Here is a 56,568-nt window from a genome sequence, read left to right as displayed (position 1 = left end):
GCCGTCTCGGTGTTCGACACGGCGACCAACGCGGTGACCGCGACCGTCCCCGTCGGCAGCAGCCCGCTCACGGTGGCACTGACCCCGTCCGGGGCCTTCGCGTACGTCACGAACAACGGTGCCGACACGGTCTCGGTCATCGACACCGCGACCAACACGGTCACCGCCACCGTCACGGTCGGGAGCGGCCCCAACGGGGTGGCGGTGAACCCGTCGGGCACCACCGCGTACGTCACGAACAACTACACGAACACGGTCTCGGCCATCGACACCGCGACCAACACGGTCACCGCGACCGTTCCGGTCAGCAGCAACCCCTCGGGCGTGGCCGTCAGCCCCACGGGGGCCTTCGCGTACGTCACGAACAACGGCACGAACACGGTCTCGGTCATCGACACCGCGACGGCGACGGTCACCGCCACCGTCACGGTCGGGACCGCGCCCAACGGCGTGTCGTTCAACGCGGCCGGCACCCGGGCCTACGTCGCCGACAACGGCAGCGCCACCGTCTCCGTGGTCGACACCGCGACCGGCACCGTCACCGCGACCGTCCCGGTCGGCAACCACCCGGCGCAGGCCAGGATCAACCCGTCCGGCACGGCCGTCTACGTCACCAACCAGTCGGACGACACGGTCTCGGTGATCGACACCGCCACCAACACGGTCACCGCGACGATCACCGGGTTCACCGGCCCCTACGGCACGGCCTTCACGCCCGCGCCGCAGACGTCGGACGTCGCCGTCACCCTCACCGCCCAGCCGCGCCTGGGCCTCCTGGTGCCCTACCTCGGCTACACCCTCACCGCCCGCAACACCGGCCCCGGCACCCTCACCTCGGCCACCCTCACCGCCACCCTCCCGACGGGCGCCTCCGCCACCAGCCTGACCACCGGATGCACCTCCGCGGCCGGCACGGTGACCTGCGCCTACGGCCCGATCGCCGCCGGCACGAGCGTGAGCAAGACCTTCCGCGTCCCGCTGAGCCTGCTGACGCTCGGCCCGGTCACCGTCACCGGCACGCGGACCGCCTCCGCGCCCCTCGACCCCAACCCGGCCAACGACACCGCGGCCGTCACCTGCACCGCCCTCTCCGTCGTCCTCGTCACCTGCCCCTGACGCCCCGCACCGGGTCGAGCAGGCCCTCCGGCCGACGCTCCCGTGCCTACTGGTGAAGTCGTTCTCGGGCCCGCCGGCCCCCTCGTCCAGGTACGACGGCCCGGGCCCGGCCGGCCCGACCCAGCCCGCGTCCGCCTGCGGCGGGACGACGTACCCCAGGTACTGGAGGCTGTACAGCACGTTCATCGCGCAGTGCTTGGCGCCGTCCTCGTTCCCGGTGACCAGACAGCCGCCGACCCGGCCGTAGTAGGCGTACCGGCCGTGCTCGTCGAGGACGGACGAGCAGGAGCACAGCCGCTCGATCACCCGCTTCATCACGGAGGAGTTGTCACCGAGCCAGACCGGCGGAACACCCTGGCACCGCAGCTGACCTGCGGCGAAGACAGCCGGACCTTCATGGCTCTTCAGGAGCGCGCGCGTTCCCGGAAGCTCCTGCGCACAACAGCCGCGCCCGGGGGCGCGCGAGTGCGGCAGTGCGCCGCTCGGGCGCGTACGCGCCACCTCAGCAGCCACGGTGGGCACCACGATGCACACCCGTCCCGGCCCCCTTGGACGCGCGGCCGGGACGCGCACACGATGGAAAGCCTTCCAGGGCCCGGCTCGTGCGGCCCTGTTGTCGGAGCCCCGGGCGCCCGCTGTTCCAGCCGTCCAACCCGCCGCTCCCCCCGGACGGCCCCTCGGCCGCTCCCCCTCCCGTAGCTCGGCCGCCGCGCCCCCGCGGCGCGGCCGATCGGAGAACCCTCATGCTCCGTCAACCTCTCCGCGCCCCGCTCGCCCGTCCCGCCGCCCTGCTGCTCGCCGCCGTCCTGGCCGTCTTCGGCCTCGCCGCCCCCGCTCCGGCCGCCACCCCGGCGACCAGTGGCGACACCTTCCCCAACGGCACGATCTCGGCGGCGTACTCCGACACCGACCTCCCGGCCGGCGACGCGTTCACCGTCGCCGTCACCTTCACCAACACCAGCGCCACGACGCAGGGCTTCGCGTACAGCTTCTCGGCCAGGGACGGCAACGACACCGGCCTCTTCGTCCTCGACTCCTGCGACCCGGCGTCGGCGTGCGACACCCCCACCAGCAGCGCCGTCCGCGTCCGGCCCGGCGACCTCGCGGCCGGCACCAGCGCGACCGTGACCGTCAGCGCGCACGTGAACCCGGCCGCGGCGGCCGGCACCTACGACGTCTTCCAGTCCGGGACGGTCGGCACCTCCTCCCGCAAGGACTTCTCCCCCGACCTCGCCTTCACCGTCCGGCCCCCGGTCGCCGCCGACCTGTCCGTGGCCCTGGCCGCGACGGCCGGACCGCTGCTCTCCTCGCAGATCACCTACACCGCGACCGTCACCAACAACGGCCCCGGCACGGCCACCGCCTCCACCACCACCGTCGCCCTGCCCACCCAGACCACCTCGGTCACCGGCCTCCCCGCCACCTGCACCTACAACGCCACCACCCGCACCGCCACCTGCACCACCGGAGCCCTCGCCAACGGCGCCTCCACCACCGCCTCCTTCACCGCCAACCTCGGCCTCCTCTCCCTCGGCACGCTCACCGCGACCGCGACCCGCGCCACCTCCACCCCCGCCGACCCCAACCCCGTCAACGACACCGCCACCCGCTCCTGCACCGTCCTCACCGGCCTGATCATCACCTGCCCGTGAGAGCACCGCCCGGCGCCCTGCCCGCGCCAGGGCGCCGGGCGCCCGCGGAACCCGTGCCCACCCTCCGCGCCCCGCCACCCCGTCCCCCTCCCGAGGAGAGCCCCACGATGCGCATCCGCACCCTCGCGGCCGCCGCGAGCGCCCTGACGCTGCTCGCCACCGCCCTCGCCACCGCCGCACCCGCCCAGGCCGCCAACGACCTCCTGCTGTGCACGGGGTCGGTCACCGTCCACTACGACCCGCCCCTGGGCGCCCTCCCCCGGCAGACCTCCCAGAGCGTCACCGAGAACCTCGGCACCTCCGGCGGCGGCAGCTGCACCGGGCCCTTCACCTCCGGCACCGCCCACACCGTCTTCGACCAGCAGGTCAGCTGCCTGCTCCAGGGGCTCGGCGACACCCTGGTGCAGAACGTGGTGACCTACCACTGGCAGAACGGGCAGAGCAGCACCATCACCTACCCCGTCACCGTCGTCGAGCACGCCGCCGGCCAGGAGATCGTCACCTCCGTCGGCACCGTCACCGCCGGCTACGGCCTGGGCTCCGCCTCCACCCGCGTCGCCGTCTACCCCAGCCTCGACCTCCTGAGCTGCCTCGGCTCCACCATCACCCAGCAGTCGGGCCTGCTGACCCTCACCCTCACCTGACGCACCCGCGCAGGGCCTCACCGGCACCCGCCCGGCAGACGGGGCGGCCGGCCCCGGGCGCTCGGCCACAAAGGGTCTGTCAAGGAGTCGTAAGAGTCGTATAAAGTCACTCGCGGTGTGCCGGGAAGCCTGGTCGGCGAGCAAGGGGACAGCCCTCTTGTTCCCCAGCCGATCCGGGGGTTCCCTCCGTGGTGCTCGTCGCCGTTTTCGGGGCCGCGCTGCTCGTCGCGGTCCTGCTGTCGGGCCTGGCCGCCCGCACCGTGCTGTCCACCTCGCTGCTGTTCCTCGCCGCCGGCGCTCTGGTCGGCGACGGCCTCCTCGGGCTGATCCACGTCACCCCGAACAGCCCGGTCGTCGCGGCGACGGCGGACCTGGCGCTGTTCGCGGTGCTGTTCACCGACGGCATGCACGTCGCCCTCCCCGCGCTGCGCGCCGCCTGGCGCAACCCCGCCCGCGCGCTGGGGCTGGGGATGCCGCTGGCGTTCGCCGGCATGGCGCTGGTCGCACATCTGCTGGTCGGACTGGACTGGACGACCTCGTTCCTGGTGGGCGCGGTCCTCGCCCCGACCGACCCGGTGTTCGCCTCGGCGATCGTCGGGCGCAGGGAAGTCCCGGCGCGGTTGCGGCAGTTGCTGAACGTCGAGTCCGGGCTGCACGACGGACTGGCGCTGCCGGTGGTGCTGGTGCTGATCGCCGCGGCCGGCCCCGCCTCGTCCCGTTTCGAGGCGTCACTGCCGACCATCGGCCTGGAACTCGTCGGCGGCCTGTCCTGGGGCGGGTACGCGGCCGTGGCACTGGCGATCGTGCTGATCCGTCCCGCCTCGCTGCTGCTCTCCCTGATCCGCTCCCGCATCGACCGGCGCGAGCAACTGGTGGCGGCCTGGTTCGGCCCGAAGGGCTTCGCCTCCGTCGTCTACGGGCTGCTCGTGCTGCTCGTGCTGCAGGCCGGAATCCCGCAGGGCGAGCGGGCCCACACCCTGATCGCGGTGTGCATCGCCGCCTCGATCGTCGTGCACTCCAGCACCGACGTTCCCGTCGCCCGACTCTTCCACGTCGACCGACCCGAGCCCGGAGCCGTCCCGCTCCCGGCACGACCCCGCACCCGCACCCTCACCCCGGAGGCGCCCGATGCGCGCGCGTGACCTCGCCGAACCGTTCCCCACCGTCGGCCTCGACGACCAGGCCCTGGACGCCGCCCGGCTGCTGGCCGAGCACCGCCTCCCCGGTGTGCTGCTCGGCGTCATCACCGCCTCGAACCTGCTGAACCGACTCCTGGGGGACGCGTGAACGACTGGCACGCCTGGGCGGCCCTGGCGGTCTTCGCCGCCGCCTACGTCCTGATCATCACCGAGTGGGTCCACCGCGTCGCCGCCGCGCTCGGCGGCGCCGCCGCGATGCTCGCCCTCGGCGCCACCGACGACGAGGCCGCGTTCTTCTCCACCGACTCCGGCATCGACTGGAACGTCATCTTCCTGCTCGCCGGCATGATGATGATCGTCGGCGTCCTCAAGCGCACCGGCCTGTTCGAGTACCTGGCCATCTGGTCCGTCAAACGCGCCCGCGCCCAACCCTTCCGCGTGATGGCCATGCTGGTGGTCATCACCGCCGCCGCCTCCGCGCTGCTCGACAACGTCACCACCGTGCTCCTGGTCGCCCCGGTCACCCTCCTGGTGTGCGAGCGCCTGGGATTGAGGGCCGCGCCGTTCCTGATCGCCGAGGTCTTCGCCTCCAACATCGGCGGCACCGCCACCCTGGTCGGCGACCCGCCCAACATCATCATCGCCAGCCGCGGCGGCCTGACCTTCAACGACTTCCTCGTCCACCTCACCCCGCTCGCGATCGTCCTGACCGCCGTCCTGCTGGCGATGTGCCGCTTCCTCTTCCGCGAGCACTTCACCTACGACGGAGAGCGCGCCGCCGAGGTCATGGCCCTCAACGAGCGCGAGGCGATCCACGACCGCCGCCTGCTCGCCCAGGGTCTCGCCGTCCTGGTCCTGGTCATCGCCGGATTCGTGCTGCACCCCGTCGTCCACTACGCCCCGTCCGTGGTCGCCCTGCTCGGCGCCGGGATCCTCGTCGCCGTCTCCGAGTCCGAGGTCAAGGACGTCCTCGCCGAGGTCGAGTGGCCCACCCTCGCCTTCTTCGCCGGCCTGTTCGTCATGGTCGGCGCCCTCATCGAGACCGGCGTCATCGAAACCGTCTCCGAGGCCCTGGCCGACGCCACCGGCGGCAGCCCGCTCGGCGCCGTCATGCTCCTGCTCGTCGCCTCCGCCGTCCTGTCCGGCGTCGTCGACAACATCCCCTACGTGGCCACCATGGCCCCCATCACCGCCGACCTCGCCCACACCGTCGGCCAGCCCTACGGCGCCGTCCTGTGGTGGGCCCTCGCCCTGGGTGCCGACCTCGGCGGCAACGCCACCGCCATCGGCGCCTCCGCCAACGTCGTCGTCCTCGGCATCGCCGAACGCAACCGGCAGCCCATCAGCTTCTGGACCTTCACCCGCTACGGCGTCCCCGTCACCGCCGCCACCATCGCCGTCTCCGCCCTCTACCTCTGGCTGCGCCACTTCGCCCTCGCCTGACCACCCGCCGGGCGGCCGGGCGCGAGGTGCCGGGGCCCGCTCACCAGCCGAGCGGTTCGGGCTGCCGGTGGGGGGCCGCGGGTTCGGCTCCGGCCTCGGCGAAGGCGCGCAGGGCCTGGACGAGTCCGGTGCGCTGGCGGGCGGGCATGGCCTGGACGATGCGGCGGATCTCCTCGCGGCGGCGTTCGGTGGCTCCCGCGACGGTGCGGGCGCCCTGTTCGGTGAGGGCGGCGCGGACCTCGCGCCGGTCCTCGGGGCGGGTGTCGCGCACGACCATGCCGGCGGCGGCGAGGCGCTCCAGCATGCGCATCGCGGTGGACGGGTTGACGGCGAGGTGCTCGGCCAGGCGCGAGAGGCTCATCGCGCCCCTGGAGTGGAGCAGGACGAGCATGCGGAACTGGGGGAGCGTCAGCGACTCGGCCACCTCGCCGAGCGAGCGCGCGGAGATGGCGACCAGGACCCGGGAGGCGGTCAGGACCGCGGTGACCAGGTCCTCTTCGAGGCCCCCCTGGTTCGGGACGTCGGGTGTTGATGGCGAGTGATCGTCCGGCATGGGTCCTTTCTACATCCTGCGCCCCGGCGCGCGGGGCCCGGAGTGCGCCCTGGCGCCCTGGCGCCCTGCGACGATCCGGCTCTCTGGGTGCCGGGTCCGGCGCACCCGGCATTTTCTTTGCATAATGCAACGGTCTTCCTGGCGTCGGCCGTCCACCCGCACGGGTGCTCCACCGGTCGCGCTCTCGGGGACCGGGCGTCCCCCTGGAGCGACATCCCCGCCGCTCACCGCCGGGGGGCCACCCACGCGGCGGGCGTGCCCGCGGGGAGGTCGCAGCCCCCGCCGGGCCCGTCCGCCGCAGACGTCCCGGACTCCCCTCACTGCTGGAGCGGTGCGACGCGGCCGGGGTCGCGGTGCTGATCGCCACCCGCCGCCACCTCGCCTCCCGGGGCGGCGAACTGCGCCTGGTCCTGCCCGCACCGGGCACCGCGGTGCGCTCGGCGCTGTCCGCCTTCGGCGCGCACCAGGTGTTCGACGTCCACCCGACCGCGGAAGCCGCCGCCTCGGACGCCCGACCGGCCACTCCCGTCCAGCGCCGCGCCGCGCGCGAGCACCGCGCCCGGGCCTCCGCGCCGGGCGCCGTACCCCGCCAGCGCGGCTGAACGGCCGCGCCCTCAGGCCGGCTCGTCAGGCCGGCTCGTCCGGTCGGCGGCGCAGCAGCATCATCGCGGCGTCGTCCTTGAGCGGCCCCGCCGCGTAGGCGGCGACGTCGCGGCGCAGCGCTTCCAGCGCGCCGTCCGGGTCGTCGACCGCCAGCAGGCCGGCCCGTTCCAGCAGCGGGTAGAACTCGCCGGCGCGGTCGCGGGTCTCGGTGACGCCGTCGGTGTAGAGCAGCAGTTGGTCGCCGGATCCGAGGTGCAGCCCGTGGGCCTCGGGGCCGGCGGGGCCGAGGGCGGCGAGACCGAGCGGCGGGGCGCACTGCCCGGGTTCGGCCCACTGCGCCCGGCCGTCGGCGCGCACGACCAGCGGTGGCGGGTGGCCGTGGTTGAGGAGGGTGACGGTGCCGTCGGCGGTGATCTCGGCGAGGATCGCGCTGACGAACTCCTCGCCTTCCAGGCGCCGGTCGAGGGCGCGTTCGATCCGGGCGCCGACGGCTTCCAGGGTCGGTTCCTCCGGTGCGGCCTCGCGGAAGGCGCCGAGCACGACGGCAGCGGTCTCCACCGCTTCGAGTCCCTTGCCCTGCACGTCGCCGACCACGACCCGGGTGGTGCCCACCGCGGTCGGCACCACCTCGTACAGGTCGCCGCCGATGCGGGCCTCGGCGGCGGCGCTGGTGTAGGAGACGGCCAGCGTCCACGGTCCGGCCGTCAAGGTGGGTACGGGGCGCAGCAGGACCCGCTGGGCGGCCTCGGCGACCGAGCGGACGTCGGCGAGTTCGCGCTCGGCCCGGCGGCGCAGCGCGGCGGCGAGGGACGCGGCCGCGGTGGCGCCGGCGACCGAGGCGAGGGCGACGGTGGCCCGCCTGCCGCCGAACATGCCGTCGTAGCAGGCGGCGGCCGTGCACAGCGCGAAGGCCAGCGCGCCGACCAGCAGGGCGCGCCGGACGGTACCGCTGACGCAGGCGAAGGCCGGGCCGATGGAGAACAGGGCGAGGTAGCCGACCTCCGGGCCCGCGGAGACCTCGACCGCGGCGACGGCGGCCATCGCGGCGAACGGCAGTACGGGCAGCAGCAGGTCCACTCCGGTTCCGCGGGGCTGCATGGTCCCCCTTTCCGGCGGCAGGGTTCGCCGCCACCGCTACTTTTGCACTATGCAAAGTGACTGCACAAGGCCCGTCTCCGGTTCCCGTGCGCCAGTGACGACCGGGCCGAAGGACTCGGCGGCGAAGTCGCGCAGGACCAGCCCCATCGCGAAGAACACCCCCGCCGGGCGGGGCGTTGAACGTCGTGGCGACGCCGCCCGCCCCGCCGGGCGAGCGGATCGCCCTGCGCCACCCGCGCACCGCCCGCCGCCCGATGCGCGTGTGCGGCCTGGAGCCCGCGTCACCGGAGGCAGCTCGCAGACGGGCCTCCGGTGGCACCCCCGGCCGAGTCGGAGCACCTCCCGACCGGGCACCTGACGGGTCGGTGGATCGACGCGCGGTCAGTTCAGGGTGGCGGCCAGGGCCGCGCCGGCTTCGGCGGTGGCGGCGGGGACTTCGGTCCGCCAGGCGGGGTCGCGGACGACGGCCTGCCAGGCGGCCGTGGTGAGCGGAGGGGCGGGGCGGTCGGCCAGGCCGGACGGGTGCTCCGGCGACGGGGCCGGACCGTTGCCCACGACGAGGTCGACGGACGTCCCGTCGGCCCGCTCCAGGCGAACCTTCCTGAAGTAGTAGCCCCCCTCGGGGCCTACACCGGTGACGGCGCTGAACACGGTCCCCGAGGCATCGGTGGTGCTGGTGCAGCCGGTCGGTTCGGCTCCCCCGGGGCGGGTGCCGTGGTCGGTCAGGTCCACCTGGTCGCAGTTCCACGACATGCCCTTCGGATCGGGAGGGCTCATCACGACGTAGATGTGCGCGGCGCCCCGGCCGTCGTCGTACTCCACCGTGAAGTCGGTCGCGGCTGCCCGGGTCCACTCGAACGGGCCCGGCCGGAACTTGCTGAGCTTCCCACCGGGGGGCAGCAGGTCGGCCAGGATCTTGAGCATCGCCTCGGCGGTGACCGGCACTGTCACCGGCGCCGTCACCGGACTGGGCGCCACGACGGTCGTGGTGGCGGTGGTGGCGGCGGTGGACGGCGTGCCGGCCGTGGTGGCGGCGGGCGGCGTGCCGATGACCGTCGGGCCGGCGACCGGACGGGGCATCACCACCGCGCCCGCGGTGGCCAGGGCGACCACCACCGCGGTGGCACCGGCGATCCGCAGACGCCGACGGCGGCGGCGGATCCGGTGCCCCTGTGCTTCCGCCTCGGCGACGATGGCGCCGACCGGCGAGGCGAGGCCGTCGACGCTCTCGCCGAGCAGGCGGCTCAGATCGTGCTCAAGGTCCATGGCCTGGTTCCTCGTTGTCGGCTCGGGGGGGGATGGTCGGTCGGTCAGCGGTGGAAGAGGGACTCGCGGTCCTCGCCCAGGATCTCCCGCAGCTTGGCCAGCGAACGGAAGTTGAGGCTCTTCACGGCACCGGGGGAGATGCCGAGCATGTCGGCCACGGCCTCGATGCTGTGGTCCTCCAGGTAGCGCAGCACCACCACCGCCCGGCTGCGGGGCGGAAGTTGCTTCAGGGCGGCGACCATGACCAGTCGCAGCTCGCCGCCGTCGTTCGGCGTGGACGCCTGCTCCGGCAGGTCGGTGGTGACGATCTCGGACGACTTCCGCAGCCGCTTCTGCGAGAGGTAGTTGCGCAGCAGCACCTTCCGGGCGTAGGCGTCGATCGTGGGCCCGTCGTCACCGCCGCCACGCCGCAGTCGGCTCCAGACCGAGAACATCTTCGCCAGCGTGGTCTGCACCAGGTCCTGGGCCTGGTGCCAGTCCCCGCACATCAGGTAGGCGACTTGGAAGAGCCGGTGGGCACGGCTGCTCGCGAACTGCTCGAACTCGAGCCCCTGCTCCATGCCGTCGCCCCCCGTGCCCCGTGCCGTACCGATGTCGCCAGTACCACGCGTCGGCGGCCCGCCGGGTTACGCGCGCGAAGCAACTTTTTGATCACAGCGCACCGGCGCCCGCGGGCACGGCCACGCCGGCCGCCACCGGCGCTCTCGTGGTTCCCTCGGGGCCCATGGCTCTCAGCTGCCGGTCCTATCCGGATTCCGCCCCCGGGGCCGGGTCCGGATCCCGCGGAAGCCGGGGCGCGGTGCGTCGTGGTCCGGCGGCCAGCGAACGGTCGATCTCGTTGATGGTCCTGGCCTCTTCGGCCAGGCGGGCCTTGGCGGCGGCGACCTCCGCGAGCAGGCGGGCGGCCACCCGGTCGGCGTCCTCGCCTCCGTCGGGTGCCCCGGGGTCCGTGGGAGTGCGCTCCACGCCACCGCTCCTCGCAGTTTCGACTTCACCGGGCGGCTCCCCGCCCGCGGGGAGCGCGGAGCTGGATCTTCGGCTTCCGGGGTGGTCGGGCACGGCCCTGGGGAGGCGCGCCCGACCACCCGCGACGCATTTTATTGCACAGTGCAAATATTGGACAAGTCCGACCCGCCCGGACGCGGCACCCCGAACGCACCGGCCCTCACCTGACGGGATGGATCCGCACCCTGAGCGCGAAACGGCGCGTCCCCGGCGGTCAGTGGGCCGGGCGGACGACGTAGCCGTTCTTGAGCTCCGCCCAGCGCCGCGCCTGCACGGTGGTGAGCGTTCCGCGGAGTTCGGCGAGTTTGAGGAGCTGGGCCTCGGCCTCCTGGCCGAGCGCCTGCGCTTCGGCGCGGTAGTGGTCGGTGACCAGGGCCTGGAGTTCGGCGTCGTCCGTGACGGGGGCGATGCGCTGGGCGATCCGGTTCATGTCGCGGTAGGAGCCCTGGAGGCGGAAGGGGGGTTCGGTGCGGCCCCGGTCGCTCTGGGCGGCGGAGTCGATGTAGGCGCGGTTCACGGCGAGGACGGTCTCGCGGACGGTCAGCAGCCGGGACAGGACGGCGGTGATCCGCTCGGTCTCCTCGGGCGGCCGGTGCGCGGCCGGGGCCTGGACGCCGGGTCCTGCGGCGGCCAGGCGTAGCAGGAGGTCCAGTTCGGCGCGTTCGGCGGTGGCCAGGGGGGCGAGGTGGGGATTGGCGGTGAGGGCGTTCTCGATGAAGCTGAGGGCGAAGAGGTCGTGGCGTCCGGTGACGGCGTCGCCGAGGTTCCACACGTCGGCGCGGTTGGCGAGCATGTCGGGGACGCGGAAGCTGCGGCCGGACTCGGTGGAGGGGTTGGCGGCCATGACGACGGCGAAGCGCTTGCCGCGCAGGTCCCACTCGCGCGGCCGGCCGTCCCAGACGCCCTCGATGCGGCGCCGGGCGTCGCACAGCGGGATGAAGCGTTGGAGGAAGTCGGGTGAGGTGTGCTGGATGTCGTCGACGTACAGCAGGGTGTTGCTGCCCGCGTGCAGGGCGAAGTTGAGCTTCTCGATCTCGCGCCGGGAGGTCGCGTCGGGGGCCTGGGCGGGGTCGAGGGAGGTCGTCCGGTGGCCCAGGGCGGGGCCGCTGACGGTGACGAGGAGCATGCCGAGCCGTTCGGCCAGGTACTCGATCAGGGTGGTCTTGCCGTAGCCGGGCGGGGAGAGGAGCAGCAGCAGGCCGCTGCGGTCGGTGCGGGCGGTGCCGTCGGCGGTGCCGAGCTGGCGGGCGAGGTTGTCGCCGATCAGGGGCAGGTGGACCTCGTCGATGAGGCGGTTGCGCACGAAGCCGTTGAGGGGTGCGGGGCGGTGTTCCTCCAGGCGCAGCCGGGCGTGTTCGCGTGCCAGGAGTTCGCCGCGCAGCTTCTGGTAGGCGCGGAAGGAGGGGACCTGGGTGGCGTGGAAGTCGGCGGCGCGGGTGAGGAGTTCGTCGAGGCGGACGGTGAGGCGGCCGGAGTGCAGGCGGGGGTGGTCGCCGAGCAGTCCCTCGACGGTGGTCTCGGTGTCGGTGGGCAGGGTGCGGCGGGGCAGGTCGGGGGCGAGCAGGGTGGCGGTGGCCTCGGCGAGGCCGTCGGGGGTGGCGGGGTGGCCGGTGGCGGTGGTGAAGGCCCGCAGCCAGGCGTGGGCGAGTTGGTGGCGGGCGGGTAGCAGGGCGGGGTCGGCGGGCAGGGCGGCGAGGGCGTCGGCGAGGCCGTGGGCGTCGGGGTGGGTGTGGAACTTCTCCAGCAGGGCGGCGGTGGCGGGCCGGGCGGCGAAGCCGGGGGCGGGGCGGGTGAGTTCCTCGACCAGGTAGCGGCCGGCCCGGTCGGCCGGGCTCCCGCCCGCGCTGCCTCGCGTCAGCGGTGCTCGGGGTTCTCGAAGTCGAAGCGGCAGCCGGCGTCCCACTCGGAGCGCTGGTTGCCGTGCGCCGGGATGCCGCCCGCGTCCTTCAGCAGCCGCGCCAGGTGCAGCTGGTTCCAGGTCATGAAGGTGACGTTGCGGTTGGTGAAGTCGTTCTCCGGCCCACCCGAGCCCTCGTCCAGGTACGACGGCCCGGGCCCGGCCGGCCCGACCCAGCCCGCGTCCGCCTGCGGCGGGACGACGTACCCCAGGTGCTGGAGGCTGTACAGCACGTTCATCGCGCAGTGCTTGGCGCCGTCCTCGTTCCCGGTGACCAGACAGCCGCCGACCCGGCCGTAGTAGGCGTACTGGCCGTGCTCGTTGAGGACGGAGGAGCAGGAGTACAGCCGCTCGATCACCCGCTTCATCACGGAGGAGTTGTCACCGAGCCAGACCGGTCCGGCCAGGGTGAGGATGTCGGCGCTCATGATCTGCGAGTAGATGACGGGCCACTCGTCGGTGTCCCAGCCGTGTTCGGTCATGTCGGGCCAGACGCCGGTGGCGATGTCGAGGTCGACGGCGCGCAGCACCTCGACCGTCACGCCCTGGCGTTCCATGATCCCGGTGCTGAGGTCGATCAGCCCCTGGGTGTGGCTGCGCTCGGGGGAGCGCTTGAGCGTGCAGTTGATCACCAGGGCGCGGAGGTCGCGGTAGGAGGTGCCGGTGTCGGTCATCGTGGCGTTCCCTTGCGGCGGAGCGGACGGGGGCGGTCGGGCGGCGGAACGCGCCCGGCTCCCGACTATCCCGCCCCGGCGGGCGGAACGGCCGGACGCCGCACCAGCGGCGGCCGACTCGGCCGCCGCTCACCCGCCCGGCCCCGCCACCGTCCCGCCCGGCCCCGCCACCGTCCGTCCCGCCCGGCCCCGCCACCGTCCGGCCCGGTCCGGCCGTCGCCGTCCGGGTTTCCCCGCGTTCCGCTGCGGATCACCCGGGCTCCTGCCATGATGCGCAATGGCTGACAACGGACCGGGAAGTAGGGCGAGTTGACCGATATTCAGATACGGCTGTCCGGTGCCGACCCGATCGGCGAGACGGCCGCCCTGTGGGAGTGGCTGCGCGGCGAGCCACAGCTCCGGGGGCTGGTCAGGGCGGTCCCGGCGCCGCCCGCGGAGGGCGAACTCGGCGGCGCCGTCGACCTCCTGCAGGTGGCCGCCGGAGCGTCCGGCGTGGCGGGGGTGCTGGCCCGGTCGCTGACGGTGTGGCTGCGGACCCGCCGCTCGCACCTGCGGGTCACCGTGACGCGCGCGGACGGGGGCGGGACGACCACGGTGGAGGTGAGCAACCTCGACCCCGGACAGGTGGAGGGGGTCCTGCGCCGAACGCTGGACGGGAGCGGGGACGGGAGCGGGGACGAGAACAAGGACGGGGACGAGCACAGGGCCGGGGGCGGGGGCGGGGGCGGGGAGCGTGCCTAGCCCGGCCGGTCTGCCCGCCGGCCTGACCTCGCGGGCGATCCTGATCGGGACGACCTCCTACCGGGACCCCGCGTTCTCCCCGCTGCCCGCAGTGGCCAACAGCCTCGACCGGATGCGGGAGATCCTGCTCGACCCGGAGCTCTGCGGCTGGTCCGAGGACGAGGTGACGGTCTTCCAGGACCCGGAGAACATCAGCGCGCTGGCCCCGGAGCTGCGCCGGCTGATCGAGACCACCGACGGGGTGCTGCTGCTGTACTACGCGGGGCACGGCCTGCTCCAGCCGAACGCGCAGCTGTGCCTGACCTTCACCGACACCAACCCGACGGACCCCGACGTCAGCAGCCTGACGTACGAGAAGGTCCGGGACAACCTGCTCGGCTGCCCCGCCCGGGTCCGGATCGTCATCCTCGACTGCTGCCACGCCGGCCGCGCCACCAGGACGCTGGCCGGTCCGGGCGGCGGGGCGCTGAGCGAGGCCCACCTCGACATCGAGGGCACGTACATCCTGGCGGCGGCCGAGGGCCCGGCGGACGTCGTGCCGCTGGCCGAGCAGGGCACCACCCCGACCTCCTTCACCCGGCACCTGACCGAACTGGTCGAGGAGGGCGTCCTCGGCGGCCCCGAACTGCTCAGCCTCGGCGCCCTGCTGCCGCACCTGAAGATCAGGCTCGCCGGACGCAAGCTGCCCATGCCGACCCAGTCGAACACCAACTCCTCGGCCCACCTCCCGTTCACCAGGAACGCCGCCTGGGCGGAAGCCACCCGGGCCCTCGGCGAGTACCGCTCGACCATGGCGGACCTGCTCGCCCGCGGCGAGCGCCACGGCCTCGGCCCCGACCGGCTGGCCGACGCCCTCGCGCTCTCCCCCGACTCGGCCCGGGCCTACCTCGGCGGCCGCTGGATCGTCCCCGAGGACGTGCTGCGGGACTACTTCGCCGTCCTGGACGCCCACGGCTGCGGTCCGTACGCCTACACCAGGCACCGGCTGCCCGAACTCCGCGCGATCGCCGAGGCCGCCGCCGCGAACGACCCGGACGAGGTCCCCGCGCTGCTGGAGCGCAACCGGGCCCAGGCCCGCGAGATCAGGGAACTGCGCGGTGCGCTGTCCCGCGAGCGCGCCGACTCCGCCGGGGCCGAGGCCGCCCGGGCGGCGGCGGACCTCGTCCGGACGGCGACCGCGGACGCGGCGGCCCGGGAGCAGCAGCGGGCCGACGAGGAGCTGAACCGGCTGCGGGAGCAGGTCGACCGCCAGCGCCGGCAGCTCGACCACGCCTCCCGGTACACCCGGGCGCTGGAGTCGGAACTGACCGGCGTCCGGCTGGAGGCGGACCAGATCGCCCGCGAACTGCGGGTGCTGCGTCGGCAGTTGCACGCGATGACGGAGGGGCCGGACGCACCGCCGCCCGCCGAGCCCGCCGGACCGGCCGGGCCCGCACCGGACGCGGACCCGGCCCGAACTCCGGCTTCGGCTCCGGCCTCGACCCCGGTGCAGGTGCCGGTGCCGGTCGGCGCCGCTGCGACCGGGCCGGCCGAGGCCGCCGCGCCGACCGCCCCGCCGCGCCCGGCCCGGCAGACCTCCGCGCAGGCGTCCCCGCCGGTTCCCCCGCCGACCGCCCCGCGGGCGTCCCGGCCCGCCCGGACCGTTCCGCGCTGGCTGCGGCGCCCCTGGCCCCGGCGCCGCCGCAGCGCCTGGCCCTCCTCCTACGGGAGGCGGTCGGGCTGGAGCGGGCCGACCCGGGTGGTGATCGTCCTCTGCGGCCTGGCGGTCGTGCTGACCGGAGCCGTCTGGGCCCTCGGCCTGCGGGGCGACGCGATCGGCGACCTGTCCGCCGCGCCGTGCGCCGCCTCGGCCCCGGCCGAGGCGGTCCGGACGGCCGACTGCATCGCGACGGAGACCGGCCGGGTCGTGGACAAGGATTACAGCCCCGCCGCCTCCGACGACGACAGCGACTCCTGGGAGGTGACGGTCTCCCGGGGGACGGCCCGGAACAGCTACCAGGTCGACGGCGGGTTCTACGACGCGGTCCGGATCGGTGACACCGTGGACGTCAAGACCTGGAAGGGCGAGGTGGTCCGGCTCGAACACGCCAGCCGCTCGTACCGGGTCAGGTCGCCCTTCACCCTGGACCGCGCCCTGGCCCTGCTGCTGGTCACCTCGGGGATCGTGCTCACGCTGGCGGTGCTGAAGCGGTCCGGGGCGTGGGAGACGCTGTTCGTCCTGGTCTGGTTCTCGTTCTGGACGGGCACCCCGCTCCTGCTCCTGCTCGGCAGCACCTCGCCGTGGGCCCTGCTCTACCTGCTGTGGGCCGCCTCCGGCCTCTTCGGCCTGTTCTTCCTCTAGCGGCCGGTCGCCCCCCGGCCGGGGGGCGACCGGCCGGGAGGCTCCGCCGGGGCGGGGCGGCGGGGTAGGTTCGGGGGTGTTGGCATGTCGTCTCGAAGAAGGCAGGTTCAGGTCATGGCGGATGCGCTGTTCGAACTCCCGATCCGGACGCTGGCGGGCGAGCCGTCCTCGCTGGGCGAGCACCGCGGCAAGGTCCTGCTGCTGGTGAACGTGGCCTCGAAGTGCGGGCTGACGCCGCAGTACACGGGGTTGGAGCGCCTGCAGAAGACGTACGGGGAGCGCGGGTTCACGGTGCTCGGGTTCCCGTGCAACCAGTTCATGGGGCAGGAGCCGGGGTCGGCGGAGGAGATCCAGGAGTTCTGCTCGACCACGTACGGGGTGTCCTTCCCGCTGTTCGAGAAGATCGACGTGAACGGGGCGGAGCGGCACCCGGTGTACGAGCGGCTGACCGAGGTCGCGGACGCGACCGGCGAGGCCGGGGACGTGCAGTGGAACTTCGAGAAGTTCCTGGTGTCGGCGGACGGCGAGGTGGTCGGGCGGTTCCGGCCGCGGACCGAGCCGGAGTCGGCGGAGCTGGTGGCCGCGATCGAGGCGCAGCTGGCGGGCTGAGCCGGGAGCGCGGCGGCCCGGGGCCCGGACGTCCGAACTGTACAGGTAACCTGCGCAGTGGAACTGGACAGTCCGGGCCCCGGGCCGTCCGCACGCCCCGACGAAAGGCCCGCCGTGCCCGTCACCGCGCTCGACCCGAACACCGCCCTGGTCGTCATCGACCTCCAGCAGGGCATCCTGGCCGCCCCCACCGCCCCGCACCCCGCCGGCGAGGTGCTGGCCCGCAGCATCGAGCTGGCCGAGGCGTTCCGCGCCGCCAAGCTGCCGGTGGTGCTGGTGCGGGTGTCCTTCGCCGGGGACGGCGGGGACGTGCCGCCCGGCCGCACCGAGCAGAACCGGGGCGGTTCCGGCCCGGCCCGGCCCGAGGGCTGGGACCGGATCTCGGCGGAGCTGGCGGCCCCGTCCGACCTGGTCGTCACCAAGCACAACTGGGGCGCCTTCCACGGCACCGACCTGGACGTGCAGCTGCGCCGCCGGGGCGTGACGCAGATCGTGCTGACCGGCGTGGCCACCAGCATCGGGGTGGAGTCCACCGCCCGGGCCGCGCACGAGCACGGCTACCACGTGACGCTGGCGGTCGACGCGATGACCGACCTGGACGCGGAGGCGCACCGCAACAGCGTGCAGCGGATCTTCCCGCGGCTGGGCGAGACCGGCACCACCGAGGAGGTCCTCGCCCTGCTGGCGGCGACCCGCTGAACCGACCGGGGCGCAGCACGGAGCCCGGCCCGCCGCGCGCGGGCCGGGCTCCGGCGTTCGGCGGGGTCGGGCCCCGCCGGGGTCAGGCTTCGCCGGGGCGCCAGGCGGGCCACTCCCAGGGGCGGTCGTCCCAGTGGACCCGGACGGGGTCGTGCGGGTCGAGGTCGGGGAAGTGGCGGTGCAGTTCGGGCTCGAACTCCTCGGGGGCCAGCGGTTCCCAGCCCGCGTCCCGGAAGTGGACCAGGCGGTAGCGGCTGTCGGTGCGGAACTCGGCGACCCGGACCAGGGGCTCTTCGGTGGTGCTGTTGCTCGTCATGCGGCCAGCATCGGCCGGGCTCCGGCGGCGCGCACGCCCGTGGCGCGCCGTACGGCGTGTCCCGGGTCCGCACGAGTGGGTCGGGCGGTTCGGTACGGGCCCCGGGCCGGTGGGGGCGTACCCGGTGAGTCCGGGCGGTCCGTGGGGCGGCAGGCCGGTCGCACCGCAACGATTGATCCTTCATCCGCAAGAATCTGACATCAGGTAGAAATTTCCGCGCAACTCTCTTGTGGTCGTGCCGCGTGCGCCCCTACTGTCGGCTCACCTCCACCACGCCTTTCAGAGAGCCGGTCCCCGATGACTGCTGCCCCCGCGTCCCCCTCCCGTTCCGTCCTCCCCCGCTCGGCCCGCGCCGGGGCGGTCGTGGTCGCCTCCGTGCTGGGGCTGGGGGTGGCGCTGTGCGCCCCGGCCGCGCACGCCGCGTCCTCCTCCGGCGGCGCCGCCGTGGTGACCCGGGCCGGGATCGACCCGGCGCTGACCGCGGGCCGCGGCGCCCGGGTGGACTTCCAGGAGCAGGAGGCCGAGAACGCCGCCACCACCGGCAGCGTGATCGCCGCCGACCGCACCGCGTACACCCTGGCCGCGGAAGCCTCCGGCCGCAGCGCGGTGAAGCTGACCCCCGGCCAGTACGTGGAGTTCACCCTGCCCGCGGCCGCCAACGCGATCACCGTCCGCTACAGCCTGCCGGACGCGGCGAACGGCGGCGGGATCACCGCCCCGCTGGACGTCACGGTGAACGGCAAGGACCGCCGCCAGCTCTCGGCCACCAGCCAGTACTCCTGGCTGTACAACCAGTACCCGTTCAGCAACGACCCGCAGGCCGGGCTGCTGCACCCGGACTGGTGGATCACCGAGTGCGGCTGCGTGCCCGCCGCGACCACCCCCGCGCCGACCGTCTCCACCCCGTTCCGCCCCGGCCACGTGTACGACGAGCAGCGGCTGCTGCTGGGCCGCACCTACAAGGCGGGCGACAAGGTCCGGATCGCGCTGCCCGCCGGGTCGAAGGCGCCGTGGGCCGCGATCGACCTGCTGGACTCGCAGCTGGTCGCCGCCCCGCACGTCGAGCTGAAGGCCGTCAACGTGCTGGCGACCGGCGCCGACCCGACCGGCCGGCGCGACTCGGCGGACGCCATCGACCGCGCGGTCAAGCTCGCCAGGACGCTGCACCTGCCGGTCTACCTGCCGCCGGGCGTCTTCCAGGTCAACCGGCACCTCGTGGTCGACGACGTGACCGTGATCGGCGCGGGCAGCTGGTACACCGTGCTCAAGGGCACCCAGCAGACCCTCGCCGCCCCCGCGCCGGACGGCAGCGTGCACACCGGCGTCGGCGTCTACGGCAAGGACGCGGCGCAGGGCGGCAGCCACGACGTCCACCTGTCCGGCTTCGCCATCGAGGGCGACGTCCGGGAGCGGATCGACACCGACCAGGTCAACGGCGTCGGCGGCGCGTTCAGCGACTCCAGCATCGAGGGCCTGTACATCCACCACACCAAGGTCGGCATCTGGCTGGACGGCCCGATGAAGAACCTGAAGGTCACCGGCAACCAGATCGCCGACCAGATCGCCGACGGCATCAACTTCCACACCGGCGTGGCCGACTCGGTGATCCGGGACAACTTCCTGCGCAACACCGGCGACGACGGCATCGCGCTCTGGTCGGAGAAGACCGCGGACGCCCGCACCATCATCGACCACAACACCGTGCAGTCGCCGACCCTGGCCAACGCCATCGCGGTGTACGGCGGCACCGACACCACCGTCTCGAACAACCTGGTCGCCGACCCGGTCCGCGAGGGCTCCGGCCTGCACGCCGGCTCCCGGTTCGGCGCCGAGCCGTTCGCCGGGTACCTGCACTTCACCGACAACACCACCGTGCGGGCCGGCACCTACGAGCTGAACTGGAACATCGGCCTCGGCGCGATCTGGTTCGAGGTGCTGGACCGGGACATCGACGCCGCCGTCGAGGTCACCGGCGACCACTACCTGGACTCCACCTACAACGCGATCATGGCGGTCGCCGAATGGGGCGTGAAGGACCAGTACAAGCTGTCCAACCTGGCGTTCAAGGACGTCAAGATCGACGGCACCGGCACCTCGGTGCTCAGCGCCCGCGTCGCCGGCTCGGCCAGCTTCGAGAACGTGACCGCCCGCAACGTCGGCGCCGTCGGCATCAACAACTGCGGCACCTTCCACTTCACCCCGGCCGGCTCCGAGTTCTCGGTCACCGACCGGGGCGGCAACTCCGGCGGCGGCACCACCGGCGACTGGCTGGCCTCCTGGGAGCTGCCCAACACCCTCACCTGCGACGACCGCCCGCCGGTGGTCGCCCCGCCGGCCCCGTCGAAGTGGTGACGGACGCTCAACTCCCGTCCCGATCAAGCCGCTTGGCCAGCTTGACGAAGCGCAGATCGGGGCGGAGCGGCACGCCGAAACGCTCGTCCCCGTAGGGGAAGGGCTCGAAGTCGCCGGTACGGGCGAATCCCCGCCGCTCGTACCAGGCGATCAGGTCGGCGCGCTGCTCGATGACCGTCATCTCCATCGCGGTCGCACCCCAGGCGGCCCGGGCCCACTCCTCGGCCCGGGCCAGCACCTGCCGGCCCAGGCCGCCGCCCTGGATCAGCGGGGAGACCGAGAACATGCCGAAGTACGCCGCGCTGCCGCGCCGCTCGACGTGGCAGCAGGCCGCGAGGGCGCCGTCCCGCTCGACCAGCAGCACCACCGAGTCGGGGCGCTCCAGCAGCTCGGCCACCGCGGCCGCGTCGGTGCGCTGCCCCTCCAGCAGGTGCGCCTCGGTGGTCCAGCCCGCCCGGCTGGACTCGCCCCGGTAGGCCGACTCCACCAGCGCCACCAGGGCTGGCACGTCCCGGACCTCGGCGGCCCGGAAGACCGGAGCGGGAACCCCTTCGGCGGTCGGGGCGGACGTCGGCTCGGCGGCGGTCATCGGGACTCTCCTCGGGGCGGGTGCGAACGGGCCCCGCGGCGGGGCGCCGGAACCGCCATGGTGCCACAGCGCCCGCCGCCGCCGGGACCGCGCGCGCACCGCACGGGACCGCGCGCCCACCCACGGGACCCGCGCGTCCCCCACCGACCGGCGCGGTCGGCCCCGGGCCGGGGGCCGACCGCGCCGCTTCCCGTTCCGGGACGGCGCGTTCCCCGTCGCCCACCCCGCCGGTCAGGTCGGGTCAGGCCGGGTCGGCTGGGACCACCCGCAGCTCGGGGACGGCCGTCCCGGTCGCGGCGGCCAGGCGTTCGGCGGCGGCGGTCAGGGCGGCGGCGGGCGGGGGCTGCTCGAACGGGGTGACGGTGAGGGCGGGGCCGTCCTGCTCCCAGGTGCCGGTGATCCGGCCGTCGACCAGCAGCAGCGGGGAGATCCAGCCCGCGGTGCGGCTGACCTTGGCGCGGTGGGCGGCGGGGAGGATCTCGGTGGCCTTGGTGCCGGGGCCCAGCACGTACTGGTCGAAGGCCCCGAGCAGGTGGACGGAGGCGGTGGGGGCGGTGGCGGCCAGCTCGTCGAGGTGCTCGGTGAGCGCGTAGGCGGGTGCGCCGTCGACGGTGACCTCGGTGAGCCGGTCGCCGAGGGCGGCGGCGAAGCCCTTGAGGACGGTCCTGCGCAGGCTGTTGCGGGACAGCCAGGCGTCGAAGCGGTCCAGGCCGGCCGGGCCGTACGCGCCGAGGTAGGCGGTGAGCAGGCGCGGCCCGGCCTGCTCGACCGGGGGGAGGCCGGGCCAGTCGGGGCTGTGGCTCGCCGGGTGGGTGAAGGCGGCCCGGCCGCCGGGGGCGGGCGCGTGGCAGAGCACGCCCTGCCAGGCCAGCGGTTTCAACAGGACGCCCCAGCCCGAGGCCAGCTGCTCGGCGAGCGGGGCGAACCGGGGGTCGGCGGCGAGCGCCGCCGTCAGCTCCTCCCGGCTCAGCACCGCGCCGTGGAGCAACTCGCCGACGACTTCCACGAGTCGGGCGACCTGGGCGGGGGTGGCGCCGAACTGCCTGGTCCAGGCGGGCTTCTCCCAGGTCCGGGCGGAGCCGATCAGGGCCAGCGCGTCGGCGGCGGTGCCCGGGTCGAGCAGGTGCAGGGTGCCGCGCTGGGCCCAGGTGCGCAGCAGGCGGCCCGCCGCGAGGTCCGCGCGCAGCTCCCCGGGCCCGGCCGGTCCGGTGCGCAGGGCGACGGCCAGCTCGGCGGCGGCCGGGACCTGGGCCTGCACCCCGGCGAGCCGCCGGACGACGGCGACCGGACCGTCCGCCGCCCGCCCCGCGCCCAGGTGCTGCCGGCGCAGCCGCCACTCCAGCACCTGCGCCGTCGTCAGTTCGGTATCGCCCAAGACCCGCTCCCCTCCGTGCGATCGCCCGTACGGTCGCGAGGCTAGCGGCCGGCACCGACGACGGGCCTCCGGACGGGCCGTCAGGCGGGCTTCGCGCCGGACGTCGAACCGGGCTTCGCGTCGGGCTTCGAGCTGGGCTTGGCGTCGGGCTTCGCGTCGGCGGGCGGCGGTGGCGGGACCGGCTGTTCGGCCGGGCCGGGGTAGGGCAGGACCTGGCGGAGCAGTCCGCGCGGGTGGCCGCGGCGGCGCCACTCGCGGGGGTAGCCGAGCGAGACCTCCTCGAAGCGGACGCCGTCGTACCAGGTGGTGCGGGGGATGTGCAGGTGGCCGTAGACCACGGCGGCGACGTTGAAGCGGCGGTGCCAGTCGGCGGTGAGTTCGGTGCCGCACCACTGGGCGAAGTCGGGGTAGCGCAGGACGTCGGTGGGGCGGCGGTCGAGCGGCCAGTGGCTCGCCAGGACCAGCGGCAGTCCGGGATCGTGCGCGGCGAGCGCCCGCTCGGTGGCGGCGACGCGCTCGCGGCACCAGTCGTCGACGGCGGGGTGCGGGGCGGGGTCGATCCGGTACTCGTCGGTGCAGACCACGCCGTTCTCGTGGGCGCGGGCGAGCGACTGCTGCTTGTCGGTGACGCCGGGCACCCGCCAGCTGTAGTCGTAGAGGGTGAACACGGGGGCGACGGCGTACGGGCCGTCGGGGCCGTACCAGACGGGGTACGGGTCCTCGGGGGTGGCGACGCCGAGGGCGCGGCAGCGTTCGACCAGCAGGCGGTAGCGCGCGGGGGCGGCGAGTTCGGACTGCTCGTCGGCGGTGCTCCACAGTTCGTGGTTGCCGGGGGTCCAGAGGACCTTGGCGAAGCGGCCGGTGAGGAAGCGCAGGGTGGCTTCGACGTCCCGGACGCGCTCGGCGACGTCGCCCGCGACGATCAGCCAGTCGTCGGGGCCGGTCGGGCGGAGGGCGTCCAGCGTGGAGCGGTTCTCGGTGATGCCGACGTGCAGGTCGCTCACCGCGAGCAGGCGTCCGTCCGGCACCGCTCCCCCATCGTTCGTCTCGGTCCGGTCGTCCCGGCAGCGGGACGCGCGTGGACACGCTACCTCCGGCGCGGCCGGGTGCGCCAGCACGCGTCCCTCCTGTCACTCCGTCAACATCCGGCGGAACGACGGGTGTTCATTTGTCACACCTATGGCTGTTCGCTCTACATACATTCATTCGATATGTGGTTTCAACACTCTGTTGACTGACGGGGCCATGACTATATCTTCTCCGCATGCGGCCGACCGGGCCGCTGCCACCGGATCGAGGAGTCGTCATGCCCGTCTCCGGCACCATCCGCACCCTCCGCCGCGCCGCCACCGCGGCCGCCACCGCGGCCCTGCTGCTCGGCACCGCCGCCGTCGCCACCACCCCCGCCCAGGCCGCCCAGCCGGGCGTCCCGGCCGGCTTCCACCCCGAGCAGGACCACGCCGGCTCGACCGTCGCCGCCCGCGAGGGCCGCGGCGCCGCCGACCCAACCGACACCGCGAGCACCTTCGCAGCTCTGGCCGCCACCACCCAGACCAAGGGGATGGACGTCTCCAGCTACCAGGGCAACGTCGCCTGGAGCACCGCCTACGCCAACGGCGCCCGGTTCGCCTACGTCAAGGCCACCGAGGGCACCACCTACACCAACGCGTACTTCGCCCAGCAGTACAACGGCTCCTACAACGTCGGAATGATCCGCGGCGCCTACCACTTCGCGCTGCCGAACGTCTCCAGCGGCGCCACCCAGGCCGCGTACTTCGTCGCCCACGGCGGCGGCTGGTCCAAGGACGGCAAGACCCTGCCGCCCGCCCTGGACATCGAGTACAACCCGTACGGCGCGACCTGCTACGGCCTGAGCCAGGCCGGGATGGTCAGCTGGATCCGCGACTTCTCCAACACCGTGCACACCAAGACCGGCCGGTACCCGGTGATCTACACCACCACCAACTGGTGGAGCACCTGCACCGGCAACAACGGCTCCTTCGCCACCACCAACCCGCTCTGGATAGCCCGCTACTCCACCGCCGTCGGCACCCTGCCGGCCGGCTGGTCCTACCAGACCATCTGGCAGTACGCCGACTCCGGCACGCTGCCCGGCGACCAGGACTACTTCAACGGCGCGCTCGACCGCGTCCAGGCGCTCGCCAACGGCTGACGCCACCCGCGCGCGGGGAGCCCGCCGCACCGTGACCCGCCCACGGCCGGAACACGCCCCGCACCGGCCGCGGGCGGGCCCGGCGACGACCGGGCCCCGGCGGCGGGCGGGCCCGGCGGCGGCTGGCCGAAAGCGCTCCCCGGACCGTGCCCGGTGCTTGTGCGAACCGCTCCGCCCGCGCGAGCATCGGGCCGTGCCCGTAGATCCGCACCTCTTCGCCCTCTTCCTGGCCACCACCTTCGTCGCGATGATCAGCCCGGGTCCCGACATGCTGTTCGTCCTCGGCTGCGGGATCCGCGGCGGCCCGCGCGCCGGGCTGCTCGCCACCGCCGGGGTCGCGAGCAGCGAGATCGTGCACATCACGCTCGCGGCCGCGGGCCTGTCCGCGTTCTTCGCCGCCGCGCCGACCGCGTTCACCGCGCTGCGCCTGGCGGGTGCCGGCTACCTCGTGCACCTCGGCGTGCAGGCCATCCGCCACCGCGGCGAGGGGCTGACCGCCACCGACCCGGGCACGGGCGCGCTCTCCGGCCGGAGCGCGTTCTTCCGCGGGCTGCTGACCAACCTGGTGAACCCGAAGATGGTCACCTTCACGATCGCCTTCCTCCCGCAGTTCGTCGACCCCGGACTCGGCCGCGTCTGGCTGCAGTTCGTGCTCCTCGGCGCGGTCTTCGTCGGACTGGAGTTCCTGGTGGACGGCACCGTGGGCGTCCTCGCCGGCCGGATCGGCAACTGGCTCGCCCGCCGCCGGGCCGCCCGCCGCCGACTCGACGTGGCGACCGGCGGCGTGTTCATCGGACTGGGCGTGCGGCTCGCCGTCGAACGCTGAACGCGGACCCGGACGCGGACGCGGCGGTGCCGCGGGCCCGGCGGTGCCGCGGGGGTGCTCAACTCCGTTGCAGCACCAGGAGGTCCATCCAGCTGACGGCCGGCTCGGTCGGGTGTTCGGCGGCTGCGCGGTGCAGTCGGTCGAGTCCGGCCTGCCAGGCGTCCTCGCTCAGCGCCCGCAGTTTGCTGTCCGCGTCGCGGCGCAGGCCCGCGGCGTACGCGGCCAGTGTCGGCGCGGAGCGCTGCGGCAGGGCGCGCAGGGCGACCCGGGTGAACCCGGCCGCGGTGAACGCCGCCGTGACCCGCCGCACGCTCGGGTAGTCGTCGATCCCGGCGGCGGTCTCGGGGAAGTACCGCACCCGCAGGTCGCGTTCGCACCGGCCGGGGAAGGCGTTGCGGATCAGCACCGGCCCGCCGGGACGCAGCGCCCGGTGCAACTCCCGTGCGGCGGCGTCGAGATCGGTCAGGTGGTGGACGACGGAACCGAGCCAGGCGGCGTCGGCCGCGGCGTCCGCGACGGGCAGCCGTTCGGCCCGCCCGTCGAGCACCGTGACGCCCTCCCCGGCCGGGATCAACTCCCGCATGGCCGCCGCCGGTTCGACGGCCAGCACGTGCGCGCCGTACCAGTCGCGGAACGCGGTGGCGAAGGCCCCGGTGCCGGCGCCGACGTCGAGCACGGTGGCGCCGGGGCCCGGCGGGAGGTGCTCGGCGATCGCCTCCCGCCAGGCGTCCAGGCCCTCGCGGGGCACTTCCCGGGCGGCCCGGTAGTCGGCGGCGGTGCGGGCGTCGTAGACGGTGTCGGCCACGGGTGGTGCTCACTTCCGGTACGGGAGGGGCGGGAGGCGGGGGCGGGTCCCGGCCGGGCGCGGGTCCCGGCCGGGCGCGGACTCCGGTCAGGCGGTGGGCAGTTCGAGCGCCCAGGTGTCGACGGCGAACTGGAGTTCCATGCCGTGCCCGAGGTAGAGCGCCATCGCGCCGGTGGCGTTGCCGGTGTCGACGCCCAGCGCGGCGGTCGGCAGGCCCCGGGCGGCGGCGTCGGCGAAGAAGTGCCGCAGCAGGTAACCGCCGATGCCGCGGCCGCGGGCCGCGGGCAGCACGCCGAGGTTGTAGGCCCAGGCGGTGGCGGGCGGGCGCAGGCCGGTGCGCAGCACCGCGACGTCCCCGTGGCCGTCGAGGGCGGCGATCCACACCCGGGACCAGTCGACGTCCTCGGCGCCGATGTCCCGCAGCCACTGCGGGTAGTCGCGGGCCCTGAAGTCGTAGTGCGCGGCGAAGGTCTGCTGGACCAGCCGGTGCGCGGCCCGCCGGTCGGCCTCCCGGGCGCAGTCGCGCAGCCGGACTCCGGCCGGGGGCGCGGGCGGCGGGTCGGTGCGCGGGGAGACCTCGCGGCGCAGGGCGTGGTGGCGGCGGACGTGCTGCCAGCCGCGGGCGCGCAGCGCGTCGGTGTCGGTGGTGGGTTCGGTGTTGAGCAGCAGGTGCAGCACGGCGCGCTCGGCGCCGTTGCGGCGGGCGAGGGCGACGGCGCGCGCCTCCATCAGGTCGAACAGGTGGAGCCCGCCCGCGAGTTGGTCGGGCAGCAGGTACTGGTCGAGGTCGATCCGCTCGGCGCCGGAGCGGTCACGGACCAGCCCGTAGCCGACCAACTGCCCGTCGGTGTCGTGCAGGAGCCAGCTGTCGCGGGCCAAGTCCAGTTCGGGGTGCGCGAGTTCCCGTTCGACCTCGGCGAGGTCGGTGCCCGGCTGGCCGGTCTCGATCTCGTCGACCCGGTTGAGCAGCGCGCAGACCGCCGCCGCGTCCGCGCCCGTCGCGGGCCGCACCGTCATTCCGTCCGGCAGCGCCATCGCCGCTCCCCCTCCGTCGCCCGGCGCCGTCGCGCCTGCGGCCTTTCTACCGTCCGACCCCGGCCGCCCCAAGTGCTTTTCCGCCGCCGGGCGGCCGACCCGGCCCGCCGCCCCACCCCCGAGCAGATCGCCGCCCGCACCGACGGGGACGACCAGGAGTGGCCGAGCCCGGCGATGCTCGTACCGTCCGTGATCGGCCTGGCCCTCGTCCCGGCGCTCTCCCGCGCGGCCGCGACGGCCGTCCCCCGGCTGGCCGGCGGGGCCGCGGGCGCCCTGGTCACCGCCCAGTTCACGGGCCGGGCCGTCGGCACCTCGGTCCTGCACGGCACCGCCGACACCCCGCCCTGGTGGACGGTCGGCTGCCTGCTGCCGGCCGCCCTGCTCGCGGGCACGACGCTGCCCTCCCGACCGCTGCTCCCGCAGGACGCGGAGCCGGCGCCGCCCGTCGTACCGCACTGACCGGCCCGGCGACCCGACAGCCCGGCGACCCGACGGCCCGGCGGAAAACCCGTCGCGGCCGCGCCGGGAATGTTCCAGAATGCCTGCGATGACCGAGCGAACCGATACGCCGCCCTCCTGGGACGAGCGCACCCAGCTGACCACCTTCCTCGACTACGCCCGGGCCACCGCGCGGGCCAAGTGCGAGGGCCTCTCCGCCGAGGACGCCCGCCGGGCGCCGCTGCCCGGCTCCCCGCTGATGACGGCCTGCGGGCTGATCAGCCACCTGCGCTGGGTCGAGCACTACTGGCTGGACGTGGTCCTCCTCGGCGGCCCGCTCGAAGGCCCGCTGGCAGACGCCACCGACGAGGACCCGGACCCGGAGATGCGCACCGCGGTCGACGTCCCGCTGCCGCGACTGCTCGACGAGTACGAGGAGCAGAGCGTCCGGCTCCGGGAGCTCGTCGCCGCGCACGACCTGGACACCCCGGCCGAGCAGTCGATCCGCGACGGCCTCCACCCCGACCTGCGGTGGATCCTGCTGCACCTGATCGAGGAGACCTCCCGGCACAACGGCCACCTCGACGTCCTGCGCGAACTCCTCGACGGCCGCACCGGCCGGTAGCACCCGGCGCACCCCCGGCGGCACGCCGTCCGCCGGGGGTGACTACGCTCCGGGCGTGATCACACCGTCCAACCCGCACCTCGCCCAGCTCCTCGACTGCTTCGACGGCCAGGCGCCCGACCCGATGGACTTGTTCATCGCGCTGTTCGACGGCGGGCTGTACGTCCCGGTCTCCGCACCCGGGGTGGTGATCACCGGCCGCGACCCGGAGGGCGGACGGGTGCTGCTCGGGTTCGCCGACCCCCGGCTCGCCCGGGGCCTCCCGGAAGCCGTCGGCGTCGCGTACCACGACGCGGCCCAGCTGATGGACCTGCTGGAGGGCAGCGGGGCGGTGTGGCTGGTGCTCCGTTCCCCGCAGGGCGAGTGGAAGCTGCCCCGGGCCGTCCTGGACGCCTGGGCGCGCGACTTCCCCGGCGACCGGCTGCAGCTCGACCCGCCGACCGGCCCGGACGCGGCGGCCCTGCACGAGGCGCTGGCCCGGCGGATGAGCGCCTTCCCGGCGGTCCGCACCGCCTGGCTGTCCCGAGCCTGCTGGCCGGACTCCCCCGACCCCCAACTCCTGCTGCACGTCGCCGTGGACGAGGACCCGCCCGGCCCGGCCGCCAACCACCTGCTGCGGACGCTGCTCCGCGAACCGGCCCTGCGCCACCTGGCCTACCCGGAGGTCGCCGTCGTCCCGCTGCACCCCGCCGCGCACGCGGACACCGTCACCGACCTGGACCGCCGCGGCCTGCCCGTGATCCACCGCGACACCCTCCCCGCCCCGGCACCCGCCACCCCGCAGCCGAAGCACCCCTGGTTCAAGCTTCCCTGACAGTTCGTCAATCATGTTGATAAATAGGCGAGTTGACCACACGGGGCGTCGAACTCGCCGCCCGACTGGCCCCGCTCGCCCACCGGCCCGTCGGATCGCCGAACGCGAACCCGAACTCGACGGCCACCGACACCTGTTGGCGGGATCGACGGGCTACCCGTGGACCTGGATCAGGGCGTGCCGGCCGCTGGTGCGCCAGGGGGTGCCGGTGGCGTCGAGGCGGGAGACGGTGTCGGGGGCGAGGCCGACGGCGACGTCCGACTTGAGGGTGCGCAGGGCCGCGACGGGGGTGGGGAAGTAGCCGGTGAGCGCGGCGAAGGGGGTGGTCGGCGGCCAGTGCCGGTCGCCCACCAGGCGGCGGTAGTTGAGGTCGCCCTTGAGCACGGTGAGGGTGGCTCCGGCGAGTTCGGCGCGCAGGTCGGCGGGCATCGCGTCGTACGGCAGCGGGGCGCAGAAGAACGGGTGGGTGCGGACCGTCAGCGTGCCCTCTCCCATCGCCCGCCACAGCCGTTCGCCGATCGCGGCGGCGGCCTTCCCGGGGGCGGTGCGCAGCCGGGTGAGGGCGGCGAGGGTGTCGGCGGTGGTGGCGTCGGAGAGGAAGTAGGGGTGCGGCTTGACGTACAGCACGGCCTGCCCGGCCAGGCCGGTGGTCAGCAGGTGGTCGATCAGGACCAGGTCGGGCAGCAGTTCGCGGCCGGCGTTGTCCGCGACGACGCCGACCCGGCCGCCCCGGCCGCGTTCCAGCACGGCCCACAGCCGGGCGCTGTCGTCGGCGACCAGGCCGGACTCCGCGCTGCCGTCCGGCGCGGTGAGCCGGAAGCTCAGGTCGGCGCGGTTGCCCCAGAGCGCGGCGGACAGCAGCGCGTCCCGCCCCGACTCGGCTTCCAGCGCGGCGAGTTCGGCGTCGACGGCCGGTCCGGCGAGTTCGGCGGCCTTGAACGGGGCGAACGGGTCGACGCCCTGCCAGGCGCCGGGCCGGAACCAGCCGGTGGCCTCCAGCAGCAGCCGGTAGAACCAGCTCTCCGCCCACAGGAACGGCGCCTCGTCCCAGCGCCGCCCCCACTGCCCCGCGCCCCAGGCCCGCCACCGCGCGCCGTCCGGGGTGTCCGCGTCCGGCGGCTCCAGCACTCCGCCGCCGGTGCTGCGGGCGAGCAGTTCCGTCAGCGCCGCGCGCTGCCGGGGGCCGTAGGGCAGCGCGTCCAGCACCTGTCCGATCAGCACGGGGTGGCGTTCCCGGAAGACGGCCCGGGGGAAGGAGCCGGGGACGTCGATGCGGATCTCGGGCGCGTCGGGGAGTTCGGGAAGGTCGGGGACGTCGGACGCGTCGGGCGCGGGGGTGTGCGGCACGGGTGTCGGCTCGGCTCTCTGCTCGGCGGGTCGGCCGGCGGTCAGCGGTCGGCGGCCAGCGGTCGGCGGCCAGCGGTCGGCGGTCGGCGGTTCGGTCTTCCTGCTCCGATGCTTTCACGGGGGGTGTCCCCCGGCCGGTGCGCGCCCGGCGGCACGTCACAATGACCGCATGCGAGTGATCTCCACGGTGGCCGGGGCCGCCCTGCTGCTGGCGACGGCGGCCAGCATCCTGCGGACCCTGGTGGTGCCGCGCGGGTTGTACTCGGCGCTGGTGATCCGGCTGTGGTCGGTGCTGCGCCGGGTGGTGCGGACGGTCGCGGCGCCGTTCGGCGGCTACCGGGCGATCGACCGGGCGCAGACCTGGCTGGCGCCGCTGATCCTGCTGGGGATGCTGGGCTGCTGGCTGCTGTCCACGCTGTGCGCGTACACGCTGCTGCTGCGCGGGACGTCCGACCTGGCGTGGCGGGTGGCGTTCCGGGAGGCCGGGTCGAGCCTGTTCACGCTGGGTTTCGCCAGCGGCGACCGGCTGCACCTGTCGGTGATCGACTTCCTGGCGGCGGCGAACGGCCCACTGATCATCGCGCTGCTGATCGCCTACCTGCCGACGCTGTACGGGGCGTACAACCGGCGGGAGCTGGAGGTGACGCTGCTGCAGTCGCGGGCGGGCGAGCCGGCCTGGGGCCCGGAGCTGCTGGCCCGGCAGGCGCTGGTGCGCACCGAGAGCGAGCTGCCGGAGCTGTACCGGGACTGGGAGCGGCTGGCGGCGGACCTCGGCGAGGGGCACTCCAACTACCCGGTGCTGATCTCGTTCCGCTCGCCGCGGCCGTACCGCAGCTGGGTGGTGGGCCTGATCGCGGTGATGGACGCCGCCGCGATGCAGCTGGCGCTGAACCCGCGCTCGGCGCCGCCGGAGGCCCGGCTGCTGCTGCGGGCCGGGTTCACGGCGCTGCGCGACATCGCGACGGCGCTGCGCGTCCCGTTCGAGCCGGACCCGGACCCGGACGGGCCGATCCGGCTGACGTACGCCGAGTTCGACGCGGCGGCGGCGCTGGTGACGGCGGCGGGCATGGGCCTGGAGCGGACGGTCGCGGAGGCGTGGCCGCACTTCCGGGGCTGGCGGGTCAACTACGAGTCGATCGCCTACGAGCTGGCCCGCCGGGCGGACGCCGTCCCGGCGCTGTGGACCGGCCCGCGCGACTTCCCGGCGACGCCGATCCCGCCGCGCCGCCCGGCCGACCGGCGGCCCGCCAACCTCTGAGCCGGCTACTTGCCGCCGCGCAGCAGCTGCTCCTCGGCGGCGGCCAGCACCTCGACCACCCGGCGGCCGAAGCGGACGTCGCAGGCGTGCGGGGTGCCGCTCCGCGCGGCGGCGAGCAGGGCGTCCACGGCGTGCCCGAAGGCGTCGGTGGCCTCGGTGTCGCGGTCGGGCAGCGCGGTGACGCCGGCCGTGCCGCGCAGTTCGACGGCGGCGCCGTTCGCGGAGGCGGCGGGCGGGGCGGTCAGGCTGAGCGTGACGGTGCTGGAGGCGTCGCCGCGGTGGCGCAGCACCAGGTGGGTGGTGTCGCCGGGGCCGGGGGCGGCGGTGAGCTGCTCGACGTCGCCGAGGACGGGCAGCAGCACGGACAGGGCGTGCGGGCCGACGTCCCACAGCGCGCCCTTCTGCTGGCGCCAGGGGGAGGCGGCGAACGGGCTGTCGGTGGTGAAGACCGAGCCGATCCAGTGGCAGTGGGCGGTGAACCAGCCGCCTGCGGCGGCCTGTTCGGTGATCCAGGCTTCCTGGGTGGGGCCGAAGCGGGTGGTGAAGAAGACCACCGAGGCGACGCCGGAGGCGGCCACCGCGTCCTCGACGGCGCGGGCGGCGTCGACGGTCGCGGCGACCGGCTTGTCCAGCAGCAGGTGCTTGCCAGCCTGGGCGGCCCGGGCCGCGTACTCGGCCTGGACGTCCGGCGGGAGGGCGATGGCGACCGCGTCCACGTCGGCGAGCAGGGCGTCCACCGTCGGGTAGGTGGGGACGCCGTGCACGGCGGCGAGTTCGGCGGCGGCCTCGGGGCGGCGCCCCCAGAGGCCGGCGAAGGTGACGTCGGGGTGGGCGGCCAGGGCGGGGGCGTGCACGAAGCCCGCCCAGGGGCCGGTGCCGAGGAGTCCGATGCGCATGCCGCCCAGTCTTCCACCTCGGCGCCGGCCGCCGGGAGCCCGGGGCCCCCGGCGCGGCCCGCCCGGGCCTACCCCTCCAGGACCCTGATCAGGGTGAACCCGTCGTGGCCGCGGCTGCCGACGGTCTGCACGGTGGTGGCGTCCAGCCGCTTCTCGGCCGCGATCAGCTCGTGCATCCGCCGCACGCCGAGCACGGCCGGGTCGGTGCTGTCGGTGTCGGCGAGCCGGCCCGCGCGCACCACGTTGTCGACCACGATCACCGCGCCGGGGCTCGCCAGGGCGAGGGCGGCCTCGACGTAGTGCGGGATGTTGGCCTTGTCGGCGTCGACGAAGAAGAAGTCGTACGGTTCGCCGCCCTGCTCGACCAGCTGCGCCAGGGTGTCCCGGGCCGGGCCGAGGCGGACCTCGACGCGGTCGGCGAGGCCGGCCCGCTCCAGGTTGGCGGTGGCGACGGCGGCGTGCGCCGGGTCGATCTCCAGGGTGGTCAGGGTGCCGCCGTCGGGCAGCGCGCGGGCCAGCCAGATGGTGCTGTAGCCGGCCAGCGTGCCGATCTCCAGGATCCGCCGGGCGCCCCGGATCCGGGCCAGCAGGTGCAGCAGCTTGCCCTGGTTGGCGGCCACCGCGATCGGCGGCAGCCCGGCCGCGTCGGCGGCCTCCGTCGCGGCCTCCAGGTCCGGGTCCGGGCCGATCAGCAGCGCCTCGGCGTACTCGTCCACCGCGCTCCACAGCTGCGGGTCGTTCTGCATGGTTCTCCCCACTCCGCGATCACTTCGGATCTGCCGAACCTACCCGCCAGCGCCCCCGGACACGCCGGGGCCGCCGTGACCCGGTCGGGGTCGCGGCGGCCCCGGGCGGGCGGCGGCGCGGGGTCAGTCGACGGTCTCCGCGAAGGTCTCGGCGAGCGGTTCGCCGCTCTTGCCGCCGGACTGCTCCGGGTGCGCGGCCCGGGACTTCTTGGCCTTCCGCTTGAGGAACAGCGCCGACCCGGCGCCGAACAGCACGGCCGCGCCGAGCCCGATGTACGAGGCGCCCTGGAGGTACTTCTCGGCGACCTTGCCGACCTGGTAGACCAGCAGCGTGGTGCCGCCCGCCCAGACCACGCCGCCCAGCACGTTGGCGATCAGGAACTTCCAGTACGGCATCCGCAGGGTGCCGGCCAGCGGGCCCGCGAAGATCCGCAGCAGGGCGACGAAGCGGCCGAAGAAGACGGCCCACATGCCCCAGCGCTGGAACTGCCGTTCGGCGGTGGCCAGGTGGTCGGGCCCGAAGTGCTTGGGGAACTTCCGGCCGAGCTTCTCGAACAGCGGCCTGCCGCCCTTGTGCCCGATCGCGTAGCCGATCGAGTCGCCGATGATCGCGCCGGCGATCGCGCAGAGCGCCACGCCCCACGGACTGACGGTGCCCTTGGCGGCCAGCAGTGCGGCGGTGACCAGGGCGATCTCGCCGGGCAGCGGGATGCCCAGGCTCTCCAGTCCGATGATCAGACCGATGATGACGTACACCAGGGTCGGTGAGACGTCGTTGATCCATTGGTCGACGTGCAAGGCGGAGTACCTCCGTCTGGGCAGGACAAGGCCGTCGACACGTCGCACGGCACACAGGAAAATTTCGGTAAAGGACCAGCCGGGTCAGCCTAGCCGCTCCCGACCGCCCTGCCGAGCGCCTTCTCCCCCGGTGCCGACCGCCGCCCCGGGCGCCTGCCGCACACCGGGTCCAACGCGGCGCGCCGGGTGGTTCGTTCCCGTTCCGGATGTGAGATCGCTCAAGGTCCGCGGCCCTGTTCGGACCCCCCTCCGCACACCCATACTCCGTCCCCTGACGCACCGACAGCGGGCCCACCACCGAGCTCACCAGCGGGCCCACCGGCTGATCCACCACAGGGGGAGAACACCATGACCGCACCCGCCTCGGCGGCCGGCACCTGGCAGCTCGGCGACCTGACCGTCAACCGGCTCGGGTACGGCGCGATGCGCCTGACCGGCAACGGCATGCACGGCAGCTCCGACCGCGCCCCGCTCGACCGCGCGGCCGCCCTCCGGCTGCTGCGCACCGCGTTCGAGCACGGCGTCGACCACGTCGACACCGCCTCGTTCTACTTCTCGCCGCTGCGCTCCGCCAACGAACTGATCGGCCGGGCGCTGGCCGACCGGAACGGCCGGCACGTCACCGTCGCCACCAAGGTCGGGCCCGGCCGCACCCCCGACGGCGCCTGGTACACCATGGCCCGGCCCGAGCAGCTGCGCGCCCAGGTGGAGGAGAACCTGCGCCAGCTCGGCACCGACCACCTCGACCTGGTCAACCTGCGCCGCAACGGGCCGGACGTGGCGGACGTCACCGAGCACTTCGGCGCCCTCGCCGAACTCCGCCGGGCCGGACTGATCCGGCACCTGGGCCTGTCCAACGCCCGCCCCGAGCACCTCCACCAGGCCCGGGCGATCGCGCCCGTGGTGTGCGTGCAGAACTCCTACGGCCTGGACCGCCGCCTCGCCGACGAGAACGGCCTGCTGGAGCTGTGCCGCGAGCTCGGCATCGCCTTCGTCCCGTTCTTCGCCGTCTCCGGCCCGGCCCGGGAGGCCGCGCCCGGCCCCGAGCGGGACGCCCGGGTGCACGCCGTCGCCGCCGCGCACGGCGCCACCCCCGCCCAGGTCCGGCTCGCCTGGACGCTGCACCGCGGCCCGCACGTGCTGGCCATCCCCGGCACCACGGACCCGGCCCACCTGGCCGAGAACCTGGACGCCGGGGCACTGCGCCTGACCGCCGCCGAACTCGCCCTGCTGGACGCCCCGGCCGGAGCACCGGCCGGAGCACCGACGGACGCCCCGGCCGGAACCCCGCAGGACGCCCCCGCCGGGTGAGGCCCGCTACTCCCCCGCCGACCCCGCCGATCCCTCCGACCCCGCCGGCCGCTCCGGCCGCTCCGGCAGCGCCACCCACTCCGGCAGCGCCTCGCGCCGCTCCCGCCAGGCCGCCGGGACCCCGGCCGTCCCGCTGCCGGCGGCGATCACGCCGCCGGTGATCGCGCAGGTGGTGTCGACGTCGCCGAGGCCCTCGGCGGCGGTCCACAGCCCCTCGGCCAGGTCCTCCAGGTGGTGGGCGGCCGACCAGAGCGCGAACGGGACGGTGTCGGCGGCGCTGATCAGCCGCCCGTTGCCGAGCAGTTCGGCGGCCCGGCCCGGGTCCGTCTCCCGGGGCAGTTCGGCGGCGGCCCGGAGGCCCGTCCGGACCGCCCCGGCGGGGGTGAGGTCGGCGACCTCGCGCAGCAGCGACTCCCCGTACGGGGCGCCGTCCGGGGTCCGCCCCCGGGCCGCCAGCGCGGCGGCCACCGCGACGGCCACCGCTCCGGCGACGCCCTCGGGGTGGGTGTGGGTGACCTCGGCGGAGTACTCGGCCTGCTCGGCGACCTCGTCCAGGTCCGCCGCGAACCAGGCGCCGAGCGGGGCGACCCGCATCGCGGCGCCGTTGCCGAGGCTGCCCTGCCCGTCGAACAGCGCCCGGGCCTCGGCCTGCCAGCGCTCCGGGTGCTCGGCGAGGACGGGCAGCAGCTTGGTCATCCCGTAGCCGTAGCGGCGGGCCGGGTCGGCCAGGTAGGTGGCGCCGAACATCGCGGCCAGCCGGGTGCGGTTGATCCCGTCCTGGTCGAGCAGCGCCCGGTACACGCACAGGGCCATCGCGGTGTCGTCGGTCCAGTGCCAGCGCGGCTCCTCGGGGGTGCGCCGGGCCCGGATCCGCTCGACCGCCTCGGCGGGCACCCGGGCCGGGCCGAACCAGCGCTGCCCGAAGGCGTCCCCGAGGGCCAGGCCCTCCATCGCGTCCCGGGCGGCCTGCCGGGCGTCGGCGGTGCTGATGGTCGTCATGCGTCCGATCCTGTCAGCACCGCCGGTGGGGTCGTCAGGACTTGAGGAACTCGATCAGGTCCTGGTTGAACTTCTCCTTGTCGCCGGGCACCAGCGCGATGCCGTGCGAGCCGCCCTCGTAGACCTTGAGCTGGGCGCCGGGGACGAGCGCGGCGGTCTTGCGGCCGGTGGCGTCGATCGGGACGACCTGGTCGTCGTCGCCGTGCACGACCAGCAGCGGGACGTCGAACTTCTTCAGGTCCTCGTGGAAGTCGGTGTGCGCGAACGCGTCCACGCAGGCGACGCCGCCCTCGATGGTCTCGGCCATGGCCATGTACCAGAAGGCGTCCTTGTTGCCCTCGGTGACCTTGTTGCCGGGCCGGTTGGCGGAGAAGAAGCCGACCGAGGTGTCCTTCCAGAACTGCGAGCGCTCCTTGAGGATCCCGGCCTTGATGCCGTCGAAGACCTCCTGCGGGACGCCCTCGGGGTTGTCCGGGCCCTGCAGCATCAGCGGCGGGATGGCGGAGAGCAGCACCGCGGACTTGATCCGGGAGGTGCCGTGCCGGCCGATGTAGCGGGCCAGCTCGCCGCCGCCCATCGAGTGCGCGACGAGCGTGACGTCGCGCAGGTCGAGGCTGGTGAGCAGGTCGTTCAGGTCGTCGGCGAAGGTGTCGAAGTCGTAGCCGTCGAACACCGGGGTGGAGCGGCCGTGGCCGCGCCGGTCGTGGGCGATGCCGCGGAATCCGGCGTCGGCGACGGCCTTCAGCTGGTCCTGCCAGGCGTCGCCGTTCAGCGGCCAGCCGTGGATGAAGACGACCGGGCGGCCGCTCCCCCAGTCCTTGTAGAAGATCTCGACGCCGTCGCGGGTGGTGCAGTGGGGCATGGGTGTCTCCGTTCCGGGGCCGGGCGGCGGCGGTCGGCCGGGCCCGGCGGGGAAGGGTGGTCGCGGTGCGTCCGTACGGCCGGGCGGCGGGACGGCGGCACCGCAACCATTCAAGGCACGTCCGTGCTCGGCGCGCACCCGGACCGGGCCCGTACGCGCCCGGGGCCGGGCCCGCCGGTGGGCGGGCCCGGCCCCGGGCGTGGTTCTCAACGTGCCGCTACCGCAGGGCCGTTCAGGACGGTTCGACGCAGAAGACGGCCGCCCGGACCTGCTCGGCGGTCGGCGTGCCGGTGACGCCGTGCACCCGGATGGTGGTGCGCTCGCCGGGCAGCAGGGTGGTCAGGCCGCGGTCGGCGGCGGCCGCCGGGTCGATCCGGTCGGCCTGCAGCAGCAGGTCGCGGACCAGGGTGCGGGCGGTGACGACCACGTCGAGGGCGCCGTCCCCGGCCTCCTCGACGGCCAGCTCGAACTCCGGGGCCGGGTAGGCGAACGCCTTGTCGGGGACGGGGAAGTGCACGGCGCGCAGGCCGTCCGCGTCGGCGACCAGGTACTCCTTGCCGGAGCCGTCGGTGGGCAGCAGGCCCTCGGGGACGGGCAGCCGGTGGACGGCGCGGGCGTCGGCGGTGAGCTCGGCGGTGGTCTCGGCGATCACGTTGCCGTCGGCGTCCAGGCGGCGCAGGCGCAGCGCGGTGGTCCAGGGCTCGGCGGACTGGTTGACCAGGGCGATCCGGGGGGCGCCGTCGCGGTCGGCGGGCTGCAGGGTGAGCAGCCGGTCGGCGTACAGGCGGCGCAGTTCGTGGTGGAGCGGCTTGAGCCGGCCGTCGCCGTCGACCGCGGCCCAGGAGGAGACCGGCCAGCAGTCGTTGATCTGCCAGACGATGGTGCCGGCGCAGTGCGGCCAGTGCGAGCGCCAGTGCTCGATGCCGGTGGCGATGGCGCGGGCCTGGATCAGCTGGGTGAGGTAGTGCCAGCGGTCGAAGTCGTCCGCGCCGGTGGGCAGTTCGAAGTGCCGGGCGACGCCGCGGTCGAGCTTGCCGTTGCCGTCCTCGGCCTTCTGGTGGTGCAGCATGCCGGGCGAGTCGGCGGCGAGTTCCTCGGTCGGCAGGGCGCGGCGCAGGGTGGCGTACGCGGGCGGGGCCTGCCAGCCGAACTCGGAGACGAAGCGCGGGACGCTGGCCCGGTACTCGGCGAAGTCCTGCCGGTTCCACACCTCCCAGGAGTGGTGGGTGCCGTGGTCGACGTCGTTGGGGTGGTGGTCCCAGCTGCCGGACCAGGGGCTGCCGGCCGAGTAGGGGCGGGTGGGGTCGAGTTCGGCGACGATCCGGGGCAGCAGGCCGAGGTAGTAGCCCTCGCCCCAGGAGTCGCCCGTCAGCTCCTCCTCCCAGCCCCAGTCGCGGAAGCCCCAGAGGTTCTCGTTGTTGCCGTTCCACAGCACCAGCGAGGGGTGCGGCATCAGGCGGACTACGTTGTCGCGGGCCTCGGCCTCGATCTCGCCGCGCAGCGGCTGCTCCTCGGGGTAGGCGGAGCAGGCGAACAGGAAGTCCTGCCAGACCAGCAGGCCGAGTTCGTCGCAGGTCTCGTAGAAGCCCTCCTGCTCGTAGATGCCGCCGCCCCAGACCCGGATCAGGTCGATGTTGGCGTCGGCGGCCTGCTGGAGGCGGTGCCGGTAGCGGGCGGGGGTGACCCGGGTGATCAGGGTGTCGTCGGGGATCCAGTTGGCGCCGCGGACGAACAGCGGCTCGCCGTTGACGACCAGGGTGAAGGGGGTGCCGGTGGCGTCGGGGGCGGTGCGCAGTTCGACGGTGCGGAAGCCGATCCGGCGCTGCCAGGTGTCGAGCGGGTCGTCGCCGTCGGCGAGGGTGAGGCCGAGGTCGTAGCGGGGCTGTTCGCCGTAGCCGCGGGGCCACCACAGGGCCACGTCGGCGGCTTCGAGGGTGAGGACGGCGCTGTCGCCGTCGAGGACGGTCTCGGCGAGGGCGCCGGCCACCGAGGCGCGGACGGTGAGCGGGCGGCCGGTGCCGCTCGCGGTGCGCTCGACGGTGACGTGCAGCTCGACCCGGCCGGTGCCGCCGTCGACGGTGACCAGCGGGCGGACCTCGGCGATCCGGGCGGTGGACCAGTGCTCCAGCCGGGCGGGCTTCCAGATGCCCGCGCCGGGCAGGGTGGGGCCCCAGTCCCAGCCGAAGCTGCTGGCCATCTTGCGGATGTACTGGAACGGCTCGGGGTAGACGTTGGGCCGGTCGCCGACCAGGCCGCGGACCCGCTCGGCCTCGGTGTAGGCGCTGGTGAACGCGACCTCCAGCTCGCCGGCCAGGCCGGTGGCGTCGAAGCGGTAGCGGCGGTGCATGTTGCGGGTGGAGCCGAGCTCGCGGCCGCCGAGGGTGACGGTGGCGGCGGTGTCGAGGCCGTCGAAGACCAGGTCGGTGCGCTCGTGGCGGCTGCCGTGGGCGGGCAGTTCCAGCGTGTAGGTCCAGTCGCGGCGGCCGACCCAGGCCACCTCCAGCTCGTTGGCGTCCAGGAACGGGTCGGGGATCAGCCCGGCGTCCAGCAGGTCGGTGTGGACGCAGCCCGGGACGGTCGCGGGCAGCCGGTCCCCTTCGTGGTGCAGGCTCCAGCCCTGGTCGAGCGGGGTGGTGTCCTTCATGCGTGCGGCTCCTTGGTCGTTCGGCCGGACCGGTGGTCGGGTTTGCGGCGCGAGCAGAACCGTAACCCGCCGGAGCGGCCCTGTCTATAAACCGGTTACGTGAATACCTTGATGGGTTTCAGTGATCGTTCTCTCCGGCGCCAACTGCACGGAAGCCCGGAAGCACACTGCCGCCCCACCCGTCACGGACGGGTGGGGCGGCATGGCAGCTTTACCGGTTCACTAGTGGTGGTGGCGCTCCGGGGCGCTCAGCCCGCGGCCTTCTGCGCCCTCCCCCAGCGCCGGTTGAGGTCGGCGAAGTAGGAGTCCAGGTCGCCGGGGGCGGCGCCGGTCGCCAGGTCCACCAGCTTGCGCCGGTAGTCGGGCGCGTCCAGGCCGATGCCCGCCGCCCTGTCGATCGCGTCGACCTTCGCCAGCTGCTCCCGGGTCTGCGGGATCATCCGCACCGCCCGGTCGTCCAGCGGCTGCAGCGAGGCGGGCAGCTTCGCCCCGCGCACCGAGGAGATCGACTCGTCGTCGGCGGCGCTGCCGGAGCGGGTGATGTACCACTCCAACCACGCCTTCGCGGCGTCCTGGTGGGGCGAGTGCACGTTCACCGCGTACTTGTAGTCCGGCTGCACGACGGTGCAGAAGTGCCCGTCGTGCTGCACCGGCAGCGGCATGAACCCGATGTCGTCCGGGTTCGCCCCCGCCTCGGTCGCCGCCTCGCGCATCTGCGAGACCGCCCAGGAGCCCAGCTCCATGGTGGCGACCCGGCCGGTGCCGAGCAGCTGCTTGGACCGCTCCCAGTCGGTGGCCTGCGGCTCGGACTCGGTGAGCTTCTCGTGGACGGCCCGGTACAGCAGGCTGTCGATCTCGTACAGGTCCGCGCCGGGCGTCCAGGGGGCCGCGGTGGCGGCCAGCCTGTCCCGCGCGGTGTTGTCGCAGCTGGGCACGCCGATCGCGTCCGACCACTGCCGCAGCGGCCAGCCGTCGTGGTAGTTGGTGTAGTACGGGATGGCCTGGGTCTTCTCCTTGACCGCCTTCAGGTCGGCGATGAACCGGTCCGGGGTGGCCGGCCACTCGGTGATCCCGGCCTTCGCCCACACCGCCTTGTTGTAGACCAGCCCGGAGGCGATGCCGATGTTGGCGATGCCGTACACGTGCTCGTCGACGGTGCCGTAGTCGATGTAGTCGAAGGTGTCGGACAGCTCGCGCGAGTTCCCCAACGAGCTGAAGTAGGTGGGGAACCGGCCCGCGTCCAGGCTGTCCGGGATCAGCAGCACGTCCCCGTAGTTGCCCTCGGCCAGCCGCTTGCCGACCTCGCCCTCGTAGTCCACCAGGCCCTCGAAGTTCACCCGCACCTTCGGGTAGAGCTTGTTGAACTCGGCCGCGTACTTCTTCAGCAGCCCGCCGTTCACCTGGTCCACCCGGTTGGTCAGCACGGTGATCGACCCGCTCACCTTCGACCGGTCGGCCTCCGCCACCACCCCCTTGAGCGGGGCGGGACCGCCGTCGGTGCACCCACCCAGGGCCAGGGCCAGTGCGGTCGCCGTGCCCACGGCGGTCCATCCTCTGCGCATCGCTTCCTCGTGCTCGTACTCGTGCTCGACCCCCGGCCGTCCGGCAGCCGCCGCCGTGGCAACTGCCGGACGGCCGGGGGTGATTGATTCACCGTCAGTAGGTGCCGCAGACCTGGCCGTTGAGCGTGAAGGTTGCCGGGGTTCCGTTGGTGCCCACGCTGGAGGTGCCGCTGAAGCCGAAGTTGACGCTTCCGCCGGCCGCGATCACCGTGTTGTAGCCGGACGGGTTGCTCGCCACCACCCGCTTGCCGGTCTGCACCGGCACCGCGTTCCACATGTTGGTGACCTTCTGGTCACCGGGGAACGAGAACGCCACCTGCCAGCCGTTGACCGGCGCGCCGCCGGTGTTCTTCACCGTCACGTCGCCGTTGAAGGTGCTGCCCCAGTCCGACAGCCCGTAGTGCACCGAGCAACTCCCGGCGGACGGCGGGGTGCTGGCGCTCGCCGAAGCGGAGGCGGAGGCGGACGTGCTCGCCGACACCGACGCCGACGCGCTCGCGGACGCGCTGGCACTGGCGCTGGCGCTGGCGCTGGCGGACGCGGAAACACTGGCGCTCGGCGTGGGGCTGGAAGTACCGGTGGTCAGGCCGGACTTGGCGCGCATCCGGTCCGAGTGGGCGCGGAACACCGAGAGTTCGGGCGCCCCGGCCAGCACGCCGAACTTGCCGTCCACGTTGTGGTCCGCGTACCACCAGAACGCGCTGCCGTCGCCGCCGGCCGCCTCGAAGTCGGGGTAGAGCTGGCCCCACCAGGCCGAGCGGTCCACGTTGTGCACGTTGAACTCGCCCATGAAGAACGGCTTTCCGACCTTGTCGTGCGAGTCGGCGATCCAGGAGCGGATCAGCGTCTTGGTCTGGTCGATGCTCAGGTTCGCCCAGGACTCGGTCGGGTACGGGTGCGCGGAGGTGTAGTCGAGGTACGGCGACTGCTGCACGTGGACGAAGGGGTTGCCCTCGTCCCCGCCGAAGCCGTAGTTGCTGCCGTGGCCCTCCAGCCCGACGCCCAGCAGGTGCTTGGAGTCGATGCCCTTCACGAACGCGCCCATCTCGTCCACCCAGGCGCGCAGCGTCGTCCCGTTGACGTTCTCGGCCGCGGACTGGCCCTCGTACCGGGGCTCGTTCATCAGGTCCCAGGCGAAGATGGTCGGGTCGTCCTTGTACTTGACGCCGCTGTAGTGGTTGACCCGGTTCAGCGCGTACGAGACGTAGTTCTTGTACGAGGTGAAGCAGCCGGGGCAGCGGGTCTTGTCGAAGAACGCGGCCCGGCCGGGCTGGCCGCCGGAGAGGCCCTCCCACTGCAGGCGGGTGTCGATGCCGCCGTACGCCTCCCAGTAGTTCTCGAACACCGGGACGAGGCGGATGCCGTGGGCCTTGGCGGACTGGATGATGTAGTCGAACTGGGCGAACTCCTGCTCGTCGTAGACGCCCTTGGTCTTCTCGAAGCCGTGCCAGTTCTCGTGGCTGAACATCCACAGCCGGACCACGTCGACCTTGTCGGCCTGCAGGTTGGCGAACTGGGCGTCGATCCGGGCCTTGTCCATGAACTGGGTCTCGGTGTCGCCGTAGCTGCCGCCGTAGGTGAACATGTCGTAGGTGTTGGTGCCCGCGAAGTAGTACTCCTTGCCGTCCAGACAGAAGTGCGTGCCGCAGCGGGTGGCGAACGAGTCCGCCCCGGCGGCCTGCGCGGTGTCGGCCCGGCCGAGGGTCAGGCCGGCCGCGGCGACCGAGGCGGCGAGCAGCAGGGCCATCGGCGCCAGGCGCTTGGCGGAGGTGCGGGGGCGGTGGTGCTGGAGTCTCGGGTTCACGCGAGTGCCTTTCGTCCCGGGTGGGGGGTGGGGGTGCGGGTGGGAGGTGCCCCGGCCGCCGGGTGTCCCAATCACGGCGGCTCGGGGCCGCGGTGCGGACGGCGACGTTCGTTGGGGCGTGCCGTCCGCACCGGGTCTTGCGGGGAAGTGCTCCTCTTGCGCGGGGCAGGCGTCCAGCGGCCTGCCCGATCGGTTGGTTAACCGATTAAGGCGTGAAGACCGTACGGGCGGGCCGACATCGTTGTCAACGGGTGGTTAACCGTTTGTTGCCAAGCCGCTCCCCGCCGGGGTGCCGGGCTACAACGGGCGGGAGGCGCGTAGTAGCTTGAGAGGGCACAACAGGCCCGCGTCCGGCACCGGCAGGAACGACGGGCGGCCGACGAGCAGTCCTGAAAGGTTCCGTGGAGCAGGTGTCCCAGCAGCAGAGCCCGCCGGCGAAGCGGCCGACCATCGCCGACATCGCCAAGATCGTGGGCGTGTCCAAGGTCTCCGTCTCCAACGCCTTGAACGGTCAACCAGGCGTCTCGGACGCCACCCGCGCCAAGATCGCCGCCGTCGCCGAGGAGCTCGGCTTCGTCCGCAACAGCGCCGCCCGCGCCCTGAGCGGCGCCAAGGCCGCCGCCGTCGGCCTCGCGCTCTGCCGGCCCGCCCGGATGCTCGGCACCGAACCGTTCTTCATGGAGCTGATCGGCGGCATCGAGAAGGTGCTCTCCGACGCCTCCTACTCGCTCGCCCTCCAGGTCGTCTCCGACCACGAGCGCGGCCTGGAGGCGTACCGCCGCTGGTGGGGCGAGCGGCACATCGACGGCGCGATCCTGGTCGACCTGCGCCGCGACGACGCCCGGGTGCCCGCCCTGGAGGAGATGGGCCTGCCCACCGTCGTCATCGGCCACCCCTCCGGCTCCGGCCGGCTCACCCCCGTCTGGTCCGACGACGCCGCCGCCGTCCGCGAGACCCTGGAGTACCTGGCGGCGCTCGGCCACCGCCGGGTCGGCCGGATCGCCGGCCTGACCGGCCTGGTGCACACCGCCATCCGCGACGAGGCGTTCACCGCGGCCTGCGCCGACCTCGGCCTGGACGCGCTGCCCACCGTCCACACCGACTACACCGGCGAGGAGGGCGCCCGCGCCACCCGCCGCCTGCTGCTCTCCCCCACCCGCCCCACCGCGATCCTCTACGACAACGACATCACCGCCGTCGCGGGCCTCTCCGTCGCCCAGGAACTCGGCCTCTCCGTCCCCCGGGACCTCTCCCTGGTCGCCTGGGACGACTCCCCCCTCGCCCAGGTCGTCCGCCCGCCGCTGACCGCGCTCAGCCGCGACATCCACGCCTACGGCGCGCACGCCGCCCGCACCCTGCTCGACCTGATCGCCGGCCGCCCCGTCACCGGCTACGAGGACCAGGCCCCCCAGCTCACTCCGCGCGGCTCCACGGCCGCCCCGCCCGCCCGCTGAGACCGGCCCGCCGGAACCGGGGCCTGTCGGGCACCGGCGGTAGGGTCCCGTCCGTACCCGGACCGGTCGAGGAGTCGTGCAGCGGATGAGGTCACCCGAGGAGCTGGGCCAGGTCGACTGGGCCGCGCTGGAGCACGCGTACGGGTCGGCCGAGGACGTGCCGGGGCTGCTGGCGGCGCTGTACGGGGAGGATCCGGCGGCCGTCGACGAGGCCGAGTACGAGCTGGTCAGCGCCGTCTACCACCAGGGCAGCGTGTACTCGGCCTCGGCGGCCGCCGTCCCGTTCCTGGCGCACGTGGTCCGGCACGCGCCGCTCCGGGAGGCCCGGCAGCAGGCGGTGGCGCTGCTGTTCCTGATGGCGGAGCACGAACCGGAGGAGGTCGGGGCGCCGTGCCGGGCGGGTGGGGCGACGGCGGCGGTCTGCGCCGAGCTGTGCCGGGTGCTGCCCGACCTGCTGCCGTGCCTGGCGGACCCCGACCAGGAGACCCGGCAGCTCACGCTGCGCCTGCTGGCCTCGGTCGCGGACGTGCTGCCCGCGGCCCGGCGGGCCGGGCTGGTCGAGCTGCTGACCGGGGTCTTCGAGACGGACGCCGCACCGGCCGTCCGGGCCGACGCGCTGCTCGCCCTCGACCGCTTCGGAGTGCGACTCGCCTTCCTGGAGAGTCCGTTCGCCGAGATCCGGCAGGTCTCGGCGGTACTGGCCGCCGACCGGCACGGCCCGCCGTACCCGGCCGGGGCGGTCGAGGTGTTCGCCGCCGACGGGCCCTCCGGCGGGCCCGGCCCGCTGTGGCCGGTCACCGGGGAACCGGCGGAGCGCCTCACCCGGCTGCTGCGGCGCGACCCGGACGCGGCGCTCGCCGTCGCGGGCCGCTGGATCACCGCCGGGGACGAGGGCGGCCACGGCAGCCGGCTGGCCGAGCGGGTGGTGGAGGGCTGGCGGGACCGCGAGGCCGAAGTGCTCGACCTGGTGCTGGCCGCGCTCCCCCACCACCGCGACGACCCGGCCCCCCGGCTGCGCACCGCCGCCCACTGGATCGAGCACCTGCGCACCCCGCCCGCCGCCCTGCTGGACGCCCTGCACGCCCACCTGGACCGGGACCCGCTCGCCCTGCTCGCCCTGGTCCGGGCCCGCGACCCGCGCGCCCTCGACCTGCTGCCCGGCCGCCCCGACGCCGACCTGCTCGCCGAGGCGGCCCGCCTGCTGCCCGCCGCCGCCCGCCCCCGGCTGCGCGTCCTGATCGCCCGGCAACTCGCCTCCGAACCGGACGAGTTCACCAGCCGGACGCTCGTCGACGCACTCGGCGCGGTCGGCGGCGGCACCCCCGAGCTGACCGCCTGCCTGCGCGCGGGCCGGGCCGCCGCCCGGGCCGCCCGGGCACTCGGCCGCACCGCCACCGCCACCCCCGAACTCGCCGCCCTGCTGAGCGGGTCGGCCACCGCCGAGGACGGAACGCTGCGCGCGGCGGCCACCGCCGCCCACTACCGGCTGACCGGGGACCCGGCGCCGGCCCTGCGGGTCTTCCCGGAACTCCTGACCGGCCCGCGACCCCTCACCGCACTCGCCGAGTTGGAGCCGCTGGGGCCGGCCGCCGCACCGCTGCTGCCCCTGATCACCCCGCTGCTCGCCGACCGCCGCCCCGAACACCGGATCGCCGCCGCCGGGGCCCACCGCCGGATCACCGGCTCCCCCGGCCTGCCCGCCGCCGACCTGATCGCCGAACTCGACCCGGCCAGAGCCGTGTTGCGCGCCCTGCCGCTGCTCGCCGCCCTCCCCCGGCTCCCGGCGGAGGCCCGCCCGTTCCTGCGCGGCCTGGCCTTCGCCCCGCGCCGCCTGCTCCCCGAGGGCCTCCCCGCCCTGCTCGGCCACACCGGCGGCGGCCGCGACGACTACCGGGCCCGCACCCTGGCCCTCGCCCTGCTGCGCACCTGAACCCCGGCACGGCGTCCGGGTGCGGAACGCCGCGAGGGCCGCACCGTCGGACGACGGCACGACCCTCGCGGCCGGGTGTGGGGCGCCCCGTTCCCGCCCTCGTCGTCGCGGATCTGCACGCGGTGGTGAGGTGTGCGCCGTGCGCCGTCACCTGTGCGCGGTGCTGAGCTGCACTGTTCGTTGGGGAATCGAACCCCGGCGTTGCCCTTCACGCGCCAGTGACCGGAATCCGCCGGCCGCGGTCCGTGCACGCCTCCGCGACGACTACCTGCTCTCCCACACCCTGCTCGTGGGGACCGAAGGCCCGCGGCCTCAGTCCTCGATCAGGTCGACCTCCCAGTTGGTGCGCTGGATCAGGGTGTCCACCTCGCGGATCTCCTTGGCCAACTCGTCGGCCCGGGAGCGCAGTTCGGCCACCGGCAGGGCGGAGAGGATCCGCAGCTCGGAGCGCAGCTGGCGGACCGTGCCGGCCTGGCCGCGCCCGGAGGCGGCGTCGGCGGCCGAGGTGATCACCGAGTGGCGCAGCCGCAGCACGTCCCGTCGGGCGAGCGCGTCGGTGAGCGTGCCGCCGCCCTCGACCCGCACGGTCGAGTTGGTCCGGTTGATCCGGCGGATCAGCGCCTCCAGCTCGTCCAGCACCTCCCCGGCCCGGGCCAGCACCTCCGCCGCGTCCTCGGCGGGCTCCTCGCCCTCCTGGTAGCGGGCGCTGCCGACGATCCGCGTCCGCAACTGCTCCACCTGCCGCGCCGCGGCCGCGCGCTGCGCGAGCGCTTCAGCCAGTCTCACCCTGCCACCGTCCCGTGCCCGCCGTCGATCGTCAGCCAAGTATGCCCGGCGGGCGGCCGGTTCAGGGCGCGGCGGGGCCGGTGCTGCCGCGCGGGACGAGCACCGGGGTGCCGGCCGGACGGGACGGGGCGCGGCCCTCGTCGATGAGTTCCAGCAGGCAGCGGGCCACCTCCTCGCCGACCGCGAACGGGTCGTGGCTGAGCGCGGAGAGCTGCGGGCGGGTGATCCGGCACAGGTCGGAGTCGTCCCAGGCGACCAGCGAGACGTCCTGCGGGACGCGCAGGCCGAGCTCCTCGGCGACGGCGACGGCGGCGACCGCCATGATGTCGTTGTCGTAGACGATCGCGGTGGGCCGCTCGGCGGCCGTCAGCAGGGTCCGGGTGGCCCGGGCCCCGGCCTGCGCGGACAGGTCGGTGGGCAGGCTGCGGGCCGTGACGGCCGGGAGTTCGGCGGCGGTCGCGGCGAACGCGTCCCCGCGCAGCAGCGTGCGGCCGAGCGCCTCGGGGCCGGTGACGTGGGCGATCCGGCGGTGCCCGAGCAGGGCCAGGTAGCGGACGGCCTCGGCGATCGCTGCCGCGTCGTCCGTCCACACCGCCGGGAACGGGCCGGACAGCGCGGGCTGGCTGACCGCGACGGCCGGCATCCCGAGCCTGTGCACCGGCTCCAGCCGGGGGTCGTCGGCGACCACCCCGACCAGCACCGAACCGTTCACCCGCCCGGACTGCCACCACTGCCGGTACAGCGCGATCTCCGCGTCCCGGTCCGGGACGCTGTGCAGCAGCAGCGCGCACGGCCGCTCGGCGAGCACCTGCTCGATGCCGCCGATCAGCGCCATCTGCACCTGGTCCAGCCCGGGCCCGCCCCGGGTCAGCGCCATGCCGACGGTGTGCACCCGGTCGCCCTGGGCGAGCGAGCGGGCCGCCAGGTTCGGTGACCAGCCGAGCTCGCGGGCCGCCTCGACGATCCGCCGCCGGGTCGCGTCGGAGACCCCCGGCCGGTCGTTGAGGGCCAGCGAGACCGCCCCCGCGGACACCCCGGCCCGCGCCGCCACGTCCCGGATCGTCACCCGGCGCTGCATCCTGCCGCTCACCCCGTCCCTCACCCACCCGCCACCTGCGGGCCCCCATCCTGTCAGGTCCCCGCCGCCGAACGGCACATCGGCTCCTGGTAACGTCGCGATCTTCGCCGGAGGGACCCGGCGGAGTACCCAGCGGGGACCGCATGACGACCGCACAGCAGCGCCTGCACCACGCCCTGGACGCCCTCGGCCGCACCGCCCGCCCCGGACCGGCGGTCGACGGCTGCGGGCACTGCTACACCCCGGAGGAACTCATCCTCCTCTCCGGCCCGCCCGACCTGCTCCCGGACCGGCTGCTGCACTCGGTGGCCGCGAAGAACCCCGACCACTGGGTGGACTTCCCCACCCTCTACCGCCGTCTCGCGCCGCGCGTGCTACGGCAGTTGACCACCGGCACGCTGGCCATCGACGGCCCCCTGATCGCCGCCCGGCTGGTCGCCGCCGACTGGACCTCCTGGCAGCACGCCGGTCTCGTCCGGGACGTCCTGGACGCCTGGTGGCCCGCCACCCTCGCCGACCCCCGCGCGAACGCGGCCGAGGTCCTGGAGACCCTGGCCGTCGCCACCGGCACCGCCGCCCCCTGGCTCACCGCCTGGGCGGGGACCGGCACCCCGACCGCCGAACACCACCTCACCCGCACCATCGCCGACTGGCTGTACTACGACCGCCTCCCCGACCTGCACCTCGGCTTCTACCGCGAACTCCCGGTCGGCCCCGAGATCGCCTCCTGGATCGCCGGCCTGCCGCCGCGCCTCCTCGACGAGGACCAGCGCTACTGGCTGGACCTGGTCTACCGGGACTGACCCCGCGGGGGCACCCCGACCCCGACCCCGGCCCCCGCCCGGCATCCCTGCCGCGCTCTCACCCCTCGCCGGGCGGCGTCTCGCCCGAGCCGCGCGGGATGAGCAGCGTCGGGATCTCCAGCCGCGCCGGGGGCGAGGCTTCTCCCGCCAGGCGGTCGAAGAGCCGGCGGGCGGCGAGCGCGCCGAGGGCGACCGGGTCCTGGGCGACGACGGTGAGGGCGGGGGTGAGCAGGTCGGCGAGTTCGAGGTCGTCGAAGCCGACCAGGGCGGGGCGGGCCGTGGCGGGGAGGTGGTGCAGGGCGGCGAGGGTGACCCGGTTGTTGGCGGTGAACAGGGCGGTGACGGCGTCGGGGCCGGTGGTGAGGCGGTGGACGGCGGCGGCGACCCGGGCCCGGTCGGTGGGGCCGCAGTCGATCCACTTCTCGTCGACGGGCAGTCCGGCCTCGGCCATCGCCTCGCGGTAGCCGCGGGCCCGCTCGGCGGCGGTGTGGATGGTGGGGAGGTCGCCGATGAAGCCGATCCGGCGGTGGCCGTGGGCGATCAGGTGGGCGGTGCCGGCCTTCGCGCCGCCGGCGTTGTCGCTGAGGACGGCGTCGGCGGCGATGCTGCCGGGGCGGTCCAGGAAGACCACGGGGGTGCCGGACTCGACCTCGGGCAGCAGGTAGCCGTGGTCGTGGCCGGCCGGGACGACGATCAGCCCGTCGACCCGGCGGGCGCAGAAGGCGAGGGCCAACTCCTTCTCGCGGTGCGGCTGTTCGCCGCTGGAGCCGGTGAACAGCAGGCAGCCCTCGGCGGCGGCGACCTGTTCGACGGCGCGGGAGAGCGCGGAGGAGAACGGGTCGCTGATGTCCTCCAGCAGCAGGGCGACGCTGGCGGTGCGGCCGGTGCGCAGCAGCCGGGCGCTGTCGTTGCGCCGGAAGCCGAGCGCCTCGATCGCGGCCTGCACCCGGGCGGCCATCTCGGGGGTGACGCCGCTCTCGCCGTTCACCACCCGGGAGACCGTCTTCAGCCCGACCCCGGCGGCGGCCGCGACGTCCTTCATGGTCGGGCGGGCACCGCGGAGGCTACTGGTGGGGCTGCTGGTCATGTCAGGGAGAATAGTGCGCGCACCACCCCGCCCGACACGCCCGCCCCTCCCCGTCCGCTTCCGGCCGCCGACCACGCACCGGAAGCCGGACGGCCCGGCCCGGGGCCGGCGGCGGCCGGCCGGGGGTGTCAGGCCCCGTCGGTGACCAGGTCGAGCCAGGCGTCGGCGAGCAGGCGGTGGCCGAGGGGGGTGGGGTGGACGCCGTCGCCGGCGATCAGGGTGGGGTCGCCGGCGGTGCGGGCGGCCTGGTTGAGCAGGCCGTCGGCGGCGAGCAGGAGGGCGTCGTGCTCGGCGGCGAGGCGGCGGACGGCGTGGATGCGCGGGTCGAGGTCCTCGCGCCAGGTCCACTGGGCGGGGGTGACGGGGACGAGGAAGGGTTCGATCAGGACGAGCCGGGGCGCGCAGTGGGTGTGCAGGCGGGCGAGCAGGGCGCGGTACTCGTGTTCCCAGGCGTCGGCGGGGCTGGGTCGGCCGCTGTCGTAGCGGCGCCAGGTGTCGTTGACGCCGATGAGCAGGGAGAGGAGTTGCGGGCGGTGGGCGAGGGTGTCCTCGTCCCAGCGGGCGCGCAGGTCGGTGATCCGGTCTCCGGCGATGCCGCGGTTGAGGACGGTGGGGGTGCCGGGGAGGGCGGCGGCGACCATCGCGGCGTAGCCGTGGACGAGGTGGTCGGGGCGGGTGCGGTCGCGTCCGGCGTCGGTGATGCTGTCGCCCTGGAACAGGACGGTGGTGGCGGTGGCGGCGGGCGGCATGCGGGCTCCTCGGGTGTGGCGGGACGTGCGGTGCCCGCCGCCCGGGTTGACGGTCACCAGGCGGCGGGCGGTTCGAGCGGCGGGCGGAGGGTCGGGGGCGAACGGTCGAACGGTCGGAGGGGAACTGCGGAACGGACAGTACTGCTTCTGCCCGTCCGCGCCGAGTTCACCGCCCGCGCGGCACCTTCGCCCGGAAGACCGTCGCGTCCCCGGCCAGTCGCAGTGGTTCGCCCGCGGCGGGGACGTACGCGCACTCGCCGGGTCCGAGGGTGGGTCCGAGGGTGGGTCCGTCGTGGAGGCGGACGGTGCCGCGGACGCAGAGCAGCAGTTGCGGGCCGTCGTCGTCGATCACGACGGGGGCGGGGTCGCCGAGTTCGATCCGGGAGAGGGTGAACTCGGCGGCGGGGGTGAGGAATTCGAGTTCGCCGGGGCCGACCGGGACGGCGGGGGCGCGGTACGGGGCGGTGGGGCGGAAGTCGACGACCTCGGCGAGGGCGGCGGTGTCGACGTGTTTGGGGGTGAGTCCGCAGCGCAGCACGTTGTCGGAGTTGGCCATGATCTCGACGCCGAGTCCGCGCAGGTAGGCGTGCGGGACGCGGGCGTCGAGGTAGAGGGCCTGACCGGCGCCGAGCCGGACGTGGTTGAGCAGCAGGGCGGCCAGGATGCCGGGGTCGCCGGGGTAGTCCCGGGCGGCGTCCAGGTAGGCGGCCCAGGTCGCCGCGTCCGGGTCGTCGCTCTCGGCCAACTTCCGTAGTGAGGACGGGAGTTCGGCGGCGGCCTGCTCGCCGCGGGCGCGGTCGTCGGCGAGGGCGGCGGTCAGCACGGTGCGCAGGGCGGTCTCGGCGGGGGCGGTGCGCAGGGTGTCGATCCAGGGGGCCAGGACGGGGAGGTCGAGGCGCTGCCAGAGCGCGGCGCTGGCGCGCGGGTCGCGGAAGCCGCAGAGGGCGTCGAACTCGCTGAGGGCGCACATGAGTTCGGGTTTGTGGCTGCGGTCGCGGTAGATCCGCCGGGGGTCGTCGAGCGGGAGTCCGGCGGCGTCCTCGGCGGCGTACCCGGCTTCGGCCTGGGCGGTGGTCGGGTGGACCTGGACGGAGAGGGCGTGTTCGGCGGCCAGCAGCTTGAGCAGGAAGGGCAGTCGGGGCCCGAAGCGGTCGGCGACCCGGGGGCCGAGTTCGGCGGCGGGGTCGCGGGCGATGACGGTGTCGAGCGGTTCGGGGCCGCGGCCGCGGTCGATCCGGGAGGGGGCTCCGGGGTGGGCGCCCATCCAGATTTCGGCCTCGGGTTCGCCGCCGGGCGGGCGGCCGGCCAGCTGGGCGAGGGCGGTGGTGGAGCCCCAGGCGTAGTGGCGGATCGTGGTGGCGAGCAGGTCGGCGGTCATCGAGGTGCTCCGGGTGGGTGGTGCCCCGGCCCGGCCCCGAACTTCCTTACCCTCAAAAGGAGTCGGGGACGGGCCGGGAGTCTGCGGGCGGGGCGGGCTGCGGTCAGTGGGTGGCGGGCGGGGCGCTGCTGCCGCGCGGGACGAGCACGGGGGTGGGTGCCGGCCCGGCGGGCGTGCCGCGGTGCTCGATGACGTCGAACAGGGTGCGGGCGACCAGCGCGCCGTACCCGTGCACGTCGTGGCTCATCGCGGACAGCGCGGGGTGGGTGAGCCGGCACAGCTGGGAGTCGTCCCAGGCGATCAGGGACAGGTCGGCGGGGACGTGCAGGCCGAACTCGACGGCGACCGAGATGCCCGCGACGGCCATGATGTCGTTGTCGTAGATGATCGCGGTGGGGCGGTTGGCGGAGGCGAGCAGCATCCGGGTGGCGCGGGCGCCGGCCTGGCCGGAGAAGTCGGTGGGGACGCTGCGCGGCGGCTCCAGTCCGAGCTGTTCGGCGACGGCGGCCAGCGCCCTGGTGCGGATCGCGGTGTGGCCGAGGTCGGGGGCGCCGCCGACCCGGGCGATCCGGCGGTGGCCGAGCATCGCGAGGTAGCGGACGGCGTCCTCGACGGCGGCCGAGTCGTCGGTCCACACCGCGGCCAGTTCGCCGCCGGCCAGGCCGGGGTGGCCGGCCGCGACGGTCGGCATGCCGAGGGCGGCGAGGGCGGGGATCCGCGGGTCGGCCTCGGTGAGGTCGACCAGGACGGAGCCGCTGACCCGGCGGGTGCGCCACCAGGTGCGGTGCACGGCGATCTCCTGTTCCCGGTCGCGGACCAGGCGCAGCAGCAGGGTGGCCGAGCGTTCCTCCAGCACGCTCTGGATCCCGGAGATGAACTCCATGTAGAAGGGTTCCAGGCCGAGTTGGCGGGCCGGGCGGGTGACGACCAGCCCGATGGTGTCGCTGCCGGGGGCGAGCCGGGCCAGGCTGCGGGCGGCCTGGCTGGGCACCCAGCCGAGTTGTTCGGCGGCGGCCCGGATCCGTTCCCGGGTGGCGGTGGAGACCCCGGGCCGGTCGTTCAGGGCCAGCGAGACGGCCCCGGCGGAGACCCCGGCGAGGGCGGCGACCTCCCGGATGGTGATGCGTCCGCTCACCGCGCCACCTCCCGTCCCCGCCGTGCCGCCTCCCCGTACGCGCGCCCCGCGCCTCCCCCGTGCGGCGGCACCGCGGCGCAGGTGCGGTGCCGCCGCCCGTTCCCCCCGGTGCGGCGGCTCACTTGGTGGAGCCGGCCGCGAAGCCGGCGTAGATGAGGCGCTGCAGGGCGAGGAAGACGATCAGGGTGGGGAGGATGACCAGGATGGCGCCGGCCGAGATGATCTCCCAGTTGACGCCGAACGGGCCCTGGAAGCGGAACAGCGAGGTGGAGATGGTGCCCAGGTCGGTGGAGGGCATGTACAGGAACGGGATGAAGAAGTCGTTGTAGACCGTGACGCCCTTGACGATCACCACGGTGGCGATGGCCGGCTTGAGCATCGGCAGGATGATGCGCCAGTAGATGGTGAACGAGTTCGCGCCGTCCAGCCGGGCCGCCTCGTCGAGGGAGACCGGGATGGAGCGGATGAACTGCAGGAAGATGTAGATCGAGATGATGTCGGTGCCCAGGTAGAGCAGGATCGGCGCCCAGCGGGTGTTGAACGCGCCGAGCTCGTTGACGATCTGGAAGGTGGCGACCTGGGTGGTGACCGAGGGGACGAGGCTGGCGAGCAGGAAGGCGCCCATCACGAGGCCCTTGAAGCGGAATTCGAAGCGGTCGATCGCGTAGGCGGTCATCGAGCCGATCACCACGGTGCCGGTGACGGACACCAGCAGGATGATCCCGGTGTTCAGGAACGCCGGCATCATGTGGCCCTGGGTGAAGGCGATCTTGAAGTTCTCGAAGTTGAACCAGTTCGAGGGCAGGTCGAGCGGCCCGGTGCCCAGCGCCTCCTTGCGGGTCTTCAGCGAGGTGAACAGGATCACCAGCAGCGGGACCAGCACCACGGCGCTGGCCAGGACCAGGGAGAGGTACTTGGCGCCGGACGCGGCGGCGGAACGGGCGTGGAAGCGGCGACGGTTGTTCGTAACGGCGTTGGTGGTCACGACAGTTCCACCCTCTCCTCCGGCACCAGGCGGCGCTGGATCCAGGTGACGATCAGGATCAGGATGATCAGCACGACGGCGCTGGCCGAGGCGAGCCCGAACTTGTCGAACTTGAACGCCATGTTGATGCTCTGGATGACGAAGGTCTGCGAGCCGTTGGAACCGCCGGTCATGATGTACGGGATCTCGAAGACGGCGAGCGAGCCGGAGACCGCGAGGATCGCGCTGAGGCTGATCACCGGCTTGATGCTGGGCGCGATGATGTGCCGGAACTGCTGCCAGCGGTTGGCGCCGTCCAGCGCGGCGGCCTCGTACAGGTGCGGCGGGATGGACTGGATGGCGCCCAGGAACAGCACCAGGTTCAGGCCGGTGTAGCGCCAGACCGACACGCCGGCCAGCGACTTGTTGACCAGGTCCGGGTCGCCGAGCCACTGGTGCTTGCCGTGCACGCCGATCATCGACAGCAGCGAGTCCAGGGTGCCGTGCGGCTGGAAGAAGAACAGGAAGACGAACCCGATGGCGACGCCGTTGATCAGGTACGGGAAGAACAGGATGCCCTTGAACAGGTTCCGGAAGCGGGTGTTGAAGCTCAGCACGGTGGCGAAGTACAGGGCCAGCGCGATCTGCAGCACCGCGGCGATCAGGTAGACGCCGGAGACCAGGAACACCTTGAACAGCTCGGGCCGGGTGAACAGGTCGGTGTAGTTCTCCAGGCCGACGTTGTTGCGCTCCGGGCTGATCCCGTCCCAGTCGGTGAAGCTGTAGCCGATCATGTCGCCGATCGGCAGGTAGGTGAACGTCACCAGGAACACCAGCGGCACCACCAGGTACAGCCAGGGGGTGAACCACCAGTGGCGGCGCAGAGCCTTGCGCCGGGGAGCTCGGCGCCGGTCGGCCGGGGCGGCCTCGCCGGCCTCGGCCTGCGCGGGGGGCTTTCCGGCACCCCGGTCCCTCTGCAGTGCAGTCATCTTCCGTTCCTTCTCAAGTCCTGACACCTGGTGGGCGGCACGGCCCTGCCGCTGCTCCTCGGGGCGGTGGGCAGTGGCCGTGCCGCTCGGTCAACTCGACCGGTGCGGTCAGCCGTTGACGGTCTTCTGGGCTTCGGACCACTTCTTGTTCAGCTCGGCGAAGTAGCCGTCCTGGTCGCCGGAGGCCGCGCCGCGGGCGATGTCGACGAGCTTCTGCCGGTAGTCCGGGGCGTCCAGGTTGATCTCCGCGCCCTTGTCGATCTTCTTGACGGTGGCGGACTTGTCCTGCTTCTGCCCGATCATCTGCACGCCGTTGTCGGTGAACGGCTTCAGCGCGGCCGGCAGCTCGGCGCCCCGGACCGAGGAGATGCCCTGTTCGGCCTGCGCCGCACCGGACTTGGTGATGTACCAGTCCAGCCAGGCTCGCGCGGCCTCCTGGTTCTTGGAGTGCTTGTTGATCGCGTACTTGTAGTCCGGCTGCAGGACGGTGCATGCCTTGCCCGAGGTGGACGGGAAGGGCATGTAGCCGATGTCGTCCGGGCTGGCGCCGGCCTTGGTCGCGGCGTCCTGCATCTGCGAGATCGCCCAGGAGCCCAGGTACATCGTGCCGACCTTGCCGGTGCCCAGCATCACCTTCGACTGGTCCCAGTTGGTGGTGGTCGGGTCGTCCTCGGACAGCTTCTGGTTGACGATCGAGTACACCAGGCTGTCGATGGTGTAGATGTCGTTGCCGCTGGTCCAGGGGGTCGCGGTGGTGGCCAGCGCGTCCTTGGCGCCCTCGTTGCAGCTGGCCGCGCCGATCGCGTCGGTCCACTGCCGCAGCGGCCAACTGTCGTGGTAGTTGGTGTAGTACGGGGTCGCCTGGCCCTTGGCCTTGATGGCCTTCAGGTCGGTAACGAACTCCTCCGGGGTCTTGGGCCACTCGGTGACGCCGGCGTCCGCCCAGACCTTCTTGTTGTAGACGAAGCCGGTCACCGTGCCGAAGTTCGCGAGGCCGTAGACCTTGCCGTCCACCGTCGCGTAGTCGGTCCACTGGTAGGTCTTCGACAGCTCGTCCGAAGCACCCAGCGAGGAGAAGAAGTTCGGGAACTGGGCGATCGAGAGGTCCGAGGGGATCGGCAGCACGTCACCGTAGTTCTCGGTGTTCATGCGGATCTTGA

At 74.1% G+C, this 56,568-nt stretch carries 52 protein-coding genes and 2 pseudogenes (1 of these 54 only partly in view); 22 read left to right on the top strand and 32 right to left on the bottom strand.

Going from position 1 to position 56,568, the window contains the following annotated elements; translation table 11 throughout:
* On the top strand, positions 1-1,116 hold the 3' portion of the coding sequence (locus tag ABD345_RS29290; protein WP_344556393.1) for a beta-propeller fold lactonase family protein. The gene continues 294 nt to the left of window position 1, outside the view; 1,116 of the gene's 1,410 nt are visible here — the last part of the coding sequence; its start codon lies off the left edge, out of view; the stop codon is at positions 1,114-1,116.
* Positions 1,117-1,158: 42 nt separating this feature from the next.
* Here ABD345_RS29290 and ABD345_RS29285 read toward each other — a convergent pair.
* A pseudogene (locus ABD345_RS29285) lies at positions 1,159-1,461 on the bottom strand (flavodoxin family protein); the annotation flags it as partial.
* Between the two features lie 398 nt (positions 1,462-1,859).
* On the opposite strand from ABD345_RS29285, the gene ABD345_RS29280 reads away from it, so the two are divergent.
* The 5 genes from ABD345_RS29280 (at position 1,860) to ABD345_RS29260 (ending at position 5,994) form a co-directional block, all read left to right on the top strand.
* On the top strand, positions 1,860-2,768 hold the full coding sequence (locus ABD345_RS29280) for a COG1361 family protein (RefSeq protein ID WP_344556391.1): 909 nt from the start codon (positions 1,860-1,862) through the stop codon (positions 2,766-2,768).
* 107 nt (positions 2,769-2,875) lie between these two features.
* The gene (locus ABD345_RS29275) at positions 2,876-3,412 is read left to right on the top strand and encodes a hypothetical protein (RefSeq protein WP_344556389.1); all 537 of its coding nucleotides are present in this window, start codon (positions 2,876-2,878) and stop codon (positions 3,410-3,412) included.
* A gap of 191 nt (positions 3,413-3,603) precedes the next feature.
* Positions 3,604-4,554 (top strand): cation:proton antiporter domain-containing protein, encoded by a 951-nt coding sequence (locus ABD345_RS29270; RefSeq protein WP_425556881.1) that lies wholly within the window; start codon positions 3,604-3,606, stop codon positions 4,552-4,554.
* Entirely contained in the window at positions 4,541-4,699 is a 159-nt protein-coding gene (locus ABD345_RS29265; protein WP_344556384.1) for a CBS domain-containing protein, read from the top strand. The genes ABD345_RS29270 and ABD345_RS29265 overlap by 14 nt, the downstream gene beginning before the upstream one ends.
* Entirely contained in the window at positions 4,696-5,994 is a 1,299-nt protein-coding gene (locus tag ABD345_RS29260; RefSeq protein WP_344556382.1) for an ArsB/NhaD family transporter, read from the top strand. The genes ABD345_RS29265 and ABD345_RS29260 overlap by 4 nt, the downstream gene beginning before the upstream one ends.
* Positions 5,995-6,034: 40 nt before the next feature.
* Here the strand turns inward: ABD345_RS29260 and ABD345_RS29255 are convergent, their stop codons facing one another.
* Positions 6,035-6,547, bottom strand: coding sequence for a MarR family winged helix-turn-helix transcriptional regulator (locus tag ABD345_RS29255; RefSeq protein ID WP_344556380.1), 513 nt, complete (start codon positions 6,545-6,547; stop codon positions 6,035-6,037).
* 353 nt (positions 6,548-6,900) lie between these two features.
* Between ABD345_RS29255 and ABD345_RS29250 the strand changes: the two genes are divergently transcribed.
* Complete coding sequence (locus ABD345_RS29250; RefSeq protein ID WP_344556378.1) at positions 6,901-7,149, top strand: STAS domain-containing protein; 249 nt, start codon at positions 6,901-6,903, stop codon at positions 7,147-7,149.
* 25 nt (positions 7,150-7,174) lie between these two features.
* Here the strand turns inward: ABD345_RS29250 and ABD345_RS29245 are convergent, their stop codons facing one another.
* The 6 genes and pseudogenes from ABD345_RS29245 to ABD345_RS29220 form a co-directional block, all read right to left on the bottom strand.
* Entirely contained in the window at positions 7,175-8,248 is a 1,074-nt protein-coding gene (locus ABD345_RS29245; RefSeq protein ID WP_344556376.1) for a PP2C family protein-serine/threonine phosphatase, read from the bottom strand.
* Between the two features lie 381 nt (positions 8,249-8,629).
* Entirely contained in the window at positions 8,630-9,514 is an 885-nt protein-coding gene (locus tag ABD345_RS29240) for a hypothetical protein (RefSeq protein WP_344556374.1), read from the bottom strand.
* Between the two features lie 44 nt (positions 9,515-9,558).
* Complete coding sequence (locus tag ABD345_RS29235) at positions 9,559-10,074, bottom strand: SigE family RNA polymerase sigma factor (protein ID WP_344556372.1); 516 nt, start codon at positions 10,072-10,074, stop codon at positions 9,559-9,561.
* A gap of 184 nt (positions 10,075-10,258) precedes the next feature.
* Positions 10,259-10,480 carry a hypothetical protein gene (locus ABD345_RS29230; RefSeq protein WP_344556370.1) on the bottom strand — a complete coding sequence of 74 codons (222 nt, stop codon included), beginning with the start codon at positions 10,478-10,480 and terminating at the stop codon, positions 10,259-10,261.
* A gap of 271 nt (positions 10,481-10,751) precedes the next feature.
* Positions 10,752-12,365 (bottom strand): annotated as a pseudogene (locus ABD345_RS29225) (AAA family ATPase); the annotation flags it as partial.
* 8 nt (positions 12,366-12,373) lie between these two features.
* Positions 12,374-13,090: a flavodoxin family protein gene (locus ABD345_RS29220; RefSeq protein WP_344556368.1), complete on the bottom strand. Its 717-nt coding sequence runs from the start codon at positions 13,088-13,090 to the stop codon at positions 12,374-12,376.
* A gap of 309 nt (positions 13,091-13,399) precedes the next feature.
* Here ABD345_RS29220 and ABD345_RS29215 point away from each other — a divergent pair, with 309 nt between their 5' ends.
* From ABD345_RS29215 to ABD345_RS29200, 4 genes are all read left to right on the top strand, one after another.
* Positions 13,400-13,831 (top strand): effector-associated constant component EACC1, encoded by a 432-nt coding sequence (locus ABD345_RS29215; protein WP_344556364.1) that lies wholly within the window; start codon positions 13,400-13,402, stop codon positions 13,829-13,831.
* Entirely contained in the window at positions 13,824-16,172 is a 2,349-nt protein-coding gene (locus ABD345_RS29210; protein WP_344556362.1) for a caspase, EACC1-associated type, read from the top strand. Before ABD345_RS29215 ends, ABD345_RS29210 begins: the two co-directional genes overlap by 8 nt.
* A gap of 114 nt (positions 16,173-16,286) precedes the next feature.
* Positions 16,287-16,781 (top strand): glutathione peroxidase, encoded by a 495-nt coding sequence (locus ABD345_RS29205; protein ID WP_344556360.1) that lies wholly within the window; start codon positions 16,287-16,289, stop codon positions 16,779-16,781.
* A gap of 114 nt (positions 16,782-16,895) precedes the next feature.
* Positions 16,896-17,480: an isochorismatase family protein gene (locus tag ABD345_RS29200; RefSeq protein ID WP_344556356.1), complete on the top strand. Its 585-nt coding sequence runs from the start codon at positions 16,896-16,898 to the stop codon at positions 17,478-17,480.
* A gap of 82 nt (positions 17,481-17,562) precedes the next feature.
* Here the strand turns inward: ABD345_RS29200 and ABD345_RS29195 are convergent, their stop codons facing one another.
* A complete protein-coding gene (locus tag ABD345_RS29195; RefSeq protein WP_344556354.1) occupies positions 17,563-17,796 on the bottom strand; it encodes a hypothetical protein in 234 nt (77 codons plus the stop codon).
* Positions 17,797-18,093: 297 nt separating this feature from the next.
* Between ABD345_RS29195 and ABD345_RS29190 the strand changes: the two genes are divergently transcribed.
* Positions 18,094-20,148: a glycosyl hydrolase family 28-related protein gene (locus ABD345_RS29190; RefSeq protein WP_344556352.1), complete on the top strand. Its 2,055-nt coding sequence runs from the start codon at positions 18,094-18,096 to the stop codon at positions 20,146-20,148.
* A 7-nt stretch (positions 20,149-20,155) separates the two neighbouring features.
* Here the strand turns inward: ABD345_RS29190 and ABD345_RS29185 are convergent, their stop codons facing one another.
* From ABD345_RS29185 to ABD345_RS29175, 3 genes are all read right to left on the bottom strand, one after another.
* Positions 20,156-20,737, bottom strand: coding sequence for a GNAT family N-acetyltransferase (locus ABD345_RS29185; protein WP_344556350.1), 582 nt, complete (start codon positions 20,735-20,737; stop codon positions 20,156-20,158).
* Between the two features lie 241 nt (positions 20,738-20,978).
* Positions 20,979-22,112: a DNA glycosylase AlkZ-like family protein gene (locus ABD345_RS29180; RefSeq protein WP_344556348.1), complete on the bottom strand. Its 1,134-nt coding sequence runs from the start codon at positions 22,110-22,112 to the stop codon at positions 20,979-20,981.
* A gap of 80 nt (positions 22,113-22,192) precedes the next feature.
* A complete protein-coding gene (locus ABD345_RS29175; protein WP_344556346.1) occupies positions 22,193-23,140 on the bottom strand; it encodes a metallophosphoesterase family protein in 948 nt (315 codons plus the stop codon).
* Positions 23,141-23,418: 278 nt separating this feature from the next.
* Here ABD345_RS29175 and ABD345_RS29170 point away from each other — a divergent pair, with 278 nt between their 5' ends.
* Positions 23,419-24,285: a lysozyme gene (locus ABD345_RS29170; RefSeq protein WP_344556344.1), complete on the top strand. Its 867-nt coding sequence runs from the start codon at positions 23,419-23,421 to the stop codon at positions 24,283-24,285.
* Between the two features lie 193 nt (positions 24,286-24,478).
* The gene (locus ABD345_RS29165; protein WP_344556342.1) at positions 24,479-25,111 is read left to right on the top strand and encodes a LysE family translocator; all 633 of its coding nucleotides are present in this window, start codon (positions 24,479-24,481) and stop codon (positions 25,109-25,111) included.
* Between the two features lie 58 nt (positions 25,112-25,169).
* Here the strand turns inward: ABD345_RS29165 and ABD345_RS29160 are convergent, their stop codons facing one another.
* Positions 25,170-25,916: a class I SAM-dependent methyltransferase gene (locus tag ABD345_RS29160; RefSeq protein ID WP_344556340.1), complete on the bottom strand. Its 747-nt coding sequence runs from the start codon at positions 25,914-25,916 to the stop codon at positions 25,170-25,172.
* 87 nt (positions 25,917-26,003) lie between these two features.
* Positions 26,004-26,951, bottom strand: a complete 948-nt coding sequence (locus ABD345_RS29155; RefSeq protein ID WP_344556338.1) for a GNAT family N-acetyltransferase — start codon at positions 26,949-26,951, stop codon at positions 26,004-26,006.
* A 72-nt stretch (positions 26,952-27,023) separates the two neighbouring features.
* Here ABD345_RS29155 and ABD345_RS29150 point away from each other — a divergent pair, with 72 nt between their 5' ends.
* The 3 genes from ABD345_RS29150 (at position 27,024) to ABD345_RS29140 (ending at position 28,828) form a co-directional block, all read left to right on the top strand.
* Positions 27,024-27,410 carry a hypothetical protein gene (locus ABD345_RS29150; protein ID WP_344556336.1) on the top strand — a complete coding sequence of 129 codons (387 nt, stop codon included), beginning with the start codon at positions 27,024-27,026 and terminating at the stop codon, positions 27,408-27,410.
* A gap of 88 nt (positions 27,411-27,498) precedes the next feature.
* On the top strand, positions 27,499-28,014 hold the full coding sequence (locus ABD345_RS29145; protein ID WP_344556334.1) for a DinB family protein: 516 nt from the start codon (positions 27,499-27,501) through the stop codon (positions 28,012-28,014).
* Positions 28,015-28,069: 55 nt separating this feature from the next.
* Entirely contained in the window at positions 28,070-28,828 is a 759-nt protein-coding gene (locus tag ABD345_RS29140) for a hypothetical protein (RefSeq protein ID WP_344556332.1), read from the top strand.
* A gap of 153 nt (positions 28,829-28,981) precedes the next feature.
* Here ABD345_RS29140 and ABD345_RS29135 read toward each other — a convergent pair whose 3' ends face one another.
* Positions 28,982-30,175 carry a damage-control phosphatase ARMT1 family protein gene (locus ABD345_RS29135; RefSeq protein ID WP_344556330.1) on the bottom strand — a complete coding sequence of 398 codons (1,194 nt, stop codon included), beginning with the start codon at positions 30,173-30,175 and terminating at the stop codon, positions 28,982-28,984.
* 169 nt (positions 30,176-30,344) lie between these two features.
* Between ABD345_RS29135 and ABD345_RS29130 the strand changes: the two genes are divergently transcribed.
* Entirely contained in the window at positions 30,345-31,433 is a 1,089-nt protein-coding gene (locus tag ABD345_RS29130) for a hypothetical protein (protein WP_344556328.1), read from the top strand.
* A 5-nt stretch (positions 31,434-31,438) separates the two neighbouring features.
* On the opposite strand, the gene ABD345_RS29125 is transcribed toward ABD345_RS29130, so the two are convergent.
* From ABD345_RS29125 to ABD345_RS29115, 3 genes are all read right to left on the bottom strand, one after another.
* Entirely contained in the window at positions 31,439-32,329 is an 891-nt protein-coding gene (locus tag ABD345_RS29125) for a Gfo/Idh/MocA family protein (RefSeq protein WP_344556326.1), read from the bottom strand.
* A 68-nt stretch (positions 32,330-32,397) separates the two neighbouring features.
* On the bottom strand, positions 32,398-33,075 hold the full coding sequence (locus ABD345_RS29120; RefSeq protein ID WP_344556324.1) for an O-methyltransferase: 678 nt from the start codon (positions 33,073-33,075) through the stop codon (positions 32,398-32,400).
* A 123-nt stretch (positions 33,076-33,198) separates the two neighbouring features.
* Positions 33,199-33,873 (bottom strand): DedA family protein, encoded by a 675-nt coding sequence (locus tag ABD345_RS29115; protein WP_344556322.1) that lies wholly within the window; start codon positions 33,871-33,873, stop codon positions 33,199-33,201.
* A gap of 348 nt (positions 33,874-34,221) precedes the next feature.
* Between ABD345_RS29115 and ABD345_RS29110 the strand changes: the two genes are divergently transcribed.
* Positions 34,222-35,184: an aldo/keto reductase gene (locus ABD345_RS29110; RefSeq protein ID WP_344556320.1), complete on the top strand. Its 963-nt coding sequence runs from the start codon at positions 34,222-34,224 to the stop codon at positions 35,182-35,184.
* A gap of 6 nt (positions 35,185-35,190) precedes the next feature.
* Here ABD345_RS29110 and ABD345_RS29105 read toward each other — a convergent pair whose 3' ends face one another.
* The 5 genes from ABD345_RS29105 to ABD345_RS29085 form a co-directional block, all read right to left on the bottom strand.
* Positions 35,191-36,183 carry an ADP-ribosylglycohydrolase family protein gene (locus ABD345_RS29105; RefSeq protein ID WP_344556318.1) on the bottom strand — a complete coding sequence of 331 codons (993 nt, stop codon included), beginning with the start codon at positions 36,181-36,183 and terminating at the stop codon, positions 35,191-35,193.
* Between the two features lie 34 nt (positions 36,184-36,217).
* A complete protein-coding gene (locus tag ABD345_RS29100) occupies positions 36,218-37,045 on the bottom strand; it encodes an alpha/beta fold hydrolase (protein WP_344556316.1) in 828 nt (275 codons plus the stop codon).
* 232 nt (positions 37,046-37,277) lie between these two features.
* On the bottom strand, positions 37,278-39,689 hold the full coding sequence (locus ABD345_RS29095) for a glycoside hydrolase family 2 protein (protein WP_344556314.1): 2,412 nt from the start codon (positions 39,687-39,689) through the stop codon (positions 37,278-37,280).
* Positions 39,690-39,937: 248 nt separating this feature from the next.
* The gene (locus ABD345_RS29090; protein ID WP_344556312.1) at positions 39,938-41,230 is read right to left on the bottom strand and encodes an ABC transporter substrate-binding protein; all 1,293 of its coding nucleotides are present in this window, start codon (positions 41,228-41,230) and stop codon (positions 39,938-39,940) included.
* A gap of 115 nt (positions 41,231-41,345) precedes the next feature.
* Positions 41,346-43,055: a cellulose binding domain-containing protein gene (locus ABD345_RS29085; protein ID WP_344556310.1), complete on the bottom strand. Its 1,710-nt coding sequence runs from the start codon at positions 43,053-43,055 to the stop codon at positions 41,346-41,348.
* 401 nt (positions 43,056-43,456) lie between these two features.
* On the opposite strand from ABD345_RS29085, the gene ABD345_RS29080 reads away from it, so the two are divergent.
* Positions 43,457-44,509: a LacI family DNA-binding transcriptional regulator gene (locus tag ABD345_RS29080; protein ID WP_344556308.1), complete on the top strand. Its 1,053-nt coding sequence runs from the start codon at positions 43,457-43,459 to the stop codon at positions 44,507-44,509.
* An 85-nt stretch (positions 44,510-44,594) separates the two neighbouring features.
* Positions 44,595-46,439, top strand: a complete 1,845-nt coding sequence (locus ABD345_RS29075) for a hypothetical protein (RefSeq protein WP_344556306.1) — start codon at positions 44,595-44,597, stop codon at positions 46,437-46,439.
* A 312-nt stretch (positions 46,440-46,751) separates the two neighbouring features.
* On the opposite strand, the gene ABD345_RS29070 is transcribed toward ABD345_RS29075, so the two are convergent.
* Positions 46,752-47,225 carry a DIP1984 family protein gene (locus ABD345_RS29070; RefSeq protein ID WP_344556304.1) on the bottom strand — a complete coding sequence of 158 codons (474 nt, stop codon included), beginning with the start codon at positions 47,223-47,225 and terminating at the stop codon, positions 46,752-46,754.
* Between the two features lie 61 nt (positions 47,226-47,286).
* On the bottom strand, positions 47,287-48,303 hold the full coding sequence (locus ABD345_RS29065; protein WP_344556407.1) for a LacI family DNA-binding transcriptional regulator: 1,017 nt from the start codon (positions 48,301-48,303) through the stop codon (positions 47,287-47,289).
* 143 nt (positions 48,304-48,446) lie between these two features.
* Between ABD345_RS29065 and ABD345_RS29060 the strand changes: the two genes are divergently transcribed.
* The gene (locus ABD345_RS29060; protein WP_344556302.1) at positions 48,447-49,106 is read left to right on the top strand and encodes a hypothetical protein; all 660 of its coding nucleotides are present in this window, start codon (positions 48,447-48,449) and stop codon (positions 49,104-49,106) included.
* A 58-nt stretch (positions 49,107-49,164) separates the two neighbouring features.
* Here the strand turns inward: ABD345_RS29060 and ABD345_RS29055 are convergent, their stop codons facing one another.
* The 7 genes from ABD345_RS29055 to ABD345_RS29025 form a co-directional block, all read right to left on the bottom strand.
* On the bottom strand, positions 49,165-50,193 hold the full coding sequence (locus tag ABD345_RS29055; RefSeq protein WP_344556300.1) for a LacI family DNA-binding transcriptional regulator: 1,029 nt from the start codon (positions 50,191-50,193) through the stop codon (positions 49,165-49,167).
* 128 nt (positions 50,194-50,321) lie between these two features.
* The gene (locus ABD345_RS29050) at positions 50,322-50,942 is read right to left on the bottom strand and encodes a GDSL-type esterase/lipase family protein (protein WP_344556298.1); all 621 of its coding nucleotides are present in this window, start codon (positions 50,940-50,942) and stop codon (positions 50,322-50,324) included.
* A gap of 166 nt (positions 50,943-51,108) precedes the next feature.
* Complete coding sequence (manA, locus tag ABD345_RS29045) at positions 51,109-52,320, bottom strand: mannose-6-phosphate isomerase, class I (RefSeq protein ID WP_344556296.1); 1,212 nt, start codon at positions 52,318-52,320, stop codon at positions 51,109-51,111.
* A gap of 103 nt (positions 52,321-52,423) precedes the next feature.
* Positions 52,424-53,455, bottom strand: coding sequence for a LacI family DNA-binding transcriptional regulator (locus ABD345_RS29040; RefSeq protein ID WP_344556294.1), 1,032 nt, complete (start codon positions 53,453-53,455; stop codon positions 52,424-52,426).
* Between the two features lie 118 nt (positions 53,456-53,573).
* A complete protein-coding gene (locus ABD345_RS29035) occupies positions 53,574-54,359 on the bottom strand; it encodes a carbohydrate ABC transporter permease (protein ID WP_344556405.1) in 786 nt (261 codons plus the stop codon).
* Between the two features lie 77 nt (positions 54,360-54,436).
* Positions 54,437-55,408 (bottom strand): carbohydrate ABC transporter permease, encoded by a 972-nt coding sequence (locus ABD345_RS29030; RefSeq protein ID WP_344556292.1) that lies wholly within the window; start codon positions 55,406-55,408, stop codon positions 54,437-54,439.
* Between the two features lie 108 nt (positions 55,409-55,516).
* The coding region (locus ABD345_RS29025) for an ABC transporter substrate-binding protein (protein ID WP_344556291.1) at positions 55,517-56,568 on the bottom strand (1,052 nt) is incomplete at its 5' end.

The sequence above is a fragment of the Kitasatospora saccharophila genome (assembly GCF_039529925.1).
Lineage (GTDB): Bacteria > Actinomycetota > Actinomycetes > Streptomycetales > Streptomycetaceae > Kitasatospora > Kitasatospora saccharophila.
The sequence above is the reverse complement of the archived record's forward strand: the minus strand, read 5'-3'. Positions and strand labels throughout refer to the sequence as shown.

Bases quoted from the DNA above. Each gene is read 5' to 3' on its own strand.
- ABD345_RS29280 (WP_344556391.1), top strand. From the start codon at position 1,860: ATGCTCCGTCAACCTCTCCGCGCCCCGCTCGCCCGTCCCGCCGCCCTG.
- ABD345_RS29275 (WP_344556389.1), top strand. From the start codon at position 2,876: ATGCGCATCCGCACCCTCGCGGCCGCCGCGAGCGCCCTGACGCTGCTC.
- ABD345_RS29265 (WP_344556384.1), top strand. From the start codon at position 4,541: ATGCGCGCGCGTGACCTCGCCGAACCGTTCCCCACCGTCGGCCTCGAC.
- ABD345_RS29255 (WP_344556380.1), bottom strand. From the start codon at position 6,547: ATGCCGGACGATCACTCGCCATCAACACCCGACGTCCCGAACCAGGGG.
- ABD345_RS29245 (WP_344556376.1), bottom strand. From the start codon at position 8,248: ATGCAGCCCCGCGGAACCGGAGTGGACCTGCTGCTGCCCGTACTGCCG.
- ABD345_RS29240 (WP_344556374.1), bottom strand. From the start codon at position 9,514: ATGGACCTTGAGCACGATCTGAGCCGCCTGCTCGGCGAGAGCGTCGAC.
- ABD345_RS29235 (WP_344556372.1), bottom strand. From the start codon at position 10,074: ATGGAGCAGGGGCTCGAGTTCGAGCAGTTCGCGAGCAGCCGTGCCCAC.
- ABD345_RS29220 (WP_344556368.1), bottom strand. From the start codon at position 13,090: ATGACCGACACCGGCACCTCCTACCGCGACCTCCGCGCCCTGGTGATC.
- ABD345_RS29205 (WP_344556360.1), top strand. From the start codon at position 16,287: ATGGCGGATGCGCTGTTCGAACTCCCGATCCGGACGCTGGCGGGCGAG.
- ABD345_RS29195 (WP_344556354.1), bottom strand. From the start codon at position 17,796: ATGACGAGCAACAGCACCACCGAAGAGCCCCTGGTCCGGGTCGCCGAG.
- ABD345_RS29190 (WP_344556352.1), top strand. From the start codon at position 18,094: ATGACTGCTGCCCCCGCGTCCCCCTCCCGTTCCGTCCTCCCCCGCTCG.
- ABD345_RS29185 (WP_344556350.1), bottom strand. From the start codon at position 20,737: ATGACCGCCGCCGAGCCGACGTCCGCCCCGACCGCCGAAGGGGTTCCC.
- ABD345_RS29170 (WP_344556344.1), top strand. From the start codon at position 23,419: ATGCCCGTCTCCGGCACCATCCGCACCCTCCGCCGCGCCGCCACCGCG.
- ABD345_RS29155 (WP_344556338.1), bottom strand. From the start codon at position 26,951: ATGGCGCTGCCGGACGGAATGACGGTGCGGCCCGCGACGGGCGCGGAC.
- ABD345_RS29145 (WP_344556334.1), top strand. From the start codon at position 27,499: ATGACCGAGCGAACCGATACGCCGCCCTCCTGGGACGAGCGCACCCAG.
- ABD345_RS29130 (WP_344556328.1), top strand. From the start codon at position 30,345: ATGCGAGTGATCTCCACGGTGGCCGGGGCCGCCCTGCTGCTGGCGACG.
- ABD345_RS29125 (WP_344556326.1), bottom strand. From the start codon at position 32,329: ATGCGCATCGGACTCCTCGGCACCGGCCCCTGGGCGGGCTTCGTGCAC.
- ABD345_RS29120 (WP_344556324.1), bottom strand. From the start codon at position 33,075: ATGCAGAACGACCCGCAGCTGTGGAGCGCGGTGGACGAGTACGCCGAG.
- ABD345_RS29110 (WP_344556320.1), top strand. From the start codon at position 34,222: ATGACCGCACCCGCCTCGGCGGCCGGCACCTGGCAGCTCGGCGACCTG.
- ABD345_RS29105 (WP_344556318.1), bottom strand. From the start codon at position 36,183: ATGACGACCATCAGCACCGCCGACGCCCGGCAGGCCGCCCGGGACGCG.
- ABD345_RS29100 (WP_344556316.1), bottom strand. From the start codon at position 37,045: ATGCCCCACTGCACCACCCGCGACGGCGTCGAGATCTTCTACAAGGAC.
- ABD345_RS29095 (WP_344556314.1), bottom strand. From the start codon at position 39,689: ATGAAGGACACCACCCCGCTCGACCAGGGCTGGAGCCTGCACCACGAA.
- ABD345_RS29075 (WP_344556306.1), top strand. From the start codon at position 44,595: ATGAGGTCACCCGAGGAGCTGGGCCAGGTCGACTGGGCCGCGCTGGAG.
- ABD345_RS29065 (WP_344556407.1), bottom strand. From the start codon at position 48,303: ATGCAGCGCCGGGTGACGATCCGGGACGTGGCGGCGCGGGCCGGGGTG.
- ABD345_RS29060 (WP_344556302.1), top strand. From the start codon at position 48,447: ATGACGACCGCACAGCAGCGCCTGCACCACGCCCTGGACGCCCTCGGC.
- ABD345_RS29055 (WP_344556300.1), bottom strand. From the start codon at position 50,193: ATGACCAGCAGCCCCACCAGTAGCCTCCGCGGTGCCCGCCCGACCATG.
- ABD345_RS29050 (WP_344556298.1), bottom strand. From the start codon at position 50,942: ATGCCGCCCGCCGCCACCGCCACCACCGTCCTGTTCCAGGGCGACAGC.
- manA (WP_344556296.1), bottom strand. From the start codon at position 52,320: ATGACCGCCGACCTGCTCGCCACCACGATCCGCCACTACGCCTGGGGC.
- ABD345_RS29030 (WP_344556292.1), bottom strand. From the start codon at position 55,408: ATGACTGCACTGCAGAGGGACCGGGGTGCCGGAAAGCCCCCCGCGCAG.